The organism is Cystobacter fuscus, from assembly GCF_002305875.1.
GTDB classification, from domain to species: Bacteria; Myxococcota; Myxococcia; order Myxococcales; family Myxococcaceae; genus Cystobacter; species Cystobacter fuscus_A.
Genome location: NZ_CP022098.1, coordinates 9,854,681 through 9,912,351, shown reverse-complemented (window position 1 = coordinate 9,912,351; position 57,671 = coordinate 9,854,681). Strand labels below are relative to the sequence as shown.

The 57,671-nt window shown below is 68.4% G+C and carries 35 protein-coding genes (1 of these 35 cut by a window edge); 27 read left to right on the top strand and 8 right to left on the bottom strand.

From position 1 onward, the window contains the following. The first annotated feature begins 33 nt into the window (after nt 1–33). On the top strand, nt 34–975 hold the full coding sequence (locus tag CYFUS_RS40060) for a hypothetical protein (protein WP_157758934.1): 942 nt from the start codon (nt 34–36) through the stop codon (nt 973–975). Nucleotides 976–1,069: 94 nt separating this feature from the next. On the opposite strand, the gene CYFUS_RS40055 is transcribed toward CYFUS_RS40060, so the two are convergent. Beyond that, entirely contained in the window at nt 1,070–1,957 is an 888-nt protein-coding gene (locus CYFUS_RS40055; RefSeq protein ID WP_095989994.1) for an alpha/beta fold hydrolase, read from the bottom strand. A gap of 219 nt (nt 1,958–2,176) precedes the next feature. Here CYFUS_RS40055 and CYFUS_RS40050 point away from each other — a divergent pair, with 219 nt between their 5' ends. Then, nucleotides 2,177–4,006 (top strand): acyl-CoA dehydrogenase, encoded by a 1,830-nt coding sequence (locus CYFUS_RS40050; protein WP_198316307.1) that lies wholly within the window; start codon nt 2,177–2,179, stop codon nt 4,004–4,006. On the opposite strand, the gene CYFUS_RS40045 is transcribed toward CYFUS_RS40050, so the two are convergent. Further along, nucleotides 3,999–4,772 carry an acyl-ACP desaturase gene (locus CYFUS_RS40045; RefSeq protein WP_232537083.1) on the bottom strand — a complete coding sequence of 258 codons (774 nt, stop codon included), beginning with the start codon at nt 4,770–4,772 and terminating at the stop codon, nt 3,999–4,001. The genes CYFUS_RS40050 and CYFUS_RS40045 overlap by 8 nt on opposite strands. Nucleotides 4,773–4,941: 169 nt before the next feature. Here CYFUS_RS40045 and CYFUS_RS40040 point away from each other — a divergent pair, with 169 nt between their 5' ends. Continuing rightward, nucleotides 4,942–6,771, top strand: coding sequence for a fatty acyl-AMP ligase (locus CYFUS_RS40040; protein WP_095989991.1), 1,830 nt, complete (start codon nt 4,942–4,944; stop codon nt 6,769–6,771). After that, a complete protein-coding gene (locus CYFUS_RS40035) occupies nt 6,764–7,012 on the top strand; it encodes an acyl carrier protein (RefSeq protein WP_095989990.1) in 249 nt (82 codons plus the stop codon). The genes CYFUS_RS40040 and CYFUS_RS40035 overlap by 8 nt, the downstream gene beginning before the upstream one ends. On the opposite strand, the gene CYFUS_RS40030 is transcribed toward CYFUS_RS40035, so the two are convergent. The 3 genes from CYFUS_RS40030 to CYFUS_RS40020 all read right to left on the bottom strand — a co-directional run bounded on the left by CYFUS_RS40030 (nt 6,990) and on the right by CYFUS_RS40020 (nt 12,996). Then, nucleotides 6,990–7,898 carry an alpha/beta fold hydrolase gene (locus CYFUS_RS40030; protein WP_095989989.1) on the bottom strand — a complete coding sequence of 303 codons (909 nt, stop codon included), beginning with the start codon at nt 7,896–7,898 and terminating at the stop codon, nt 6,990–6,992. The genes CYFUS_RS40035 and CYFUS_RS40030 overlap by 23 nt on opposite strands. Further along, entirely contained in the window at nt 7,895–10,480 is a 2,586-nt protein-coding gene (locus CYFUS_RS40025; protein WP_095989988.1) for an AMP-binding protein, read from the bottom strand. The genes CYFUS_RS40030 and CYFUS_RS40025 overlap by 4 nt, the downstream gene beginning before the upstream one ends. 98 nt (nt 10,481–10,578) lie before the next feature. Continuing rightward, nucleotides 10,579–12,996: a GH25 family lysozyme gene (locus tag CYFUS_RS40020; RefSeq protein ID WP_232537082.1), complete on the bottom strand. Its 2,418-nt coding sequence runs from the start codon at nt 12,994–12,996 to the stop codon at nt 10,579–10,581. A 328-nt stretch (nt 12,997–13,324) separates the two neighbouring features. Between CYFUS_RS40020 and CYFUS_RS40015 the strand changes: the two genes are divergently transcribed. Next, nucleotides 13,325–13,900: a DUF4240 domain-containing protein gene (locus CYFUS_RS40015; protein WP_198316306.1), complete on the top strand. Its 576-nt coding sequence runs from the start codon at nt 13,325–13,327 to the stop codon at nt 13,898–13,900. Between the two features lie 41 nt (nt 13,901–13,941). On the opposite strand, the gene CYFUS_RS40010 is transcribed toward CYFUS_RS40015, so the two are convergent. After that, on the bottom strand, nt 13,942–14,850 hold the full coding sequence (locus tag CYFUS_RS40010; RefSeq protein WP_095989985.1) for an alpha/beta fold hydrolase: 909 nt from the start codon (nt 14,848–14,850) through the stop codon (nt 13,942–13,944). 127 nt (nt 14,851–14,977) lie between these two features. On the opposite strand from CYFUS_RS40010, the gene CYFUS_RS40005 reads away from it, so the two are divergent. Genes CYFUS_RS40005 through CYFUS_RS39970 form a run of 8 tightly spaced genes read left to right on the top strand, consistent with a single transcriptional unit; the run spans nt 14,978 to nt 23,549 of the window. Further along, entirely contained in the window at nt 14,978–15,967 is a 990-nt protein-coding gene (locus tag CYFUS_RS40005; RefSeq protein ID WP_095989984.1) for an AAA family ATPase, read from the top strand. A 30-nt stretch (nt 15,968–15,997) separates the two neighbouring features. Beyond that, on the top strand, nt 15,998–16,879 hold the full coding sequence (locus tag CYFUS_RS40000) for a DUF58 domain-containing protein (RefSeq protein WP_071904018.1): 882 nt from the start codon (nt 15,998–16,000) through the stop codon (nt 16,877–16,879). Then, nucleotides 16,876–17,883 carry a DUF4381 domain-containing protein gene (locus CYFUS_RS39995; protein ID WP_095989983.1) on the top strand — a complete coding sequence of 336 codons (1,008 nt, stop codon included), beginning with the start codon at nt 16,876–16,878 and terminating at the stop codon, nt 17,881–17,883. The genes CYFUS_RS40000 and CYFUS_RS39995 overlap by 4 nt, the downstream gene beginning before the upstream one ends. Beyond that, nucleotides 17,858–18,868, top strand: coding sequence for a vWA domain-containing protein (locus tag CYFUS_RS39990; RefSeq protein ID WP_095989982.1), 1,011 nt, complete (start codon nt 17,858–17,860; stop codon nt 18,866–18,868). Before CYFUS_RS39995 ends, CYFUS_RS39990 begins: the two co-directional genes overlap by 26 nt. A gap of 41 nt (nt 18,869–18,909) precedes the next feature. Next, nucleotides 18,910–19,923 carry a VWA domain-containing protein gene (locus tag CYFUS_RS39985; protein WP_420042719.1) on the top strand — a complete coding sequence of 338 codons (1,014 nt, stop codon included), beginning with the start codon at nt 18,910–18,912 and terminating at the stop codon, nt 19,921–19,923. Then, nucleotides 19,920–20,921 (top strand): tetratricopeptide repeat protein, encoded by a 1,002-nt coding sequence (locus CYFUS_RS39980; protein ID WP_095989980.1) that lies wholly within the window; start codon nt 19,920–19,922, stop codon nt 20,919–20,921. The genes CYFUS_RS39985 and CYFUS_RS39980 overlap by 4 nt, the downstream gene beginning before the upstream one ends. Next, nucleotides 20,905–22,803 carry a BatD family protein gene (locus tag CYFUS_RS39975; RefSeq protein WP_095989979.1) on the top strand — a complete coding sequence of 633 codons (1,899 nt, stop codon included), beginning with the start codon at nt 20,905–20,907 and terminating at the stop codon, nt 22,801–22,803. The genes CYFUS_RS39980 and CYFUS_RS39975 overlap by 17 nt, the downstream gene beginning before the upstream one ends. Next, complete coding sequence (locus CYFUS_RS39970) at nt 22,800–23,549, top strand: tetratricopeptide repeat protein (protein ID WP_095989978.1); 750 nt, start codon at nt 22,800–22,802, stop codon at nt 23,547–23,549. The genes CYFUS_RS39975 and CYFUS_RS39970 overlap by 4 nt, the downstream gene beginning before the upstream one ends. A gap of 16 nt (nt 23,550–23,565) precedes the next feature. On the opposite strand, the gene CYFUS_RS39965 is transcribed toward CYFUS_RS39970, so the two are convergent. After that, nucleotides 23,566–24,300, bottom strand: coding sequence for a hypothetical protein (locus CYFUS_RS39965; RefSeq protein ID WP_095989977.1), 735 nt, complete (start codon nt 24,298–24,300; stop codon nt 23,566–23,568). A gap of 14 nt (nt 24,301–24,314) precedes the next feature. Next, a complete protein-coding gene (locus tag CYFUS_RS39960; protein ID WP_095989976.1) occupies nt 24,315–25,190 on the bottom strand; it encodes a hypothetical protein in 876 nt (291 codons plus the stop codon). 326 nt (nt 25,191–25,516) lie between these two features. Here CYFUS_RS39960 and CYFUS_RS39955 point away from each other — a divergent pair, with 326 nt between their 5' ends. From CYFUS_RS39955 to CYFUS_RS39895, 14 genes are all read left to right on the top strand, one after another. Beyond that, nucleotides 25,517–27,130 (top strand): glycine--tRNA ligase, encoded by a 1,614-nt coding sequence (locus tag CYFUS_RS39955; protein WP_095989975.1) that lies wholly within the window; start codon nt 25,517–25,519, stop codon nt 27,128–27,130. A 146-nt stretch (nt 27,131–27,276) separates the two neighbouring features. After that, nucleotides 27,277–27,558 (top strand): DUF504 domain-containing protein, encoded by a 282-nt coding sequence (locus CYFUS_RS39950; protein ID WP_095989974.1) that lies wholly within the window; start codon nt 27,277–27,279, stop codon nt 27,556–27,558. A 164-nt stretch (nt 27,559–27,722) separates the two neighbouring features. Then, nucleotides 27,723–28,031, top strand: coding sequence for a hypothetical protein (locus tag CYFUS_RS39945; protein ID WP_157758931.1), 309 nt, complete (start codon nt 27,723–27,725; stop codon nt 28,029–28,031). A gap of 144 nt (nt 28,032–28,175) precedes the next feature. Beyond that, nucleotides 28,176–28,646: a YcjF family protein gene (locus tag CYFUS_RS39940; protein WP_157758930.1), complete on the top strand. Its 471-nt coding sequence runs from the start codon at nt 28,176–28,178 to the stop codon at nt 28,644–28,646. Nucleotides 28,647–28,662: 16 nt separating this feature from the next. Further along, nucleotides 28,663–28,839 carry a hypothetical protein gene (locus tag CYFUS_RS52025; RefSeq protein ID WP_198316305.1) on the top strand — a complete coding sequence of 59 codons (177 nt, stop codon included), beginning with the start codon at nt 28,663–28,665 and terminating at the stop codon, nt 28,837–28,839. A gap of 61 nt (nt 28,840–28,900) precedes the next feature. Then, nucleotides 28,901–30,502 (top strand): cyclic peptide export ABC transporter, encoded by a 1,602-nt coding sequence (locus CYFUS_RS39935; protein ID WP_157758929.1) that lies wholly within the window; start codon nt 28,901–28,903, stop codon nt 30,500–30,502. Further along, a complete protein-coding gene (locus tag CYFUS_RS39930; protein ID WP_095989970.1) occupies nt 30,499–31,635 on the top strand; it encodes a prohibitin family protein in 1,137 nt (378 codons plus the stop codon). Before CYFUS_RS39935 ends, CYFUS_RS39930 begins: the two co-directional genes overlap by 4 nt. Nucleotides 31,636–31,678: 43 nt before the next feature. Continuing rightward, entirely contained in the window at nt 31,679–33,055 is a 1,377-nt protein-coding gene (locus CYFUS_RS39925; protein WP_157758928.1) for a substrate-binding domain-containing protein, read from the top strand. Nucleotides 33,056–33,094: 39 nt separating this feature from the next. Then, nucleotides 33,095–33,910 (top strand): cupin-like domain-containing protein, encoded by an 816-nt coding sequence (locus tag CYFUS_RS39920; protein WP_095989968.1) that lies wholly within the window; start codon nt 33,095–33,097, stop codon nt 33,908–33,910. A 28-nt stretch (nt 33,911–33,938) separates the two neighbouring features. After that, nucleotides 33,939–35,351 carry a serine hydrolase domain-containing protein gene (locus CYFUS_RS39915; RefSeq protein WP_157758927.1) on the top strand — a complete coding sequence of 471 codons (1,413 nt, stop codon included), beginning with the start codon at nt 33,939–33,941 and terminating at the stop codon, nt 35,349–35,351. A 20-nt stretch (nt 35,352–35,371) separates the two neighbouring features. Next, nucleotides 35,372–46,846, top strand: coding sequence for a hybrid non-ribosomal peptide synthetase/type I polyketide synthase (locus CYFUS_RS39910; protein ID WP_095989966.1), 11,475 nt, complete (start codon nt 35,372–35,374; stop codon nt 46,844–46,846). Between the two features lie 37 nt (nt 46,847–46,883). Next, the gene (locus CYFUS_RS39905) at nt 46,884–47,900 is read left to right on the top strand and encodes a TauD/TfdA family dioxygenase (protein WP_095989965.1); all 1,017 of its coding nucleotides are present in this window, start codon (nt 46,884–46,886) and stop codon (nt 47,898–47,900) included. Nucleotides 47,901–47,932: 32 nt separating this feature from the next. Next, nucleotides 47,933–55,549, top strand: a complete 7,617-nt coding sequence (locus CYFUS_RS39900; protein WP_157758926.1) for a non-ribosomal peptide synthetase — start codon at nt 47,933–47,935, stop codon at nt 55,547–55,549. Nucleotides 55,550–55,583: 34 nt separating this feature from the next. Then, on the top strand, nt 55,584–57,671 hold the beginning of the coding sequence (locus tag CYFUS_RS39895; protein WP_095989963.1) for a non-ribosomal peptide synthetase. 4,587 nt of this gene lie beyond the right edge of the window; only the first 2,088 of its 6,675 coding nucleotides appear in the window; its start codon is at nt 55,584–55,586; the stop codon falls past the right edge of the window.

Below are 57,671 nucleotides of genomic sequence, written 5' to 3'. Positions count from 1 at the left end.
GAGCAGAAGAACTTCCTCGAGAACAAGGCGAAGATGCAATGGTGGTACGTGGACCTCGTGACGAGCGATGGGAGCGTGCTGCTCGTGGCGTTCGTGCCGAAGAAGTGGTGGCCGGACGTGGCCAGTGCGAATCTCGACGATGCGCTGGTGTTCGTGGCGATGGTGGACGGCAAGGACCGCAAGTCACGGTCGGTGACCAGGACGCTGGATTCGTCGCGCATGCGCGTCTCGAAAGATGGGCTGCGCCTCGAGGTGCCCGGCGTGACCATCGTTCGCGAGGACACCAACCCGGTGACGTATCGCTTCGTGTTCGATCTGGACGAGGTGAAGGGTCAACTGGACGTCCGCGCGGTGACGAGCCCGTTCTCGGCGTTTCCGATGGGATCGTTGCCCGGGGTGGGCCGCGCCGCGCTGCTCGGCGGGGCACTGAGCAGCGAGGCGTTCAGCTACGTCTCGCAGGTGCCGCGCGGCAAGGCCAGCGGTGAGCTGTCCTGGGGCGGGGAGCGAGTCGTCATTGACGGTCACGCCTACCACGAGCAGGGGCGTTTCGATGAAGCGCCGGAACGTCTCAGCAGGAAGGGCTGGTTCTGGTGCCATTTCCTCCATCCCGAATGGAACGTGTTCGGGTCGCCGGGGGTGTTCCTGTACGTGCAGAAGGATGAGGACCAGCCGGTGTTCAGCGGTTTCAATCTGTTCGACAAGAGCCTGGGGTTCAAGAACCGCACGACAGCGGGAGAGGGCCCACACCACAAGTTCTACAGTGGCGGCGAGATGCGCTTCGCGTACAACGGTCTCCAGCTCTCGGTGACGGCGGACCCGAAGCGGAACGCGCCGCTCGTGTCTTTCCCGTCGGCGACGACGAGGCAGATCTATCACACGCTGGTGACCGACGCGGAGTTGACCGTCGAGACCAAGGGCTCGACCAAGCGCATCCCGGGACAGATGATCCTCGAATCGTGCTGGCTGGGGCTTTGAGCCATCCGGGCTGAATCCCCGCGGGGGGCCTCACCGCTTGGACGTCGGGAGTCGCGGTGATGTCCCCCGAGCCGTGGAGGACGTGGCGTCGTTCTCAAGCGCCTTCGAGCACCGCTCGCCACAGCTCGGGCCACGCCGCCGAGTTGCTTCGCCGAAAGACATCCTGATGTCGCAGGGCCTTGACGCCGAGGTCCGCCGGGCGACGCACGCGCACGTCTTTCTGTGCCTTGGGCATGAACTCGAGGAAGCCGCGAGCGGTTTCGGGGGTCGTCAGGGGGTCATCCGTGAACACGTACGAGAGGATCGGCGTCGCGATTTCATTGAAGTAATGGGGCTTCAATCGGTCGCCGAGCTCGCCACGGAAGTAGTCCGCCTTGTGCGACCAGCGCCGCCAGGTCTTGAACGCGCCGGCGGGCAGGGTCGAACCGCCCCAGAGCCCGCCCGAGGGAATGAAGCCCTTGGTCGCCAGTTGGAGCGGCCCATAAATCCACCAGAAGAAGAGATCCGTCAGTTGCTGCTTCGGGAAGCGGTGCTTCCACCAGGTCCCGAATCCAACGCCGATGAAGACCTGCCGGGTGATTTTCTGATGGTTGGGCATGAACCCCGTGATGTGCCCACCGACGCTGTGCGCGACGTGAATCACGGGAACGCCCGGCGCGGCTTCGATCAAGCGCTCGAGCGCGGCGGTCATGTCGAGGCGTCCCCAATCCGGGGTATCCATCTTGAAGGCGCGCAGGTCCTTGGGCGCCGAGGCGGCGACGCCGCGGTAGTCGTAGACGAGGCACGCCGCGCCGCGCTCCGCGCCATAGCGCATGAAATGGAGGTAGAACTCCTTGGGCAACCCGGTCGCCGGGGAGAGGAGGACCGCCGCGGTCGGCCGCTCCGGAACGAGGAGCCGCCCGGAGAGTGGGAAGCCGTCCGTCGCGTTGAAGGTGATGTCGTGTTCGCGGATGTTCGTCGACTTCTGCGTCGGAGTGTCCATGGATGTCTCCTTCACGAGTCCCAGCGTGGCCGGGCTTCCAGGTCATGCCGGAGGCTGTTCACACTGCTTGCTCCCCCCTCGTGAGTGATGGTCTCGAAGATAGCGGGTTGACCCGGGAGGAACAACCGCGAAGGACGTTCCGTGATGAACAAAGATTTGTGTACCGGTCTTGTCGCGGATGAAACTGTTCTCGATAGTCGACACAGCGAGGCCCCCATAATGACTATGCAGCCCCTCCTAGCTCCCGAGCCCTCGGTCGAGGATCAACTCTACCGCATCCTGAACAGCACTCGCCCCGAGTATGCCTGGAAGCTGCGCAGGTACTTCGAGGAGCATTGGGATCCGTCACTGTCGTTCCAGAACGAGGACCTCGATGGGTTTCGCGAGAAGACGCACTTCATGGTGCGCAAGCTTCTCCAGGCGGGCCTGCTGTCCCTGGCCGAGTTGAACCAGAAGCCGTCCGAGTACATGAAGTTCTGCGAGCACTCGTGTTGGATCGACGGAAGCGTCGCGGCCACGTTGTTCGGGCACTTCCTCATCTTCGGTGGAAGCCTGGTCTTCCTCGGCACCGAGCGGCATCGCGCCCTGGTCGACGTCGCCGATGACTTCAGGCTCCCGGGTTGCTTCTGCATGACCGAGGTCGGACACGGCAGCAATCTCGCGGGTCTCGGCACCACCGCGACGTACGATGCCGAGCGCGGCGAGTTCATCATCAACACGCCGAGCTGGCGCGACGCGAAGTGGGCGATCGCGCTGCTCGCCTGGAACGCGCGGGTCGTCACGGTCATGGCGCAGCTCTACATGCCCGACGGGGAATGCAAGGGAATCCACTCGTTCCTGGTGCCGGTGCGAGATGAAGAGGGACGCCCGCTGCCGGGCGTGAAGATCAGCGACGTCGATTGGCTGATTGGCTTGAACGGCGTCGGAATCGGCGGGGCGATGTTCGAGCAGGTGCGCATCCCGCGCGAGAACCTGCTCAACCGCTTCGCGGACGTGACGGCGGAAGGGAAGTATGTGACGTCGTTCGATTCGCCGGGTGAGCTCTTCCGCGCGCAGATCTCACCGCTGATGATCGAGCGGCTCGTTCCCTTCGCGGTGGCGGGCATGAAGATCGCCCTCGCCGTGGCGGCGCGTTATGGCAAGGAGCGGCGCCAGTTCGGACCGCGCGGTGGCCCGGAACGTCCCATCATCGAATACAGCAGCCACAAGCGGCGATTGGTGCCCGGCGTCGCCGAGTCGTACGCGGTCGCGTTCATGCTCGAGCGCCTCCACCTCGAGGCGGATGTCACCATGCCCGAGCCGCTGCCCACGCCGCTCCAACCCCTCTGTGCGTCGTTCAAGGCCTATTCGTACGAGGCGGCGACACGGGTCATCCAGAACGCGCGCGAGTGCTGCGGTGTGCACTCGTTCCGGCACATCAACAAGATCGCCCGGGCACAGCTCGACATGCACGGCTTCGCGCACGCGGCCGGTGACAACGTGGTGCTGTTTCAGTACGCGGGGCGGATCCTGCTCGAGGACTTCGCCGGGGGCAAAGGTCCGTTCAAGGAGGCCGCCGAGCCCGATGCCTCCAGCTGCTCGGCCACCTGCGTGAAGCACCAGGAGTTGTTCGCGGCGCGGTTCACCCAGCTTCTCGACTACACGCGCGGCGAGTTCATGAAGCACATGGGCGAGGGACTGAGTCGCGCCGACGCCTGGAACGAGATCCTGACGTTCGCGATCGAACTCGGTCGCGCGTACGCGATTCGCGAGACGCACAAGCAGTTCCTGCGCGTCATTGGCACCTGCGCGCCGGGCCCGGCGAAGGACATCCTGACGGAGCTGTGCGAGCTGTACGGGTGGTCAACGGTGTCGGCGAACCTCGGCTGGTACCGGGATGTCTCCGACGGCTCGCTCGAACTCTCCGCGCTCTTCGTCGAGCGCACGGTGCTCGAGTACTCGCAGCGACTGGCACCGAAGCTCGATCTGTTGGTGGATTCCTTCGGGATTCCGGAGGTGCTGCTCCCGGCGGCGGATCTGATGGCCGACCTGCCGGGGAAGTTCAGCTAGCCTGATCGTGCGTCTGATCAATGGCTCGCCGTTGATACTCCGCGAACTCCTGGCGCGACACGCCCAGGAGTTTGAGGAGCGGCATCCAGACCTTCAGGAAGAAGCCCCAGCGATTGAAGCTGTTGTGCATGCGCAGCGTCTCGACTCGCCGCTCCGAGTCGGGGAGGAGATCGATCGCCGGCATGCGGAAGCCGACGGACACCAGGGCGAGATCCTCCAACGTCTCGTGGCGGTGCTCCTCGAGTTCGAGCTTGAGGACGGCGCGGTAGAACTGCTGGTGCGCCGCCTCGTCGCGCGCGATGAGGCGATAGATGGTCGCGAGCACCTCGTCCTTGCCGGCCTGCGCGTCCTCGAGCTGGCGTGCGTAGGCGAGGAGTGTGCTCGCCTCCTGGATGGCGCCGTAACAGGTCATCCGGCGGGGCGTGTCCCAGGGAAGGCGCCAGGGCCGGGCCGCGATGGCGTCCTCGAGGCCGCGCAGCTGCTCCTCGGTGCGCAGTCCGGTCTTGAGGAGATACATCCGCAACGCGAGGCCGTGCTTGGATTCCTCGTAGCCCCAGTTCGCCTGGAACCACGCCCGGCCGAAGTTCTCGCGCACGAGGTTGACGCCCTGGCCGAGATAATCGGGGAGGTAGAGTTCGACGCCGCAGAACGTCTCGGCGTTCATCGCGCGCCCCTCGTCGTAGGCCGACGGATCCAGCCGATCCCACGGGATGTCGTCGTACACGCTCCAGCGCCGCTTCTTCTCGGCGGTCTCGAAGAAGCTCATGTACATCCTGTAGACTTCTTCTCGGAATCGGACTGATCCACTCATGGCGGCCCCCTATTCACAGGGAGTATTTATTGCAGTTGCGCGACACACGCCATTGGAATTAGATTTCCTTTCATAATCCAACGATGATCCTCCGACCCGAGGGGATGTTCTGCCTGGGGGGGTAATGAAACAAAGTCATGGTCTCCTCGCGCGGGTCGAGGGCGTACACGAAAGCCGTACCCTGCACGAAGCCTTGCTCAGGTTGGACGAGGCTCCGGCGACGCGCGGATTCACCTTCCAGAACGAGCGTGGCGAGGAGCGTTTTGTTGCGTTTCCAGCACTTCACGCCGAGAGCCGCCGGAGGGGCGCGGCGCTGCAGGCGCTGGGAATGAAGAAGGGCGATCGTCTGGGAATGGTGGTCATCGATCCCGAGGACTTCATCGCGACGTTCCTCGGCGCGTTACGCGTCGGTATCGTCCCGGTGCCGCTCTATCCGCCGGTGCACCTCGGCAACCTCGAAAGCTACACACGGCAGGCGGCGGCGATCCTCGCGTCATCGGGCACGACGGTGCTCGCGGTGAGCGCCGGGCTGTCCAGCATCTTCTGGGCATTCGTCGAGCGCGTGCCGAACCTCGCGCGCGTGGTCGAGACATCGTCCCTCGTGGCGGACGCGTCGGCGTTGCGCGAGGTGTTGGTGGCACCGGAGGACCTGGTGTTTCTGCAGTACACGTCGGGCTCGACGGGGACGCCCAAAGGGGTGAGGGCGACCCACAGCACGCTCATCGCCAACATCCATGGCTTCATGGGTTCGGCTCTTTCCATGCAGCCCGGGGTCGACACCGGTGTGAGCTGGCTTCCGCTCCAGCACGACATGGGATTGATTGGTTTCGTGCTCGGGCCGCTCTACTGGCAGGTGGAGGTGACGTTCATCCCCACGCTGCGCTTCCTCAAGCGTCCGGAGTGCTGGATGGAGACGATCCACCGCCGGAAGGCGACCGTCTCCTTCGCCCCGAACTTCGCGTACGGGTGGCTGACGCGCGTCGCCAGGGACGAGGATCTCGAGCGGTGGTCGCTGGGGAATGTTCGTGCCCTCGGCGTTGGCGCGGAGCCGTTGCATTACGACACCCTGAAGCGCTTCACCGACAAGTTCGCGCGCACCGGGCTGCGCCCCGACGTGCTCCTTCCCGCGTACGGTCTGGCGGAATCGATGCTGGCGATCAGCATGAAGAAGTCGACCGAGCCGATGAAGGTGCGCACGCTCGACGCCGGGCGCTTCCGCGACGACGGTGTGTCCATGCCCGCCGACGGTGGAGAAGTCGAGCACCACATCGGCTGCGGCAAGGTCATCCCCGGGCACGAGCTGCGCGTCGTCGACGAGAAGGGAGCGACGTGCGCGGACGGCGTGCGCGGGGAGATCCTGTTCCGCGGCCCGTCGGTGATGGAGGGGTATCAGGAGGGTGGTGCCGAGACGCTCATCGACGCTGACGGATGGCTTCGGACGGGCGACCTCGGCTACCTCGTGGACGGTGAACTCTACGTGGTGGGGCGCGCGAAGGATCTCATCATCATCCGCGGCCGCAACATCAGCCCGCAGACGATCGAATGGGAGGTCAACAAGCTGCCGGGCGTGCGCGTCGGCACGACCATCGCGGTGGCGGTTCGCGTCGAGGACACCGAGGGCGTGGTGGTGATGTTGGAGACGCGTAGCGACAACGCGGAGGCGCTCAAGGCCGAGGTCGCCGCGACGGTGAAGCGCGTGATCGGCGTTCCACCGGCGGACGTGGTCTGTCTGCCGCCCGGGGCGATTCCCAAGACCTCGTCGGGCAAGCTCCAGCGCGGCAAGGCTCGTCGGCAGTACCTGGAAGGCAAGCTCGGGCGGGAAGGGTCGCGCACCGCCGGGTCGATGGGAGCGCGTCTACGCCTGGGGCTGCAGGTGACCCGCTCCTGGTGGGCGCGCGCCAGGTTTTCGCTTTGGCCCAAGAACACGAAAGAGGAAGAGCACAGACATGAGTGAACGAGAGATCATCGACCTGGTGAAGGCCGCGCTGAACAAGGTGCGGCCGGAGTTCGCCACCGAGTTCGAGTCCGTGGGCATCGACACGCGGTTCGAGAGCCTTCGCATCGACTCGGTCGATACCCTGCGGATGATCACGTTCCTCGAGGACAAGCTCGGCTTCGTGTTCCAGGACGAGGATCTGGGCCGCATCGAGACGGTGAAGGATCTGACCTCGCTCATCCAGAAGAGCGGGCGTTAGCCCCACCGCGGACCAGCGAGGTGATGGCGCTGGCGATGTCGTCGGGCACCTCCTCCTGGAGGAAGTGTCCGGCCTGGGTGCGCTTGACCTCCGCGCGTGGCAGGAGTCGCTCGAGCCACCCGATGACGCGTCCAAGCACCGGATCTCGCACACCCCAGACGATGCGCATGGGGCCCTTGAACGACTCGGCGGCTTGCTGGCAGCGCCGGAGCGGTGCGATGGAGCGATGCTCCAGGGAGTCTGGCACCATGCGTGCGAGGGCGAGGGGCGCGGTGCGGTCCTGGAGGTGCCGCAGCGGCCAGCGATAGGCGCGGGCAACCTCTCCGCGAATGCTGCTCCGGTCTCCCTGCGCGGCCCAGAGCGCGAGCTGCGGGAATTGCAGGCCGCGGAACAGCACGTCGCTGAGCACGGGAAGCTGGCTCGAACGGTGGAACAGCGTCGGACGGAACCCGGGGCGCGGCGGCCCGAGGACGGTGTTCAGGATGACCATGCCCGACACGCGCTCGAGCCGCTCGGCGAGCGCGAGCATTCCGATGGGCCCGCCCCAGTCCTGGCCGACGAAGATCATGTTGTCGAGGCCGAGCGTGTCGATCAGTTCGCCGATCCATGCGGCGTGGTTCTCGAGGGTGTGCACGCCAAGGTCGCGCGGCTTGTCGGAGAGGCCGAAGCCGACGAGGTCGGGCACGATGCAGCGCACCGGCTGTCCACGGAGGGCGGCCATGACCTTGCGGTAGAGAAAGCCCCAGGTGGGATTGCCGTGGAGCATGAGGACGGGCTGCCCCTGGCCAAACTCCATGACGTGGAGGGAGTGGCCCGCGACGGGGATCTGGCGGTGCTCGACGCCATCGGGCAACTGTCGAAGAATCCAGGCGGGCAGCTCGGTCATGGGGGGGCCCCTTGCAGTAGCGCGGCGATCCGCGCGCGAAGCGTGTCGGTGCGTGCGTGGACGTCGGCGGATGGGTCGTCGAGGAGGGCCGCGCCGGCGCGGAGGGTGACGCGGTGAAGGCGGGGAAAGAACTTGTCGCGCGGCATGACGCGGTAGGCACCGTCGATCGCCACGGGGATGATGGGCGCCCGTGCGCGCTGTGCGATCACCGTCGCGCCGTGACGGAACGGGAGGAGGGCGCCGTCCCTGGAGCGCGTTCCTTCGGGGAACACGATCAGCACCGCGCCGCGCTCGAGCCGCGCCACGCTCTCCTCGATGGCCGTGGGGAGGTTGCGGCTGGCATCGATCGGCATCACGCCGATCCGACGCGCCAGCGGCATCAGGGGCCCGCCGAAGTATTTCGGCTTTCCGACCATGCAGGTTCGGCGGAAGACCGACCATGGAAGGACGGACAGGAGCACGAACACGTCGAGGAACGACTGGTGATTCGCGCAGATCAGCGCCGCGCCCGACGGACGCAGATGCTCGGCGCCCTTGACGCGCACGCCCAGGAGCAGCCACTCCAGGCCACGCAAGCCGCGCAGGAGCACGAACGCGAGCAGGGTCAGCGCCAGGCTTCGTGGTGGAGGGGGGGAGGTGGCGGGCGCGGCCGGTGCGGGCGTGCCATGGGCCGTGGCCTCGACGAGCTCGCGCACGGATTGCACCGTCGCCAGCACCTCGCCCACGGCGTTGACGTCCAGATCCGACAACAGCGACAGGCGCGCCAGTGAATCAAGGCCGAGATCGAGGTCGAGATGCAGATCCGGATGGAGCTCCTCGCGCGGGAGGCTCGCGCGGGCGGCGATGAGCTCGAGCGCGCGCGCGTGCGCGGGGACCTCGGCCCACGCGCGGTCGGCGTCACGCCACACCGGCTTCGACCCGACGTGCTCGGCGGCCTGGGACGCCTTGACCCATTCCTGGAGCGCGGCGCGTTTGAGCTTGCGCGTGGTGGTGCGTGGCAAGGGCTCACGGGTGATGGTGACGCCGACGACGCGCTTGTACGACGGCAGCGCGGCGGAGAGGCGCGCGATCTCCTCGTGGAGCACTTGCTCGACGTTGCCGGTGCCCGTGGCGCGTATGGCCTCGAGGTCGGGGACGACGACGAGATGGAGCCGCGGGTCGCTCCCCGTGTCACCGGTCGCCAGTGTGACGCCGACCTCGGCGATGAGCTTCGAGCGCGCGAAGTGCGTCTCGAGTTCGCTCGGCTGGATCTTCTTGCCGCTGGGAAGGACGATGGTGTCTCCGGTGCGGCCGAGGACATAGAGATAGCCGTCCGGGTCGAGGTACCCGAGGTCGCCGGTGTGGAACCAACCGTCTTCGAGCTTCGCCTCGCCCGGGCGGTTGTAATAGCCCGGCATCACCATCGCACTGCGGACGAACACCTCGCCGGGCGCTTGAGGGCTCCCTCTCCCGTCCGGAACGTCGATGCGGAACTCGACGCCGGGCACCGCGCGGCCGACCGTGCCGATGACCGTCTCGCCCGGTCGACCAAGCGCGATCGCGCCGGTGGTCTCGGTGAGGCCGTAGACCTGCAGGATGTCGATGCCCAGGGCATAGAACGTGCGCGCGGCTTCCGGATCCAGGGCCGCGCCGCCGGAGATCAGCGCGCGGATCTTCGGTCCGAACGTGGCATGGACCTTCTTGAACAGGACCTTTCCCGCGTTGAGGCCGATGGCTCGGGCGCGGCGGTTCCAGCGCAACAGGCGTGGAAACATGCGTCGCAACCGGGGTGACTCATCGATCTGCGCGCGCACGCGGCGCAGGAACAGGTGATAGAATTGCGGAACGCAGAAGAAGATCGTGATGCCACCGTCACGCAGCGCGCCGGTGATGCGAGTGACTTCGAGCTCGGGGAGGAGCACCACCGTCGCGCCGACGGCGAGCGGAGCGAGCATGCCGCCGATCTGCGCGAGGATGTGGAAGAAGGGGAGGACGGACAGGATCACGTCGTCGCGGCTGGCGCGCAAGGCGAGGATGATTCCGTTCACCGCCACGAGCAGATTCGTGTGCGTCAGCATGACGCCCTTCGGCTCGGACGTCGTGCCTGACGTGTAGAGCAGCCCGGCCAGCTCGTCGCCGCCGCCGACGAGCTCCTCGGGTGCGGCGGCGTCGCTGGAAAACACGCCATGGGCTTGCTCGTTCAGGCTGAACACCTGCTCGAGCTGTGTCCACGCGGCGCTCTGCGCTTGGGCCTTCGCGTCGACGATGGCGAAGCGGGCGCCGGCGTCCTTCATGAGCGCGCCCAGCGCCTCCGGGGACAGTTGCGGATCCAGCGTCACCGCGACGGCGCCGAGGCCGACGATGGCGTACCAGGCCGCGCACCAATCCGGATGGTTGGTGCCAATCAGCGCGCAGCGCTCACCGCGCTTCAGGCCGCGTTCGATGAGGAACGCCGTGGCGCGTGCGACGCGCTCGACGAACGCGCCGTACGTCACGATCGTGCGTGAGTGCAGGCCCTGCATGACGAACGCCGGTTGCGCCGGGTTCTCCTTCGCTCGCCTGCGCATCTCCGCCGCGATGTGGTTTGTCGATCGTTCGGTCATGTTCGACGCACGCGCCAACGGTACACGATCTGGGCGGCAGCCTGTTGAGCACCCTTTGGGTTGAGTCGATTCCTTGACGGATAGGTTGGCGGCCGGTTTCAGTCCAGGAGGTTGGCCAGGCCCGCGTACGTATTGGTTCCGGGGATGCCGTCAATCGGACCCGAGTAGCCGCCTCGGCTCGCCAGGGATTGAAGTACCTTGTAGGTGTTCGTTCCCGGTACCCCATCGATGGGTCCCGTGTACCCGGAGCCGCTCAAGAAGGTCTGGAGGCCCCTCCACGAGTTCACCCCCAGCGCGCCATCGCTGGGGCCCATGTACCCGCCCAGGCGCGCGACCCGCTGGAGCGCCGCGTACGATTGGGTGCCCATGACGCCATCGATGGGGCCCGTGTAGCCAAAGCCCCGCAGGACGGTCTGCACGCCCTTCCAGGAGTTGGTGCCCATGACGCCGTCGATGGGGCCCGTGTAGCCCCCCTTCGCGGCGAAGCGCTGAACCGCCTTCCAGGAGTTGGTGCCCATGACGCCATCCACGGGCCCCGAGTAGCCGTAGCCGCTGAGGACCTGCTGGATTCCCTTCCACGTGTTCGTGCCGGGGATGCCGTCCACGGCACCGGTGTACCCGCCCGCCTGAGCGATCCGCTGCAGCGTCACCCCCTGGGTGTTGCTGACGGGAGGCACACCGCCGGAGGAGCCGTTCAAGTACGCCTGGAGCCCGTTGTACGTGTTGGGCCCGGGGATGCCATCGATGGGACCCGTGTAGCCACCGTCCTGGGCAAGCAGTTGCAAGCCCTTGTAGGTGTTGATGCCCGGTACGCCGTCGACAGGCCCGTCGTAATACCCCAGCTCGCGAAGCACCCTCTGCACCCCCATCCAGGTATTGACACCCGGGACGCCGTCAATGACGCCCGTATAGCCACCTCGACGTGCCAGATTCTGCAGAATGGTCCCCTGCTCGACGGTGATGACGGGGGCGCCTCCGCCAGAGGAGCCTCCCCCGGGAATGGCCGTTGGCGGGGGAGGTGTCGCGCCATCCGGTGGCTGGCTCAGTCCGGCGAAGGCGGACAACCTGGCGACGTTCAAATCGAGAGGAATTCCATTCTGGTTGCCAGACGAGGTGTATTGATGAATCTCCCACGAGGGAAAGGCCGAGCCGATGTTCGGGTTGCCCGGAGTGCCCGTGTAGTGGGCGATCCACAACTTGGAGCCAACGGCCCGGGTCTGGGTCCAGGTGTTGGACGTGAGCAGGCTCGAGTAGGTGTACAGGAAGGGAACCTTCCCCAGGCGGTCCTTGACCGTCTGCATGAAGGTCGCGGTCAGGGAGTCGTTCCAGAAGATGCCGTCGTCGATCGCCTCGTTGTCGAGCACCAGGAGATCGCCGGGGCGATGGTCATACAGGTGGTCCACGAAGTACTGGGCATCCGCCGCGGGGTTGGTCGAGCCCGCCACCCAGTAATGCCCCACGAGCAATCCGGCCGCGCGGGCCCGGGCGACCTGCTGGGCATAGTAGGGCGCGACGTAGAGGGGTGAGACATTGGAGCCGCCTGCCTTGACAATCGCGAACTGGTAGCCGGCACCGCGAATGGCGTTGAAGTCGAGATCCCGCTGGGTGGTGCCGACATCGATTCCGTAGACACCGCTCATCCCCGCTGGTGGAGGTGTTCCCGGGGACTGGGAGAGCCAATTGTTGAGGCCCGCATAGGTATACTGGCCCGGGAAGCCATCCACGGGCCCCGTGTACCCTCCGAGTTGTGCGAGTTTCTGGACGCCCTTCCAGGTGTTCTCACCCGGGATGCCATCGATGGGGCCGGAGTAGAATCCCTGATTGCTGATGACGGTCTGAACGCCCTTCCATGTATTGGTTCCGGGGATGCCGTCCACCGTGCCCGTGTATCCACCCCGCTGGGCGACGCGCTGGAGAATCTTTCCTTCCTCGATGCTGACCTGGATTCCTCCGGAGCCTCCTCCGGGGCCGGTGCCTCCACCAGTTCCGGTGCCGAGCACGTTCCGGATGAGGGGAGCGGGATCGCTGACATTCTCACCAAACGCGCAGCGATCCGTGGAGCCTCGGGTGATGTGAAGGTGCGGCCCGGACCACGCCGACCCGTGATCATCCCCGTAGCCCGCCGCATAGGCGATGATGTCACCCTGCTGGACGAAATCTCCCACGGAGACCCGGGTCCGGATGACATGGTCGTACCCGGAAAAGTCTCCTGGCGCGGATTCCACCGCGATGGTGTGGCCTACGACGGAGGAGTACTGGACGCGGCGGACGATGCCAGAGCGCAGCGCGGGAATCGCTTGTCCGGCACTGGCGGCGATGTCGAGCCCACGGTGGCCCAGGGGGCCATAGTAGGGGCCGGTGGCTCCGAAACGAGTACTCCACCGTCCTTCCGCATAGAAGGCTTGCACATTGGACGGCACGGCCAGGGTCGTGGACTGGGTTGCGCTCAACGAGGTGGAGTCCTGGACCTCGGAGCCCTCCTGGCCGATTCCGCCACAGGCTGTCAGAGCTATCATGCCCAACACCAGCGTCACGGTGTTCGAGGTGAGACGCTGCAAGATGCTTTTCGACGTGGACCTGCTGTCCATACGACCTCTCGGCGTGTGAAAAGGAAACCGAGCCGAGCGTAACCGGTGCGTGGGTCCCCTGGCAAAGAGCGTGCTCAGGCGGAGCCGACTGATGCGAATAAAGAATCAACGGCCGATGTCCTGGGAGATGAGAACGGCTTTTTCGCCCTGGAACAATCACAAGAGGAAGCAGAAAGTCTTTGGAGAACGACGGATTTGCATGGAGACTTCGTTCCGGGTTTTTTGAATCGAAAGCTTCCCCTCGTTGAGAGGCAGGATGTCATGGGGATGGACTGAGCATGGGGAATCACTGCGAAGGGGTGTTTGCTTCATGAATACTGAGCAATTCTGGGCCATCGTCGAGTCCTCCCGGAGGGTGGTCGAGCCAGAACGGGCGGATGGAAACGCCCAACGACAGGCGGAGGAACTCTGGAAGCAGTTGTCGAGGCTGCCTCCCGAGGAGATCGTCGAGTTTGATGCCCAGTTCCAGGACAAGATGGACGTCGCCTATCAATGGGATCTGTGGGGGGTTGCGTACCTTGTCGCGGGGGGCTGCTCGGATGATGGCTTCACGGACTTCCGAAGTTGGCTCATCTCGATGGGGCGCCGTGTTTTCGAGGACGCGGTGTCGAACGCCGAGTCGCTCATCCACGTTGTCGATGCTCCTGGTGTCGAAGACGTGTTCTTCGAGGATTTTCGATACGTGCCAGCCCGTGCCTATGAGGCGCTGACGGGACGCGATTTCCCTGCCCATAAGGGAGCGGGTCCCTCGGTTCCCGCTGGAGAAGAATGGGGCGAGCAGGAACTCGCGCACAGGTTTCCCGCGTTCTGGGCTCGGAATGGGCGGGAATGAACCTCCCCGCTCGATTCAGCATCTTCAGAGCCAAGAGCCGTTCATGTCGTCAGCTCAGACAGAAGGCACTCCGGCTGCTCCAGGTGGGGACTGTGTCCGGCCCGTACTCGCACCAGCCGCGCGCAGGGCTGAGCCCGCACCGCGGCTTCGGCCAGTGACATGGGCAGGACGCCATCATTCTCGCCCCAGAGGTACAGGATGGGCGCCTTCACCTCGCCCAGCCGCTCGCGCCGGTGGAACACGCCCCCCGAGAGGGGCACCAACGTGTTGAAGGCCCGCGTGGCCTCGGCCCTGCCTCCGCGCACCGTCATCAGCTCGTAGTCCAGCTCCATCAGCCGATGGCGGTGCGGGGTGTCCGGCAACGGAGCGATCCGCCCGAAGAGCCGGGGGCCCAACACACGTGCCACCCGCTCCGGCCCCACGCGGAAGTAGAGGCGGGCCTCCCGCGCCATCTCCGGTCCCAGGCCCATCGCGTCCACCAGCACCAGGCGCTCCACCGGGACCCGGCCCCGCAGCGCCAGCTCCAGCGCCACCAGTCCTCCAAGTGAGTGGCCCACCAGGGTCATCGGCCCCGGCGCCAGGGCGGAGAGTACCTCCTCCACCGGCTCGACGAAGAACCGCAGTCCGTCCTCGGCTGTCCGGAGCGGCCCCGGGGCCGCCGCGGAGCCCCCGAATCCCGGCAGGTCCACCGCCAGCACCCGGTACTCTCGCGCGAGGGCCGGCAGGAGGGGGAACCACGTGCTCGCCGCGCTCCCCCGTCCATGCAGGAGCACCAGGGGAGGGCCCTCGCCTCCCTCGAGGAGCCGCAGCGTCCCTCCTCCAGCGAGCGGGCATGCGCGGGGCACTACCCCGGGCGCCAGCTCCCCGAGCACCTCCGCTTCCACGGGCCCCAGAGGGAGGACTCCACTGCTCGGGCCGGGGACGTGCCCCGGGCTGCTCCCGCCGGTCATCCGCCATGCCCTCCTGGGTGGGGTCCACCCGGAAAATACCGGAATGCTTGGCCTACTGCGCTGTTGAGCCGGCTACCCCCCTCACCTAGGCTGCCTGCCTTCTCAGGGACGGTCGAGACAACACCTTATGAACACGGACATCCGGGCACTCACCGAGCGCGTGCAGCAGGAGAGCGGCTTCGTCGAACTCCTCAACCAGGAGGTCGGCAAGGTCATCGTCGGCCAGCGCTACATGCTCGAGCGCATCCTCATTGGCGTCCTCTGCAACGGCCACGTCCTCCTCGAGGGCGTGCCGGGCCTCGCCAAGACGCTCACGGTGCGCACCATCGCCGACAGCATCAGCGCCTCGTTCATGCGCATCCAGTTCACTCCGGATCTGCTGCCCGCGGACCTCGTCGGCACGATGATCTACAACCAGCAGGCGGCCAACTTCACCGTGCGCAAGGGGCCCGTCTTCGCCAACGTGGTGCTCGCGGACGAAATCAACCGCGCCCCCGCCAAGGTCCAGTCCGCGCTGCTCGAGGCCATGCAGGAGCGTCAGGTCACCATCGGCGACCAGTCCTTCCCGCTGCCCTCGCCCTTCCTCGTCCTCGCCACCCAGAACCCCATCGAGCAGGAGGGCACCTACCCCCTGCCCGAGGCGCAGGTGGACCGCTTCATGCTCAAGGTGAAGGTGGGCTACCCCACGCGCGAGGAGGAGAAGGTCATCATGGACCGCATGAGCGGTGGCAAGCCGCCCCCGGTCCAGCGGGTCATCGCCCTGGAGCAGCTCGTGCGCGCGCGCGAGCTCGTCCATCAGATCTACATGGACGAGAAGGTGAAGGACTACATCCTCAACGTGGTCTTCGCCACGCGCGAGCCCGCGCGCTACGGCCTGAAGGATCAGGCGGACTACATCCAGTTCGGCGCGAGCCCCCGCGCCACCATCGCGCTGAGCCAGGCCTCGCGCGCCCACGCCTTCCTGCGCCACCGCGGCTTCGTCACCCCCGAGGACGTGAAGGCCGTGGCCTTCGATGTGCTGCGCCACCGCGTGGCCCTCACCTACGAGGCCGAGGCCGAGGAGCTCACCACGGAGAAGCTCATCCAGCGCGTGTTCGATCGCGTCGAGGTGCCGTAAGTCCCGGACGAGGAGCCTGGAGATCGCGCCGTGCTCGCCAAGGACATCATCCGCCGCATCCGCAAGCTGGAGATCCGCACCCGCAAGGTGGTGTCGGACATGCTCGCGGGCCAGTACCACTCGGTCTTCAAGGGCCGGGGCATGGCCTTCTCCGAGGTGCGGCAGTACCAGCCCGGGGATGAGATTCGCATCATCGACTGGAACGTCACCGCCCGGATGAACGAGGCCTACGTCAAGGTCTTCACCGAGGAGCGCGAGCTCACGGTGATGCTCCTCGTGGACGTGTCGGCCTCCAAGGAGTTCGGCTCGCGCGAGCGCTCCAAGTCCGAGGTGGCCGCCGAGGTGGCCGCTCAAATCGCCTTCAGCGCCATCGCCAACAACGACCGGGTGGGGCTCATCCTCTTCTCCGACCGGGTGGAGAAGGTGGTGCCGCCGCGCAAGGGCCGCTCGCACGTGATGCGGCTGGTCAGCGACATCCTCACCTTCCAGCCCAAGGGGCGGGGCACGGACCTGTCCGCGGGCCTCACCTACTTGAGTCGCGTGGCCAACCGCAAGACGGTGACGTTCCTCGTCTCGGACTTCCTCGCCTCGGGCTATGAGGCGCCGCTGCGGCTGGTGGGCCGCAAGCACGACCTGGTGCCCGTGGTCATCGTGGATCCGCTGGAGCGCGAGTTCCCGAGAATGGGGCTCGTGGAGATGGAGGACCCGGAGACGGGCGAGCGCTTCGTGGTGGATACGAGCGATCCACTCGTGCGTGGCCGCTACGCGCGCGCCCTGCAGGGTCAGCGCGAGGAGCTGCGCCGGCTCTTCAAGAAGCTGGAGTTGGACCACGTGGAGCTGAGCACCGGGGATGATCACGGCATGGCCCTGGTGCGCTTCTTCCGCGCCCGCTCCCGGAGGATGGCGGCATGAGGGCGTTGACGCTCTGCGCGTTCCTGGTCGTCTCGCCCCTGGTCGCCCAGGCCCAGGCTCCGGCCCCCGCTGGGGCGAGCGCGAAGCTGCCCGAGGTGGAGCCCTCGGGGATGCAGGCCCGCGTGCAGCCCGAGCGCGTGCTCCTGGGCGAGCCCTTCGTCTACGAGGTGGTGCTCACCCATCCGGCGGACCACCGCTACGAGCTGGACGTGCCGCCGGACCTGGGGGACTTCGAGCTGCTCTCCCAGGAGCGCACGCCTCCCGCGGCGGGCAAGGACCCGGCGGTCACCGTGTTCCGGGTGCGCATGTCCGCCTTCAAGCTGGGCATGGTGACGCTGCCAGACCTGGCCTTCCTCGTGTCCACGCCGGAGGGGCCGCGGCGCTACGTGGCGCCGGGCCGGACGTTGGAGGTGGGCTCCACGCTGCCCGAGGACGCCGAGGCGAAGGGCGAGGATCTCCGGGACATCCAGCCGCCCACCGAGGTGGCCGTCCGCTCGTGGACGCTCGTGTGGGCCGCCCTGGGCGTCATCGCCGCGGCGCTGCTGGGCTATGCCGCGTGGCGGTTCTTCCAGAAGTACCGGGAGCGGCGGCGCGCGGCGGTGGCTCCCCCGCTGCCCCTGGACGTGCGCACGCGTCGGGCCCTGGATGCCCTCAAGTCCGAGAACCTGCCCGCGCAAGGCCGGGTGAAGGACTTCTACTTCCGTCTGTCGGAGATCCTCCGCGGCTACCTGGGCGAGCGCTATGACTTCGACGCGCTCGAGTGCACCAGCTCGGAGCTGATGGCGCAGCTGAGGCGTCTGAAGGCGCCCGGCCTGCCCGAGGACGGACTCATGCGCTTCATTTCCGAGTCGGACCTGGTGAAGTACGCCCGGGCCGAGTCCTCCCCGGATTCGTGCCGCGAGGCGCTGACGTTCGGCTACTCGCTGCTGGACCAGACCTGGCCCCCTCCTCCTCCGCCCGAAGCGGCCCCCGTGTCCCATGCTTCCGGACCTCGCGTTCCATAGCCCCCATTACCTGTGGGGGTTGCTCCTCATCCCCCTCCTGTTCGTCTGGAGCTGGTGGGAGAAGCGCCGCCGCGCCGTGCTGCGCTTCTCCGCGGCGCACGTGTTCACCCGGCATCCCCGGGGCCTGCGCGTGTACCTCCTGCCGATGCTGCCCCTGCTGCGTGCCGCCGCGGTGGCCGCCGCCCTCGTCGCGCTCGCCCGTCCCCAGACGCGCGACACGCGCGTGCGGGACTTGAACGTGGAGGGCATCGACATCGTCGTCGCGCTCGACCTGTCCACCTCCATGGAGGCCGGTGACTTCCGCCCGCAGAACCGCCTGCACGTGGCCAAGGAGGTGCTCAGCGAGTTCATCACCAACCGCGTCAATGACCGCATCGGCCTCGTGGTCTTCGCGGGCGCGGCGTACACGCAGGCGCCCCTGACGCTCGACTACGGCGTGCTCAAGGAGGTGCTGCGGCAGTTGCGCACGCGCGTGCTGGAGGACGGCACGGCCATTGGCGACGCGCTGGCCACGGCGCTCAACCGCCTGCGCGACTCGGACGCCAAGAGCCGCGTGGTGGTGCTCATCACCGACGGTGACAACAACGCGGGGAAGATCTCCCCGCTGGACTCGGCCGGCATGGCGAAGTCGCTGCACATCCCCATCTACACCATCCTCGTGGGCAAGGGCGGCAAGGTGCCCTTTCCCCAGGGCACGGACCTGTTCGGCAACACCGTGTGGCGCGAGACGGAGATCCCCATCAACCCCGAGCTGCTCCAGGACATCGCCGACTCCACCGGCGGCGAGTACTACCGCGCCACGGATCCCGAGGGTCTCAAGCAGGGCCTGCAGAAGGTGCTCGACTCGCTCGAGCGCTCCAAGTTGATGGAGGGCGGTGCCTCGGCCAACTACCGCGAGGACTACCACCCGTACCTGCTGCTGGCCTTTGGCTTCGCCGTGCTGGAACTCTTCCTGCGCTCCACCTTCCTGCGGGTGTCGCCGTGAACCTGACGGACCCCTGGCGTTTCAAGTTCCTGGGCTACCAGATGGGGCTCGCCAAACCCGCCTTCCTCGGGCTGTGCGTGGCGGGCGCGCTGGTGGGGGCCCTGGCCCTGTGGCTGGCGCTGCGCCGGCGCTCGCGCGTGCGCGCGTTCCTCACCGAGCGGCTCGTGGACAAGCTGGCCCCCGGCACCTCGCGCTGGCTGCCGGCCACCCAGGCGGGGCTCCAGGGCCTGGGGCTCCTCCTCTTCGGCCTCGCGCTCGCCCAGCCCCAGTGTGGCACCACGAGCGAGCTGGCCAAGCGGCGTGGCATCGACGTGGTGGTGGCGCTGGATGCGTCCAAGTCCATGCTCGCGCGCGACGTGCAGCCCAGCCGCCTCGAGCGCGCCCGGCTGGAGCTCTCCACACTGCTGGACGAGCTGAAGGGGGACCGGGTGGGGCTCGTGGCCTTCGCCGGGGATGCCTTCATCCAGTCGCCGCTCACCTCGGACTACTCGGCGGTGAAGCTGTTCCTGCGCGCGGTGGATCCAGAGCAGATGCCCCAGGGCGGCAGCAACATCGGCGAGGCGCTGCTGCTGGCGCGCCAGGTGCTGGACAACGCGGATCGCGGCTCCAAGGAGCGCGTGGTGGTGTTGCTCTCGGACGGCGAGGACCTGACGGGCGAGGTGGACGAGGCGGTGGCCGCGCTCAAGGAGGCCCACGTGCAGGTGCTCACCGTGGGCGTGGGCTCCGAGCAGGGCGAGCCCATCCCCGTGTACAACCGCCGGGGCGAGTTCGTGGACTACAAGAAGGACAGCAGCGGCGAGACGGTCATCACCCGCATGGACCGGGCGGGCCTGACGGCCATCGCCGAGGCCACGGGGGGCGAGTTCTTCTACCAGCCGCGTGGCGTGGCCATGTCCCAGGTGCTGGAGCGTATCGAGAAGATGCAGAAGAGCGAGTTGGAGAGCCGGGTCACCGTCCGCTACGACGAGCGCTTCCAGGTGTTCGCCCTGCCGGGGCTCGTCCTGCTGGTGCTCGGCATGGTGCTGCCCTCGTCCTGGCGCCGGAGGTCCGCATGAGCCGGGGTTTCGGACGCGCGGCGGCCTGGGCCTGGCTCTGCCTGGGGTTGCTCCTGCCCTTGCTTCCTTTCACGGCGGGAGCCGCGGGACTGCTGGAGAAGGAGCACCCGCTCATTCAACAGGGCCGCCAGGCGTATGACGCCGGGCGGTACGAGGACGCGCTGTCCTCTTTCGAGCAGGCGAAGAAGGAGCGGCCGAACGACCCGGCGGTGGACTTCAACCGGGGCGACGCGCTGATGAAGCTGGGCCGCTATGACGAGGCGAAGCAGGCCTTCCAGGGCGTGGCCGAGGCCAACGGCCGGCCGGACCTGCGGCAGAAGGCCACGTACAATCTGGGCAACGTCCACGCGGCCCAGGGGGATGCGCGCGAGGCGCTGAAGGCCTACCGCCGCGCGCTCACGCTGGACCCCACGGATGCCCAGGCCCGGCACAACTACGAGGTGCTGCTGCGCAACCTGCCTCCTCCGCAGAAGGGTGGGGGGGATGGCGGCACGGATGGAGGCCAGGACGGAGGGCAGGACGGGGGACAGGATGGCGGCCGTCCCGACGCGGGCCAGCCCGATGGCGGCACGGATGGAGGCCAGGACGGCGGAAGCGATGGTGGCTCCGACGCGGGGCAGGATGGCGGGTCGGATGGAGGCCAGGACGATGGGGGCCCGGGCGATTCCGGCACGCCCGACGCGGGTCCGGGAGACGCGGGCCCGGGAGATGGCGGTCCCGAGGATGGGGGCGGGGACGGTGGCGAGCCCGGGGATGGCGGGGAGGGAGGCGACGGTGGCCAGCAAGGCGATGGGGGTCAGTCGGAGGATGCCCAGGAGTCGGACGCGGGTTCTCCGGGTGAGGTGGACGAGCTGGATGGTGGGGTGAGCGCCGAGGAGATCGATCGGCAGGAGGCCGAGCGCCTGCTGGATGCGATGAAGCAGAACGAGAAGAATCTCCAGCTGTGGCGCTTCCAGCAGAAGAAGCGGCCGAGGAATCCCAATGAGAAGGATTGGTAGCGGCCACGCGGCGCTGGCCGCCATCGCCCTGCTCTTCGCGGCACTGCCCGCGTGGGCGGAGGTCGAGTTCTACCAGACGGTGGATCGCACCGAGGTGGGCACGGAGGACGTGTTCCAGCTCACCGTGGTGGTGGTGGATCCACCGGACAACGCCCAGGTGCGCTTTCCCGCGCCCGAGGACTTCGAGGTGCTGTCGTCCTCGCAGAGCACCCAGCGCTCCATCCAGATGAGCGGGGGCGGACCGCCCGTCATCCAGACGGTGCGCAAGCACGTGTTGATGATGCGCGCCCAGCGCGCGGGCACCCTCACCATTCCACCCGCCGTGCTCCCCGTCGGGAGCAGCACCTTGCGCACCGACTCCATCAAGATGACGGTGCGCAAGGGCCGCGTCTCGCCTCCCGGGGGCCAGGCCCAGGCCGGACGCCAGCGGATGCCGGACCCGTTCCGCAACTTCCCTCCCTTTGGTGGCATGCCGGACCCGTTCGCCGACGAGGAGGAGGAAGAGCAGGATCCGCGCGGAGGCATCCAGGAGGACGTGCGCATTCCCCGCGGGGACTCGGATCTGTTCGTGCGCGCCACGCTCGACAAGAAGCAGGCGTACGTGGGCGAGCAGGTGACGCTGTCGCTCTACATCTACTCGCGTGTGGACCTGTCCAGCGTGGACTCGGTGAGCATGCCCAAGCTGGAGGGCTTCTGGAGCGAGGACGTGGAGAGCCCCACGCAGCTCACGGGCGAGCAGCGCATCGTCAACGGCATTCCCTACCGCACCTACCTGCTGCGCCGGCGCGCGCTCTTCCCCATGAAGACGGGCACGCTGTCCATCACCCCCGCGGAGGCGGACATCACCACCGGCATGCTCTTCGTGGGGCACCGCGTGCACCGCGTGTCCAACCCCCTGGAAGTGGAGGTGAAGCCGCTTCCCCCGGGAGGACCCAAGGGCATGTCGACGGCCCAGGTGGGCGACTGGAAGCTGTCCGTGGAGACGTCCCAGCAGCGCGTGGAGCTGGGCCAGCCGGTGACGGTGAAGGTCGTCCTCGAGGGCTCGGGCAACGTGAAGAACATCACGCCGCCCCGGCTGGAGGCCCCGCCCGCCTTCAAGGTGTACGACCCGACCACCACCGACAAGATGACCCCCAACAAGCTGCGCGTTCAGGGACGCCGCACGCAGGAGTACCTGGTGATGCCGCAGCGCACGGGCACCTTCACGCTGCCCTCGCTGGAGTTCCCCTACTTCGATCCGAAGACGGGCCGCTACGAGGTGTCGCGCACCGAGCCCGTGGAGATCGTGGTGGAGTCCGGGGCGGGGGGAGTGGCATCCGCGCAGGCGGGCTCGTCCGCGCCCATGGCGGATGCGGCGGCCGAGCCCAAGAACGTCCTCACCGCGGGCGGCCTGCGTCCGCTGCGCTACCAGGCGCGCTTCGAGGCCCCCGCGGCCGCCGTGTGGCAGCGGCCCTTCTTCCTGCCGGCGGTGCTCGCGCCCGTGGGGTTGATGCTCGCCCTGGCCCTCGGAGGGCTCGTGCGCGGGCGGTGGTCGGCGCAGGACGAGGGCAGTCGCAGCCGGCAGCGGGCCCGGGCGGCACGCAAGCAACTGGCCGCGGCGGAGAAGCTGCGAGCGGGCAACTCCAGTGCCTTCTACGGCGAGGTGGAGAAGGCGCTGCTCAACTTCCTGGCGGCCCGGTTGCGCGTCCCGGTGGGGGGCCTCACCCGCGACGCGCTGGACGCGAAGCTGACCGAGGCCGGGGTGGAGGGGGCGCGCCGCCAGCGGGTGCGCTTCGTGCTGGAGGCATGTGATACCGGCCGCTTCGCCCCTGGCGCCGAGCCGGCCGCTCGCGAGCGCATCCTGGATGACGCCGCGGCCGTGATGGAGGGGTGGGACAAGTGAACGCCGTCGCCGCCATGCTCGTGGCCACGCTGCTGGGCCAGGGCTACTACTCGTCCGAGGAGGCCCAGGGCCTCTTCCAGCAGGCCAACGAGGCCTACTACCGGAGCGACTACGCCGCCGCGCGCGCGGGCTACGAGAAGCTGCTCGAGCGGGGCTTCGGGGGCCCGGATCTCCAATACAACCTGGGCACCACCTACCTGGCGCAGGAGGACCTGGGGCGCGCGGTGCTCGCCTTCGAGCGCGCTCGCCGGGCGGGCGGGGACGGGCCGGATCTCGAGGCCAACCTGGCGCTCGCGCGCGCGCGTCAGCTCGACAAGGTGGTGGGGAGCGCGCCCGAGGAGTCGTTCCTCCAGCGCGTGGTCGCCGCCACCAGCGGCAACGGGGTGGCCTGGGGTTTCCTCTCCGCGTGGGTGACGGGCTTCGTGCTGCTCATCCTCTTCCGGCTGCTGCGTCCGGGCCGGCGGGCCTGGGCGGCCGTCCTCGGCGGCCTGTTCCTGGTGCTGTCGCTCCCCGCGGGCGCGCTGCTGGCCGCGCACGTCTGGGCGCAGGAGAACCTGCACGAGGCCATCGTCATCGCACCCACGCTGCGCGCGCGTGAGTTCCCCCGGGAAGAGGCCAAGGTGTCCTTCGAGGTCCACCCGGGTCTCAAGGTCCAGGTGATGGAGGACACGGGCCGCTACGTGCGCATCCGCCTGCCCAACGGGCTGGAGGGGTGGGCCGAGCGCGAGGGCGTGGCGGAGATCTGAGCTCCGCCACGGCCCGCTACGGGGTGGACGTCTCCGGCGCCACCTCGTAGCTGACCAGCTCCTCGGTCTCCTCGCCGGTCTCCTTCACCTTTCCGACGCCGCGCACGAACCAGTACGTCTTGATCTTGCTGGTGCCTGTCTTGCGCACGACGATCGCCTGGAAGGTGCCCGCCGGGACGGTGACGGACTCGCCGAGGGAGATCACCTTCCAGAGGTCTCGCGTCGTCTCCGTGTTCGCGCTCTTGCCGGCCTTCTGCTTCGTCTCCTGGTAGCTCTCGATCCAGGAGGACTCCACCACGAGGTGCTCGGGCGTCTCGTCGAGGTAGAGCTTGGACGGCTCCCACCACTCCTCGGATTTGGCGCTCGTCGCCCCGGCGTCGAAGGTCTGCTCCCGGTAGCGCACCATGCGCGTGTCCGAGCGCTCCTGCCAATCGAGGGTCATGGCCCCCGAGTCCTCCCGGGTGGTCACCCGGTGGGCCAGCACCTCACGGGAGGCTCCGGTGCCGCCGACGGGCTCCAGCGGGCCCACGGTGACTTCCCGCTGGGACACCGCTCCGTCCGTGGTGACCCGATAGGTCCAGCGATTGCCCTCGGTCCACGGCAGGAGCGAGCCCTGGCTGACATCGTCTACCCCGCTCGGAGCGGGAGCCGTCGCGCCGCCGCATCCGGTGGCGAGCCACCCGAGCACCAGCAGGACCCTGAGCGCCGGCTCGTGGCCGGCTCTTCTCTCGAATTTGAACCCAACATTCATGGCGTACCGTCCCGTCAAGGCGTGAGGGCGAAGCAGTAGATGGCGCCATAGCCCCCGGAGCCGCCCACCGTGGAGCCACCACCTCCTCCGCCGGTGTTGGTGAGGGTGACCCCTGGCGCGCAGCCCGGCACCTGGTGGTCGGACATCCAGTTGGAGCCGCTGCCCGTGCTGCCGCTGCGGGGCCAGGAGTGGCCACACATGGGCTTGCCGGTGGAGCCCACCGCGCTCGTCCAGTCGTTGCAGGTGCCACTCTTGCTGCCGGAGAACTTCCCCTGGCTGGTCGAGCCGGTCAGGACGTCATGGTTGTCGACGCCCTGGTGGTTGGGTTCTCCCCGCTCGTTGGGCAGGTCGTTCTTGATCTGCGCGTCCGAGAGCGGCCGAGAGCCGCTGAGCAGGGCCGCCTTGTTCTGCGCCACGAGCCGGCCCAGGCGGTCGTACCAGGGTCCCTCGCCGATGCGATCGATGGCATTGACGACCCCTCCCTCGGGGCCTCCCGCCGAGGCGCTCAGGAAGGCGCGCCAGGTCTTCTGTCCGGCGCCGGGCAGGGACGCCTCGGCGATGGTGCGGCAGATCTTGTCCGCTCCTTCCAGCCCCGTGGCTTCTCCATAGCGGAGATCGCCCCCGAAGCCGTTCGTGCTGCCCGAGAGCTGGCGCATGGACTCGATGCTGGTCACGAAGAAGCTGAAGGTGCCGGTCTCGGTGGGCGTGCCGGAGTCGCCGTCCGTGGAGCCTCCGTCCGTGGAACCGTTTGGAGTGGAGGGGTTTCCGCCCGTCGGGTCCTCCCCGGGCACTGGAGTGGGATCCACGTCCTCGGAGCCCGCGTCGCAGGCCACGAGCCCCGCGCCGACGGAGGCGCAGACAATGACAGACAGCAAGAATTTGGCGCTCATGGTGGGTCGCTCCTGGGTTCCTCGCCGGCCCGGGGAAGCCTGGAAGTTCATCGGATCGATGAGAGGAGATGGGTACCATGGCTGATTGGAATGTGTGTCGTTCCGAAATCAATTGTAACAGATGCGTCACGAGTGGATTGGTTCAATCTCTCTCGAAATGAAAATCGCGCTGGCTTCAGAAAGGCTTAAGACATGGAGGGTAGGGGGGCGGAACGCAATGGGGCTGGAGCGGGGCCGGGGACACCTTCATCGGGTGCCCTCCGCCTTCCTCTCGGTGTAGAGTGTCACTCCCTCGCCAATCTGGCACGTGAAGGAGCGATACACCGATGGCCGCGCAGACGATGGAGCAGTTGGTGTCCCTGTGTAAGCGCCGGGGATTCATCTTTCCTGGCTCGGCGGTCTACGGCGGTCTTCAGGGCACCTATGACTACGGTCCGCTCGGCGTCGAGCTGAAGAACAACCTCAAGCTCGCCTGGTGGCGCGCCAACGTCTGGGAGCGGGAGGACATGGAGGGGATCGACGCGGCGATCCTGATGAACAAGCTGACCTGGCGCTACTCCGGCCACGAAGAGACCTTCGTGGATCCGATGGTCGACTGCAAGAACTGCAAGATGCGCTGGCGTGCGGATCAGATCTCCGGCAAGTGCCCCCATTGCGCGTCGACGGAGCTCACCGAGCCGCGTCCGTTCAACCTGATGTTCAAGACCCAGATCGGGCCGGTGCCGGACCCCGAGTCGTTCTCGTACCTGAGGCCCGAGACGGCGCAGGGCATCTTCGTCAACTTCAAGCACGTCCTCGACTCCACGTCGCGCAAGCTGCCGTTCGGCATCGCGCAGATCGGCAAGGCGTTCCGCAACGAGATCACCCCGCGCAACTTCATCTTCCGGGTCCGCGAGTTCGAGCAGATGGAGATCGAGTTCTTCGTCCGCCCGGGCGAGGACGAGGGGTGGCACAAGAAGTGGGTGGAGGATCGGATCAACTGGTGGCTGTCCGTGGGCCTGTCCCGGCAGAACCTCGAGCCGTACCACCAGAAGCCCGAGGAACTGGCCCACTACGCCAAGGCGACGGTGGACCTGCTCTACCGCTTCCCGCACGGTCTGGAAGAGCTCGAGGGCATCGCCAATCGCACCGACTACGATCTGGGGTCGCACAGCAAGGACCAGGGCTCGCTCGGGTTGAAGGCGCGCGTCAGCCCCAATGCGCACAGCACCGACAAACTCACCTGGTTCGACCCCGAGACGAAGCAGCACGTGGTGCCCTTCGTGATCGAGCCGTCGGCGGGCGTGGACCGCGGTGTGCTCGCGCTCTTGAGCGAGGCCTACGCGGAGGAGCAGGTGAAGCCCGCCCCGGCGGAGCGCCTGAAGCCGGTGGAAGAGGCGCTCGGCACGTTCCTCAAGTCGGTGGGTCGCAACGAGAAGCTTCCGGCCCAGGCGAAGGAGGCCCTCCTCGCCGAGGGCGAGCGGATCGCCCGGGCGCTCGGCGAGCGGCTGCCGTCCATCGCGGGGCTCCTGTCGATGCCCGGTGCGGAGAGCATCGAGGTGGCGAAGAAGCTGCGCGGCCAGGTGGATCCGGTGGTCGATGAGTTCTACCGGACGGTGTTGCACTTCAAGCCGCACCTGGCGCCCATCAAGGTGGCGGTGCTTCCGCTCAAGAAGAACCACCCGGAAATCGTCAGCACCGCGAAGAGCATCCGGAGGAAGCTCCAGTCGGCCGGCGCGATGCGCATCGTCTACGACGACACCGGCGCGATCGGAAAGCTCTACCGGCGCCAGGACGAAATCGGCACACCGTTCTGCATCACGGTCGACTTCGACACGCTCGGTGAGGGCAATGACGCGGCGCTCAAGGACACGGTCACCGTGCGCCACCGCGACAGCATGGCGCAGGAGCGCGTCGCCATCTCCGAGCTCGAGACCTACCTGCGAGAGAAGATGCAGTAAGGCGCCCGCGCCTGGGGGCGGCAGCCCGGCCTGGTCAGCTCGACGCTCGCGCCAGGGCGGCCAGGCGTTGCCGCGGTATCGTCATGGAGTCAGGTGGGCGCGTGAGCCTCGTCCGGAGGGCATTCTCTTCCCGCGAGGCCACACCCATGTTTCCGGACAGATGTCAGACCAGCCGCGAGATGTACCACCGCATCCGGTGGGATCCGCGGCTCGACGCCGGTGAGTTCGTCATCGGCTACGACGCGCACGGCGAGCGGCTGGAGGAGGTGCCCTTCGCGGCGTTCATCCCCGATGAGGAGATCCCCTGGCATCGCGTCTGGTACTTCCGGCGCGGGCACGAGCGGGTCTGGGACCGCCGCGAGCGCATCGAGCGCAAGCGCTCGGGCGGTGACTGCCAGGGGGCTCCCGCGCTCGAGCCCACGGGGTGATTGTTTCATCCTGAGCAGGGCTTCCGAGCCAGCGGTTCCAACCCCTGCCCCACTTCTGTTCGGTGCTCTAGTACACCGAATGTTCTGATGGGCTTTTCCTCAAGGAAAACAGCTACTTGGTGCAACCCCGCCAATTGGCATGTCAATGCAAACGGCTGGAATCATTGAAGTTTCCAGCAAACGGCTCGGTGTCCTGGGAGGCAGCGCAGCTCTACACATGTTGCATCCGCAAGTATGTGGCCGCGGGCGAGCGTGACGTAGCCGCCCACCTGCGGATGAACCTCTCCGAGCTGCGTGCCGGGCACTGCGCGGGGACGCACCTGGAGGACCTGCAAGCTGGCATCGACGCGGCCCGGGAGCGGCTGGAGGCAACCCACTCGCCCGCCCAGCAGGACGAGGCCCGGTTGAGCAGGCCTCTGGCGCGTCGCGAACGTGACGCTAGCGGAGTCCATCAAAGCGGACAAATTCTTTGACACCCTGTGATACCCTGGGTAGTGGCCTGGGTCACGAAAATAGTTGTAGTGGTCAAACCTGTCGAGACCAAGAAAGCGGAGGCAACTGTGTCCATCGAGGTGAAGGGTGAGGTCAAGGGTTCTGGCGCGGGTGTGGAAGGCTCCTTGAAGCTCAGGGACAAAGACGCGCAGGACATCGTGAAGCGCAACACGCTGTGGTCCATGGGCGTGGGGCTGCTTCCCATGCCGGGGCTGGACTTGATCGGCGTGACGGGTGTGCAGGTCAAGATGCTCAACGAGCTGTCGCACCTCTACAAGATCCCGTTCTCGGAGAACCGGGTGAAGAGCATCCTGACCTCCCTGGTGGGCGGTCTGGGGACGCTGGCCGTGGCGCCCGCGCTTTTCAGCCTGGTCAAGATCATCCCCATCGTGGGCCAGACGGCCGGGTTGGTGTCGGTGCCCCTGAGCGCCGGAGCCTTCACCTACGCGGTGGGCCAGGTCTTCACCCAGCACTTCGCCTCGGGTGGCACCTTCCTGGACTTCGAGCCCGCCACGGTGCGCGAGCACTTCCGCCGCGAGTTCGAGTCGGCCAAGCGCACCGTGCAGGACCTCAAGGCGTCCGAGAGCAATAGCTGAGTTCCATCGGTCGCCCATGCCTCTCGTCGCCATCATCTACGTCCTGCTGTGCCTGCTCGTGGGCGTGCTCGGCAGAGAGCGGCGGTCCATGGGCCTGTGGGGTTGGTTCTTCTTCTCGCTGCTGCTGACCCCATTGGTCGGAGCGATCACGCTCCTGCTTCTGGGGCCGGTGGCTCCTCCTCCGCAGCGCTGATGGACCTGCCCGAGTCTCACGGATGAATTTTCTGCGATTCCTTCAAAAGGAAGCCGGGACCATGACGTCCCGGCTTCTGGTCGCCGCGGGTCTATGCGGAGTCCTCAATGGACTGATCGTCCTGCTGGTGATTTCCGCCACTGGGATGGACTACCGCAGCCCCGAGCAATCCCAACTGTTACTGCTGTTCGTCGCGAGCTTCGCCTTCTTCGTCATCTGCCGCAAGTTCGTCCTGGAACGCACGTCGGACATCGTCGAGGGCATCATCAACCGCGTGCGGATCCGGATCTCGGAGAAGGTCCGTGGCTCGGAGCTGATCCACTTCGAGCAGATTGGCGCCGCCCCCATCTACACGGCGCTGGCGGAGAACACGCGCACGCTGTCGGAGTCCGCCAACCTCATCATCAACAGCCTGTCCTCGACCATCCTCGTCTGCCTGGCGATGCTGTACATCGCGCTGCTGTCCCTGCCGGCCTTCTTCCTGCTCGCCACGGCGATCTCGCTGGGTGTCTTGTTCTACCTGCACAACGTGCGGGGCGCCCGGCCCTTGCTGCGCAATGCCGCCGCGCAGGATCACCGCTTCTTCGAGGAGCTGGGTCATCTGCTCTATGGCTTCAAGGAGCTGAAGGTCGACGCCGAGAAGAGCCATTCCCTGTTCGAGCAGGATTTGAAGGTGGTGGCCAGCGAGGCCGAGGAACTCCGCCTGCGCGCCGCCCGGCGGATCAGCCGGATCACCATCTTCGGGGAGACCTTTTTCTTCGGGCTGATGGGCGTCATCATCTTCGTGCTGCCCTCGTTCACCTCCCAGCAGGACAGCCGCGTGCTGGTGAGCGTGGTGGCGGTGCTGATGTTCATCACCAGCTCGGTCAACGCCATGGTGGATGCCGTGCCCGCGGTGGAGCGGGCGAACATCGCCATCGAGCGCATCGAGCATCTCGAGGGCCGCCTGGGGCCGGTGCCCCCGTTCGAGCGGGTGTTGGAGCCCGTCGAGTTCGAGCGTCTGGCCTGTGTGGGAATGACCTTCCAGTATCCCGAGGTCCAGGGCCGCAGCGCCTTCCAGCTCGGTCCCATCGACCTGGAGGTGCGCAAGGGGGAGGTCATCTTCATCATCGGGGGCAACGGCTCGGGCAAGTCCACCTTCCTCAAGCTGCTGTGCGGCCTGTATCCGCCCAGCGCGGGCAGTCTGGAGCTCAACGGCGTGCCCGTCACGCGCACCACCCTGCAGCAGTACCGCTCCAAGTTCGCCATCATCCTGCAGGACTTCCACCTCTTCAGCCGGCTGTTCCACATGCGCCGATTCAACCGGGCCCGCATCAACCAGCTGCTCGCCGCGTTCGACCTGACGACCGTCACGGGGGTGCGCGAGGACGGCGTGCTGGAGAACATCCAGCTGTCCAGGGGTCAGCAGAAGCGCCTGGCCCTGCTGGTCACGGACCTGGAGGACCGGGACGTGCTCATCTTCGATGAGTGGGCTGCGGACCAGGATCCGGACTTCCGGCGCTACTTCTACCACGAGCTGATCGGCTCGCTCGCCGCGCGAGGCAAGACGGTGATCGCGGCCACACACGACGACCACTTCTTCCACCTGGCGGATCGGGTCCTCAAGATGTCCGAAGGCAAACTAGAGCCCTACGAGCAACACCCGCGGGGGGAGCGCTCATGAGTTCCCACAAGAGCCACCACACGCCGCCGGAGCCGGGCAGCCGGCTGGACCGTATCGAGGCCAGGGTGGAGGCGTGGCTCCAGCGGTTCTGGGCGCGGTGGAACTTCTGGTTCGTCGTCGCGGGCGGCCTGGCCCTCCTGGTGTTCATCTTCTACTGGCCGAGCATCCTGGTCACCGTGCGCTCGGGCGAGCAGGGCGTGCTCTTTCGCCGCTTCGGTCAAGGCACCATCACGGACAAGACGTACGGCGAGGGGCTGCACTTCATCCTGCCCTGGGACACGCTCTACATCTACAACGTGCGCATCCAGCAGCGGCGCATCGAGTTCCAGGTGCTCACCCTCGATGGTCTGCAGGTGAGCATAGATGTGTCGGTGCGCTACCACCCGCGCATCGAGCAGGTGGGACTGCTGCACAAGCGGGTGGGGCCCGACTACTTCGACACGATCATCCGCCCCGGCATCGTCTCCAAGATGCGCACGACCGCGGGCGGGCTGAATGCCGAGGAGATCTACTCCACCAAGCGGTCCGTGCTCGAGCAGGCCACCCGGGATGCGATGCGCCAGTTGGACGACAGCTACCTGATCCTGGACGAGCTGCTCATCGAGCAGGTCATCCTGCCGGAGAACCTGCAGATCTCCATCCAGAACAAGGAGAACGCGGAGCAGGTGATGCTCGAGTATGACTACCGCCTGAAGACCGAGGTCAAGGAGGCGGAGCGCAAGCGCATCGAGGCGCAGGGCGTACGCGACTTCCAGGACATCATCTCCAAGGGCATCTCGGAGCAATTGCTGCGCTGGCGCGGGATCGAGGCCACGCTCGCGCTGGCCAAGTCCGAGAACGCGAAGGTGGTAGTGATTGGCGGAGGCAGGGACGGTCTGCCCCTCATCCTCGATACCAACACCCAGACCCCCGCGCGGGCCGCCCCGGCCCCCGCCTCACCGACGAATTCCACCGCGCCCGCCGCGGCGGTGGTTCCGTCCACCGCCGCGGCGACCCTGTCCACGACTGCCAAACCCGCCGTGTCCCCCGTGGCCCCCAAGGCCGTGGCGGGGTGTGATCCCTCCGTTCCGGGGGGCTGCGGCACGACCATCTCTCCCTTGTCCTCTTCTCCTTCCGGCCCTCACTCGCCGTGACCGGCTCCGGGCCCTTCCTTCCGTCACGTGCGGATGCCCCCCGATGAAACTCAGGTACCGTCTTCTGTGGCTCGTGGCCCTCATCGCGGCCTATTGGCTCGTGACCCATCCGCGTGACAACACGGGGGGAACTCCAGGCGAGGACGAGGAGACCACCTCCGACACCACGGTCGTGGTGCAGATGCTCCACAGCAGTGAGAGCCGCGCTTTTCTCGAGGAGGCGGCGCGGGTCTTCAAGGATCGTCGTCCGGAGATCGTGCTGCAGTTCACCAGCATGGGCTCCATCGAGAGCATCGAGGCCATTGCGGCTCACCGCATCGATCCCCTGGTCTGGAGCCCCTCGGACAGCCTCGACCTGAACCTGCTGCAGGACCGCCTGCGCTCCACCAACGCCGCCAAGGCCGCCGAGCTCAAGGCCTCCGCCGTGACGGCCGACGACCTGTCCAAGGCCAACGTCGTCCTGGCCGAGGACCAGTCCAAGCAAGTCTACTCCACCGAGGGTGGCGGCGCTCCCCAGCCCGTGCTCCTGTCGCCGCTGGTCTGGCTCGGCTGGGAGCGGCAGACCCAGGGGTTGCAGAAGCTGCAGCGCGAGCGCCGGCCCAACCAGCCGGACCTGCTCTCGTGGTCCGTGGTGTACGAACTGCTCACGGGCCGGGAGACGGGCTGGAACTCGAGCCTCAATGGCACGAAGAGCCACGCCCTGAGCCCCTTGAGGGTCGGGTACGCGGATCCACTGCGCTCCTCGTCGGGCATCCAGGCCCTCTACCTGCTGACGCTCGAGTACTTCGGCTCCGCGCGCTCGCCGAGCACTGCGCAGTTGAACGACGCGGGCTACCGTCAGGTCCTCAAGGAGGTGAACGCGGAGGCCATCAGCAGCGGACTGACCACCAACCGGCTGCTCGAGGACATGCTGCGCTACGGCCCCTCGAAGTTCGACGTCATCCTCACATACGAGAGCCTGGCGCTCGAGGCCATCAGGACCTTCCCCGAGAGCCGCTGGGGCAAGCTGAAGATCTTCTATCCCACCTACACGATGTGGAACGACCACCCCGTGGTCCAGATGGCGACCCGGCCCTGGAACGCGGAGGAGATGAGCGCCGCTCGGGAGTGGATCGCGTTCTTGCGCAGCCGGGAGATGCAGGAGAAGGCGCTCGCCCATGGCTTCCGCCCGGGAGATCCCCGCATCGCCATGGTGCCGGAGCCGAAGTCTCCCCTGGAGTCCCTCATCCAGGACGGACTGCGGCTGGATGTGCCCACGACCGCGGTCATCAATAACCGGCAGTTGGCCCCCCTGCTCGACCTATGGATCCAAGAGGCCGCCGCGGGCGAGCCCCTCCAGATCGTCGGCCCCTGGAGCGGACCCCTCAACTCGCCCGCGGCCCGGCCGCCCGCCGAGTCCGCCCCCCACCCCACGCGCTGACCCCTGACGGTCCCAACCTCCCTTCCAAGGAGCAACGCCATGTCCATCGAGAGACTTCGTCGCCCCACCCGGGCCGAGTTCGAGGAGCGCTTCCTGCGGCCCCAGAAGCCGGTGATCATCACCGGGGCCATGGACAACTGGCCCGCGCTCAACCGCTGGTCGAATGAATACCTGCGCGAGCGGGCGGGGACGCGCTCGCTGCGCATCTCGATGGCGCACCGGGGCATCCACTTCAAGGGGGCCAATCAGATCCTCGACCCCTCGGTCATGACCCTGGCCGAATACATCGATCTGATCTCCTCCCAGCAGATCTCGGACGGGCGTCTGTACGCCGCGATCATCTCCATCGAGAAGGAACTCCCGGAGCTCTGGAGCGATGTGTGCTTTCCCGAGTACTTCGACCGGAGGTTGTCCACCTCCACGAACATGTGGTTCGGGCCGGGGAGCAATGTCTCTCCGTTGCACTACGACAGCATGCACAACTTCCTGACCCAGGTCCGGGGTCGCAAGCGGGTGGTCCTGTTCCACCCCGAGGAGATCCGCCGCCTCTACCCGTTCGCCTTCCACCAGCGCTCCCTGCACATCAGTCAGGTCAACATGGTGGAGCCGGACCACGCCCGCTACCCGGAGTTCCAGAAAGCGGCCCGGATGGAGCTCGTCCTCGAGCCGGGTGAGATGCTGTTCATCCCCGTCTTCTGGTGGCATGGGGTGTTCGGCATCGGGGAGAACCTGTCCATCAACTACTGGTGGAGCACACCCGTCTCGGCCTACCTGCGCCATCCCCGCCAGACAGCCCGCGGATTGGTGGGGCAGCTCGCCGAGAGCGCCCGTTCCTTGTTGCATCGCACGCAGTAGCTGTTCCCCTCACACAGGATACCTCCTCATGAAAGCATTCCTCCCCAAGGTCTGGCTTCCCACGTTGTTGTTGCTCGGAAGCTGTGTCACGCCGGCCGATGAGCAGGACGAGGTGCGCGCCAAGCTCCAGGCCGTGCTGGAGCAGGCGGCCGCCTCCCAGAAATCGCCGGGAATGGTCATGGCGGTGCAGATGGGCAACAGCGAGCCGATGTTCTTCACCACCGGCTTCCAGGACGAGCAGAAGACCCTGCCGATGACGATCGACCAGAAGTTCCGGGTCGGCAGCATCACCAAGAACTTCGTGGGCACGGCGATCCTCCAGCAGGTGGACGAGGGCAAGCTCGGCCTGGATGACACCCTGGAGAAGTGGTTGCCGGGGGTCATCCCCAACATCGATGGCAATCAGATCACCATCCGCCAGATGATGCAGCACATGAGTGGCATCGAGAGCTTCACCACCGACTACACCTGGAGCCTGACGGTCTATACCGATCCGACCCATCAATGGATAGTGCCGGATCAACTGCTGAAGATGACACAGGACCTGCGCGCCCATGACATCCAGTGCAACCTCGTGGTGCCACCCGGCACCGAGTTCATCTACTCGAACACGAACTTCATCCTGCTCGGGATGATCGCCGCCAAGGTGGATGGCTTCGCCCAGAACGAATGGCAGAAGGTGATCGAGCAGCGGTTCTTCACCCGGTTGCACATGGAGAACAGCCGCGTCCCCGCCGACGACGACACCAGCCTGGGCTCGACCAATCACGGCTACGTCAACTTCTACAATTTCTATCTGAATACGAACACGGGCACCAGCGCGTGCTCCGCGCTCACGCCCCCGTGCCAGAACGAGGACATCGACATCACCCAGCAGAACATGACCAACGCCTCGTCGGCGGGGGCCATCATCTCCACGGCCAAGGACCTGCTGACGTGGATCAATGCCGAGCTCAAGGGAGAGCTGCTGAGCGAGAAGATCCGCAAGGAACAGCAGACCTTCACGTCCACCTGCAAGACGACGTCATCCGAGGCCGAGGCGGGCCCGAAGAGCGAGTCCATGGCGGGCGAGGTCCGGCGCCAGGCCGCACCGAGCGCACAGGGTCTGTTCACGATCGCCGAGCCCCGGAGGCCGCTGGCGGACCCCAGCTGTGAGCCGGCTTCGACCCACTGCGATCCCACGGTCGAGGCGGGACTGGCCATCTTCAAGCAGAACAAGTATGGCTTCATCGGCCACCGGGGTGAGATCTTCGGGTTCGACAACACCATCCAGTACCTGCCCGAGAAGGACCTGACGGTGGTGGTGCTGAGCAACCGGACGGCCCTGAGCGGCAACAACGTCGCGCCGGTGCCCGAGCAGGTGGCGGCGGTGCTCTACCCCGACCTGAAGCCCCAGACGGACGCTCTCTCCGTGCCCTCGATCGCTGCCTCCACTCACTGAAAACGAAGCCCGACCCCGGAATGGCTCCGGGGTCTTTTCCCCCGGAGGTCCTCCCATGGTGCTCTTCGATTCGTCTGCGGAAGATCTGCTCACCTGAGCAGTTGGGGGGACTTCCCGTTCAACGTCTTTCGGGATACATGACTTCGATGGTGCCAGCAACGCTGACAGAGGCTCTGCGCCTCGCCGGTCCAGGGGGACGAGGGATTCACTACCTGGAGCGTCCTCCAAAGGATGGGGTTCAAAGCTATGCGCAACTACACGCCGAGGCGTTGCGCGTGCTGGGTTTCCTGCAGGCACGAGGGGTAGCGCGAGGGGACGAGGTGGTGCTCCAATTGGAGCTCAACCAGGACTTCGTCACCGCGCTGTGGGCCTGCATTCTAGGCGGACTCATCCCGGTGCCGCTGGCGGCGGGGGGGGCGGACGAGCATCGCCTCAAGGTGTTCAAGGTCTGGCCAGTGTTGCACCGGCCGCATCTGCTGTGTCTGGACGCGGTGGGTGCCGCGGGACTGGTGACCTTCGGGCGGGCGCAGGGATTGGAGGCGGTGGTGGACGTCCTCGAGCGCCGCGTGCTGCTGTTTGAGCAGGCCCGGGCCCATGCCGAGCCCGGCCGGGAGCACGAGGCGGCGCCGGAGGACCTCGCGCTCATCCAGTTTTCCTCGGGGTCCACGGGAGAGCCCAAGGGCGTCATGGTGACGCACCGGGCGGCGATCGTGAACACCACGGACATGATCTCCACCCTGCGCATCGGGCCCGAAGACCGCTTCCTCGGGTGGATGCCGTTGACGCATGACTTTGGAGTCATTGGCTTTCATTTCACGCCCCTGGTGGCGGGCGTGTCGCAATACCAGTTGCCCACGCAACGCTTCGCGCGCCATCCTTCACTGTGGTTGGAGAGCGCCCACGCGCACCGGGCCACCATCCTCGCCTCGCCCAACTTCGGCTATCAGCATCTGCTGTCTCACTATGATTCCGAGGCCGTCAAGCATTGGGATCTGTCGTGTGTCCGCATCATCCAGAATGGCGCCGAGCCCATCTCCGCGCGGTTGTGCCGACAGTTCCTCGATGCGATGGAGCGCCATGGCCTGCGCCGCGAGGCGATGCTGCCAGGATATGGCCTTGCCGAGGCCACCCTGGCCGTGAGCTATACGGAGCTGGACGAGGTGTTTCCCGCCCGGTTCGTGGATCGGCGCTTCCTCGGGGTAGGCGAGACCATCCGCGACTGTGGTCCGGAGGACGCGCAGGCCATCGAGCTGGTGGAGGCGGGCCGCCCGGTAAGCCATACACGCGTGCGGATCGCGGACGAGGCCTTCCACCCCCTGCCCGAGCGTACCGTGGGCCGGGTGCAGATCCAGGGCCCCAACGTCACGGCGGGCTATTACAACGCGCCCGAGGCCACCCAGCGGGCCGTGGGGCGCGAGGGCTGGCTCGACACGGGAGATCTCGGCTTCCTGGACGAGGGGCGCCTGGTGATCACCGGCCGCGCCAAGGACATCCTCTTCGCGGGTGGACTCAACTTCTATCCCCACGACGTGGAGCGGGTGGGGGGAGAGGTCGAGGGGGTGGGCTCGTCCGCGCACATCGCGGTGGCCGGCCTGCATGATCATCGCCAGGGCGTGGAGCGCGTGCTGGCCTTCGTGGTGTTCAAGCGCCCGCTCGAGACGTTCGCGCCCGTGGCCCGGCGGCTGCACCGCCATGTGCTGCAGCGGCTGGGGCTCGCGTTGGACGCGGTGCTGCCCGTCATCCGCATTCCAAAGACCACCAGTGGGAAGGTGCAGCGCTTCGCCCTGGCCAAACGCTATGCGGAGGGCGGGTTCGACGAGGTCGTGACCCGGCTGGCGGCGCTCGACGCCGAGGCGGCGGCCCGCGAGGCCAAGGGGCTCAAGCAGGCCGTCGCGGCCCAGGGGCGCGCCACCGTGCTCGCGATGGTGCGCCAGGAGGCCGAGTCGATCGGCGGTGTCCCCATCGATGACGAGCACCGGCCGTTGGGACAGTACGGCTTTGGCTCCGCTCGGGCCGTGGCGTTGTCGGCACGCCTGGGAGCGCTGTGTGGGCGGCAGTTGCCCGTGTCGCTCCTGTTCGATCACCCCACGTTGAGCACGCTCACGGACGCGATGGTGGCCGAGCTCGCGACACCGGCGTCCGTGCCGGTGCCCGCCCCGGAGTCGCCGGCCGCCCGCGCGAGCGCTCCGGAGGACGAGCCCATCGCGATCGTTGGAATGGGCTGCCGCTTCCCCGGGGGAGGTGACAGCCCCGAGCGCTTCTGGAGCCTGCTGGAGCGGGGCCATGATGCCTCGGGGGACATCCCCGCGGAGCGCTGGGACGCGGACGCCTACTTCCACGCCGAGCCCATGCCGGGAAAGAGCTACACCCGGCGGGGCGCCTTCCTGCGGGAGGTGAAGGGCTTCGACGCGGAGTTCTTCGGGCTGATGCCCCGCGAGGCGGAGGCGTTGGATCCCCAGCAGCGTCTGTTGTTGGAAGTGTCGTGGGAGGCCCTGGAGCACTCGGGCATCCCCGCGCGAGGCCTGGACGGGAGCGCGACGGGCGTCTTCGTGGGTGTGTCTGGGAGCGATTACGGCACCCTGTCCACCTCCTCCGAGGAAGCCCTCACGCCGTACTCGCTGACGGGGACGCTGCTGAGCACCGCCGCGGGAAGATTGTCCTATACGCTGGGCCTGCGGGGGCCGAGCCTGGCGGTGGACACCGCGTGCTCCTCTTCCCTGGTCGCGGTGCACCTGGCGGCCCAGAGCCTGCGGCGCGGGGAGTCCGACCTGGCCCTCGCCGGTGGCGTCAATCTGTTGCTTTCCCCGCGGCCCTTCGTGGGGCTGTCGCAGTTGCAGGCGCTCGCGCCGGACGGCCGGTGCAAGACCTTCGATGAGTCGGCCGATGGCTACTGCCGGGGCGAGGGCGCGGGCGTGGTGGTGCTCAAGCGCTTGAGTGACGCCGAGCGGGACGGGGACCGGGTGATCGCGGTGATCCGCGGCACCGCCGTCAACCACGACGGACGCAGCAGTGGCCTGACGGTGCCCAACGGCATGGCCCAGGAGGCCGTGCTGCGCGCGGCGCTGCGTGACGCGGGAGTGGAGCCCGCCTCCGTCTCGTACCTCGAGGCCCATGGCACCGGGACGAGGCTCGGAGATCCTCAGGAGCTGTGGGCGGTCCATCGAGTCTATGGGGAAGGGCGCTCGCCCCAGGCTCCGCTCCGGGTGGGCTCCGTCAAGACGAACATCGGGCACCTGGAGAGCGCCGCGGGCGTGGCGGGCCTGTGCAAGGTGGCGCTGTCCCTGGAGCGCCAGCGCATTCCGGGCCATCTGCACCTGCGCACCCCCAGCACGCGCATTCCCTGGGAGCGGATGAGCGTGGTGGTGCCGCGCGCGACGGGCGCCTGGGAGGCCGGCGCGGGGCCCCGCCGGGGCGCGGTCAGCGCCTTCGGCCTGTCGGGCACCAATGCCCACGTGGTGCTGGAGGAGTACACGCCCGTGAGGCTGGAGCGGGCCCTGCCGGAGCGTCCCGCGCACCTGCTGACGCTCTCCGCGCGCACCGAGGAGGGTGTGCGCGCGCTCGCGTCCCGTTACGCCGAGCACCTCGCCACGGCCACCGACGCCGACGTGGCGGACCTGTGCTACACGGCCAACGCGGGGCGGGTCCATCATCCCCGTCGCCAGGCGGTGGTGGGGGCGAGCGCGGCGCGGTTGCGCGTGGAACTGGAGCGGCTCGTCCAACGGCCCGCGGGGGTCCTCGCTCCACCCGAGCACGAGAGAGGGTGCGCGTGGCTCTTCACCGGCCAGGGTTCGCAGCGCCTGTTCATGGGGCGCGAGCTGTACTCCTCCAGCCCGGTGTTCCGCGCCGCGTTGGACGAGTGCGCCGCGCTGCTCGATCCCCTCACGGGTCACTCCCTGGTGGCGAGCCTGTATGGACAGACGGCTCAGGCCTCGGAGCTGGACGAGACGATTCGCGCCCAGCCCGCGATTGTCGCCGTGGAGATCGCGCTCGCGCGGTTGTGGCGCTCGTGGGGGCTGGAGCCGAAGTGGGTGGTGGGCCACAGCCTGGGGGAGATCTCCGCGGCGCACGTGGCGGGCGCGCTGTCCCTGGAGGATGCACTGCGCCTGGTGGCCGTGCGGGCACGGCTGATGAACGCCCTGCCCGAGCGCGGAATCATGGCCTCGGTCTTCACGGATGAGCAGACGGCGCGCGCGGCCCTCGCCCCGTTCACGGCCACGGTGGCCCTCGCGGCCCTGAACGCCCCGGGCAGTGTGGTGCTCTCCGGCCGGGAGGCGGATGTGAACACCGTGCTCGAGACCCTGGGCGCGCGGGGAATCCGCTTCAGGCGGCTCGGGGTGTCACATGCGTTCCACTCGCCGCTGATGGAGCCGATGCTGCGGAGCTTCGTTCAGGAGCTGGCCTCCTTGCAGGCGCGGCCCGCGGTCCTCCCGCTGATCTCGACGCGCACCGGCCGTCGGCTGGAGGAGGCACCGGACGTGGAGCACTGGCGGAGGCAGCTCGTGGAGCCCGTGCGCTTCCACGAGGCGCTCCAGTCCGTGTTCGCGCTGGGGGCCCGCACCTTCCTGGAGCTCGGTCCCGCGCCCATCCTGTCCGCCCTGGGTCCCCAGTGCGTGCCGGATCCCCAGGTCACGTGGCTGCACTCGCTCTCCTCGACGGAGAGTGACTGGGATTCGCTGCTCGCCAGCCTGGGAGCGCTCTACCGCCAGGGAGCGGCGATCGACTGGCGGGCCTTCGATGCGCCCTATTCCCGGCGCGTGGTGGACGCTCCGACCTATCCTTTTGTCAGACAACCCTTCTGGTGCTCCTCGGCGAGCGCGAAGCCCAGCGCGGCGGTCCCCCGCGAAGGAGTGCAGATGAACGAGGTGAAGCCGCGAGTGAAGGCCCGGAGCGCAGAGATCCGCACCGTCATCCTGGAGTCGGTGGCCGACTTGACGGGCGTCGAGGTGGAAAACCTGGACGTGTCGCGCAACGTCTTCGAGATGGGACTCGACTCGCTGGTGCTCTTCAAGGTGCGTCAGAACCTGGAGCGGCGCTTCGGAGTGCTCATCGAGATGACCGCCTTCTACGGGCCGGCTTCCACCATCGAAGGCATGGTGGCGTACGTGGAGTCGGCGCTGCCTCCCGTCGTGGAGGCCGCCCCGGTCGAGACCCCCGTTGCTGCCGCTCCCGTGCCCGCGCAGGCCATGCCCGCGCAGGCCGTGCCCGCGCAGGCGTTCACGCCCATGGCCTCACCCGCGGCCGGTGCGATCGAGCGCCTGATGTCCCAGCAACTCCAGTTCATGGAACAGCAACTGGCGCTGTTGCGCCATGTGCATGGGGGAGCGGCCACCCCCACTGCGACGGCCCCGGTCGCCACGCCCGTGCCCGCGCCTGCGCCTGCGCCCGAGCCCACCGTGAGCGCCAGACCCGCGAGTCCTCCTCCGCCCGCGTCCACGCCGGAGGTGTACGTGCCCTACCGGCGCATCAACACCACCGCGATGGCGGGAGGCATGGACGGCCGTCAGAAGGCCTTCTTCGAGACGCTCATCCGGGACTACACGGCCCTGACGCCGGGCTCCAAGCAACTGGCCCAGTCCTCGCGTGCGCTACTGGCCAACAATCGCTACGTCATGGGGTTCCGGCCCGCGTGGAAGGAGTTCATCTACCCCCTGCAGGTTCAGCGCGCCCAGGGCAGCCATATCTGGGATGTGGATGGCAACAACTTCATCGATCTGGCGATGGGTTTTGGCATCTACCTGTTTGGTCACAACCCCGCCTTCATCCGCGAGGCAGTGACCGAGGCACTGGGCACCGGTGCTCCTCTGGGGCCCATGACGCCCGCCCCCAGTGAGGTGGCGCAGCTCATGCGCGACTTCACGGGCGCCGAGCGCATCGCCTTCTACAACTCGGGCACGGAGGCCGTCATGGTGGCGCTCCGGCTGGCCCGGACCGCGACGGGACGCGCGAAGGTGGTGCTCTTCAGCGGTTCGTTCCACGGCGCCTTCGATGGCGTCCTGGCCTCGCCCGGGGGAGGGATCTCGCCGGCCGTCCCCATGTCGCCCGGAACGACCGAGAATACGGTGCGCGATGTCATCGTGCTGCCTTATGGCGCGTCTTCGTCGCTGAAGCACATCCGCGCCTGCGCGGGCGAGCTGGCGGCCGTGATCGTCGAGCCCGTGCAGAGCCGAAAGCCCGAACTCCAGCCACGCGAGTTCCTCCAGGAGCTGCGGCGTATCACCCAGGAATCGGGCACGGCGCTCATCTTCGACGAGGTGATCACCGGCTTCCGCATCGAGCCCGGGGGAGCGCAGGCGCACTTCGGGGTGCGCGCGGACCTGGTGACGTACGGGAAGATCATCGGCGGAGGTATGCCCGTTGGCATCGTGGCGGGGAGTTCCCGGTTCATGGATGCGGTGGATGGCGGGGACTGGAACTTCGGCGACGACTCCTACCCCAAGGCGCAGAACACGTTCGTGTCGGGCACCTTCTGCCATCACCCCGCGGCGATGGCCGCCGCGCTGGCGGTGCTCAAACGGCTGCGGCAGGACGGCCCCGCCCTCCAGGAGCGGCTCAACCGCCGCACGGCCGAGTTCGTGGAGGACCTCAACGCCTACTGCATCCGCCGGGGCGCTCCGGTGCGGCTGGTGCACTTCGGTTCGCTCTTCCGCTTCCAGGTGAAGGGGGATTGGGAACTGCTGTTCTATCGGCTGTTGTGCAAGGGCATCTATGTCTGGGAAGGCCGCACCTGCTTCCTGTCCACCGAGCACTCCGACGAGGACTTGCGCCAGGTGCGTGCGGCGGTGGTGGAGTGCATCGAGGAGATGATGGCCGCGGGCTTCGGTCCGCCCGAGCCCGAGGGCCCGACTCCCGGCGGAGGCAAGCCGGAGTTGCCGGCGCTCGAGACCACCGCCGCTGGAGCCGTGGTCTCCACGCCCATGTCCTCGGCGCAGCAGCGCATGTACACGCTCAGTCAGTACGAGGGGGGTGAGCAGGCCTATCACCTCTCTGGCGCCTTGCAGTGGGAGGGCAAGCTCGACGAGGCACGCACGGAGGCCAGCTTCCGCGCGCTCGTGGCCCGCCACGAGAGCCTGCGCACCAGCTTCAGCGTGGACGCGAGCGGCACCTTCCTCCAGCACGTGCACGCCACGGTTCCCTTCGCCTTGGAGCGCGGGTCGTACGCGGATGAGGCGGAGGTGGTGAAGCGCTTCGCGCGACCCTTCGATCTGGGCGTGGCGCCGCTGCTGCGCGTGGGTCTGCTCAAGCTCGCGGATGGCCGCCATCTGCTGGCGCTCGACGTCCACCACGCCGTGGTGGATGGACAGTCGCTCAACACCCTGTTCCAGGAGTTCGTGGCGCTCTACCTCGGCCAGCCGCTGAGCAAGGCGCCCCGGCAGAGCCGCGAGCACGCGGCGTGGGAGCGCGAGTACCTGCGCACCCAGGCGGAGCCCTCGGAGCGCTATTGGGTGGAGCGCCTGTCCGGAGAGCTGCCGCGCCTGGCGCTCCCCACGGATGCGCCCCGGTCCCCCGAGCGCACCTTCCGGGGGGGAGAGCTTCGCCTGAGCCATCCCTCGACGGTGCTCCGGCAGCGGGCCCAGGAGCGGGGCGCATCGCTCTACATGCTGCTGCTGGCCGCCTACAAGGTGCTGCTGCAGCGGTGGACGGGTCAGCGTGAGACCGTGGTGGGGACGACCCACGCCGGACGGCAGCGCGGCGGCTTCGAGGGGGCGGTGGGAATGTTCGTCAACTCGCTCCCGGTGCGCACCCACCCGCGCAACGGCACGTCCTTCCTGGACTTCCTCGACGAGGTGAAGCGGCGGTGCCTGGAGGCGTACGAGCATCAAGATTTTCCCTTCGAACTGCTCGCGAGGCGGCTCGGGGCGATGGGGGAGCGCGGTGCCAACCCCCTGTTCGACACGATGTTCTCGTATGAGCGCGCGGAAGAGCGGGTCATCCAGCTGCCGGGTCTGTCACTGCGCGAGTTGTTCCTCCCCAAGCCCACGTCGCTCTTCGACTTCAGCCTGGACGTGGTCGAGGAGCGGGGGACACTGCACCTGCGCTTCGAGTACGAGCGCGGGCTGTTCGAGCACTCCACCATCGAGCGTCAGGCGCGCGGCTTCGTGCACCTGTTGGAGGAGATCGCGCGGGATCCGACGTGCTCGCTCGCGAAGCTGTCGGCCCCTTCACCCCAGGAACTCGCCGAGCTGCTGCGCCTGTCGCGAGGGCCGGTGGAGGCGCTCCCCACGTGTACGGTGACGGACCTCATCGAGGCGCAGGTGGCACGCACGCCCGAGGCGCCCGCGCTCGGCGTGGAGGGCGCCCGGCTCACCTACCGGGAGCTGGACGAGCGCGCCCATCAGCTCGCCTGGCACCTGCGCTCGCTGGGGGTGGGTCCAGAAGTGCGCGTGGGCCTGTACTCCGAGCGCTCTCTCGAGATGGTGGTGGGACTGCTCGCCATCCTCAAGGCCGGCGGCGCCTACGTGCCCCTGGATCCCCACCTCCCTCACGAGCGTCTGGCGTGGTTGCTGGAGGATGCCCGTATCACCGTGCTGCTGAGCCAGCCCGCGCTGATGCCGCGCCTTCCCACCGGACACGCGGCCCAGGTGGTGCCCCTGGAACTGGAGCCGCTGAGCGCGCGGCCTCGTCGCGCGCTCACGTCCCTGACGCGCGCGGACAACCTCGCCTACGTCATGTTCACCTCGGGCTCCACCGGCCGTCCCAAGGGTGTGCAGGTGCCCCACCGCACCGTGGTCAACTTCTTCACGGGCATGGATGCGTGCCTGGACCTGTCCGGGCGGGGCGTCTGGCTCGCCGTCACCCCCCTCTCCTTCGACATCTCCGTCCTCGAACTGCTCTGGACCCTCGCGCGCGGCTTCACCGTGGTGGTGCAGCCGGAACCCCGGGAGCTGCTGGGCCTGGCCCGGGCGATCCGCGAGCACGCCGTCACCCACTTGCAGTGCACGCCCACCCTGGCGCGGGCCCTGCTGTCGGAGCCCGCGTGCGCCGAGGCCCTGCGCTCGCTCCGGCAGATGCTCGTGGGGGGCGAGGCCCTGCCCCTGGACCTGGCACGTGCCCTGCGCGAGCGCGTGCCCTCGGTGCTCAACATGTACGGGCCCACGGAGACGACCGTCTGGTCCTCCACCCAGGCCCTGCCCGCCCGGATGGAGGGCTCCGTGTCCCTGGGCGCGCCCATCGCCAACACCCAACTGTACGTGCTCGACGCGTACCTGAACCTGGTGCCGCCCGGTGTGCCGGGAGAGCTGTTCATCGGTGGCCAGGGCGTGGCGCGTGGCTACCTGGGCCGCCCCGAACTGACGGCCGAGCGCTTCGTGCCCGATCCGTTCGGCGCTACGCCGGGAGAGCGGCTCTATCGCACGGGGGACCGGGTGTGCCGCCGCGCCGATGGCTCACTGGAGTTCCTGGGCCGCATCGACTTCCAGGTGAAGCTGCGGGGCTTGCGCATCGAGCTGGGAGAGATCGAGGCCGCCCTGGAGCGTCATCCCCAGGTGCATCAGGCCGTGGTGTTGATGCGCGAGGACTCCCCAGGGGACAAGCGGTTGGTGGCCTATGTCATGCCGACTCCGGGGGCGCAGCCGCCCACGGCGGAGGAGGTGCGTGACTTCCTCAAGACGAAGCTGCCCGAGTACATGGTGCCCTGGAGCATCGTCGCCCTGCCGGCCCTGCCGCTGACGGTCAGCGGGAAGGTGGACCGCAAGGCCCTGCCGGCGCCGGTCCTGGTCCCAGTGCCCGAGGCGCCCACGGCCTCCGCGCCGGTAGAGGACGATACCTGTCGTGTGCTGTTCGAGCTGGCCGCCGAGGTGCTGCGGGTTCCCCGCGTGCGTCCGGAGGACAACTTCCTCGATCTGGGCGGCGACTCCATCAAGGCCATCCAGCTGTCGGCCCGGCTGGCGTCTCGAGGCGTGTCGCTGTCGATGCGCGATGTGATGCGCGCCGAGTCGCTCGGGGCCTGCGCGGGACTGCTGGCGCTCCAGGGCGAGGGGCGCTCGCAGGAGGTGGCCGCGAAGGAACAGCTCACCCCGAGCGCGCATGACCGCGCGCCGGCCGTGGCGGCGCCCGAGCCCTGGACGGTGGACCACCCGGGGCTCACCGGGCGCGCGGGCGAGGAGTGGATCCGCACCACGGGGCTGGAGCCCGCGGAGATCGAGGCCCTCCGGGCCCTGTCCCCCATGCAATCCGGCATGCTGTTCGAGACGCTGCTGGACCCCGCCAGCAATGGCCAGCAGTTCACGCTCCATCTCGCGGGCGAGGTGGACGTCCAGGCCCTGGCCACCGCGGGGCGGGCGCTGGCGGATCGTCACGAGGCGCTGCGCACCCGGTTTTTCGCCCCGTCGACGGGGGCTCCCGTCCAGGTGGTGCTCCGCTCGCCGCTCGTGCCCCTGGAGGTGGTCGACGCCCCGGAGGACGCCGCGCTGGAGGCGCTGCGGGAGCGCGAGCGCGCGCGGGGCTTCGAGCTGTCGCGCGATCCGTTGATGCGCCTCACGCTGGCCCGGCGCTCGCCCGGCCAGAGCGCGCTGGTGATGACGTGCCACCACATCATCCTGGATGGGTGGTGCCTGGCCCGCCTCGTGGAGGACCTGCTGCGCTTCTACGGCGCCGCGCACCGGGGCGAGCCCCTCGCCATCGAGCGCTCTCCCTCGCCGGGGGCCTATGTGCGCTGGCTGCTCGAGCGCGACGGGTCCGCGTCGCTGGCCTACTGGAAGGATTACCTGGCGGGCTACGAGAAGCCCGTCGGACTGGCCCACCGCAAGCCGGCCCAGGCCGGGCGGGAGCAGCGGCAGCATGGCTTCGAGCTGCCGCCGGAGGTGGGGGCCAGGCTGCGCACGCTGGCGGCGGCCTGCCGCGTCACCCTGAGCGGCGTGCTCCAGGTGCTCTGGGGCCTGGTGCTCTCCCACTCCGCGTCCACCGAGGACATCGCCTTCGGGCTCGTCGTCCTGGGACGCCCCTCGCAGCTGCCCCGGGTCGAGGAGATGGTGGGCCTGTTCATCAACACCATCCCGGTCCGGCTGCGGATGGACCGCTCGGCCTCGCTGCGCCAGGTGCTCCAGGCCCAGCAGGCGCGCGCGCTCGCGAGCGAGCCGCACCACTACTGCTCGCTGGCCGAGGTGCAGGCGCTCACGCCGCTGCGTAACACGCTGCTCACCCACGCGCTCGTCTTCGAGAACTATCCCCTGGACCGCGCCCAGATCACGGCCACGGGGCGCGAGGCGGGACTGGACATCACCCGTACCGAGCACTTCGCGCGCGAGACGTATGATCTGGTCGTCAACATCGAGCTCAACGACACCCTCTCGGTGTCCCTCTGCTACAACGCCGCGGTCCACGACGAGTCGACCGTGCGCGGTGCCGCGGAGCTGTTTGAGGAGCTGTGCGCGGCGGCGGAGGCGGAGCAGACGCTCGAGGCGCTGGAGCAGCAGGTCCTCACGCACGTGCGCGGCAGAAACAAGCGCAGGCAGTCCGCGGTACTGTCGGCCTTGCGCGCGCGCAAGCCGATCGCATGAGTCACGCGATCACCCGCCAGAAAAAAGGAACAGAGGCATGAAGGCTTCACTCAGCAAGCTGCGGTCGATCAAACCCCAGGCCATCCCCGTGGCGGGCGAGCTCGTGCGCTTCTCCTTCCTCGCCGGCGAGCCGGGCCTGCCCGTGGTGGCTACGCCCCTGCACGAGGGGGTGGTGCTGGGGGAGTGGCTCGCGCGCCACCAGGAGCTGGTCGACGACCAGCTCCTGAAGCACGGCGGCGTGCTCTTTCGCGGCTTCGAGGTGAACACCTCCCAGGCTTTCCACCAGGTGGTGCACGCCGCGGGCGGTCAGTTGTTGGACTACGTGGAGCGCTCCTCGCCGCGCTCGCAGGTGACGGACAAGGTGTACACCTCCACGGATCACCCGGCCGACCAGCGCATCCTCTTCCACAACGAGCTGGCCTACTCGGGCCGCTGGCCCCGCGCGCTCTTCTTCGGCTGCATGCAGCCGGCGGCCGTGGGCGGGGAGACGCCCATCGCCGACAGCCGCGAGGTGCTGCGGCGCCTGTCTCCGGACACCCGGCGCCGGTTCGAGGAGCGCGGGGTGATGTACGAGCGCTATCTCGGCGGTGGCCTGGGCCTGCACTGGCGTGACGTCTTCCAGACGGAGGACCGCTCGCGGGTGGAGCACTATTGTGCGGACAACGGGTTGACCTTCGAGTGGGAGGGCGAGTGCCTGCGCACCCGGAGCGTACGGCCTGCCATCCGCACCCACCCGCGCACCGGCGAGCAGGTGTGGTTCAACCACGGCTACTTCTTCAACCTCCACAGCATCCCCGCCGAGCTGCGCGCCAGCCTGCACACAGCCGTCAATCCGCGCGAGCTGCCCTTCAACACCTATTACGGCGATGGTTCGGAGATCGAGCCGGAGACCATCCGCGAGATCGCCGGCATCTACGACGCGGTGGGCGTGACCTTCCCGTGGCGGCGGGGCGATGTGCTCTACATCGACAACATGCTCACGGCCCATTCCCGCAATTCCTTCCAGGGCGAGCGCACCATCCTCGTCTCCATGAGTGATCTCCTGGCCGGCTGACGCCGTCCCCCTTCGTGCTTCAAGAGGCCCCCGTGCACGCCCCCTCCAACTCCAGTGGTTTTCCCCTCTCACCCAATCAGCGGCGGCTCTGGTGGCTGCGGCGTGAGGGGGCCATCTACAACGCGGTGGTGGTGCTGAGGGTCTCGGGCCCGCTGGATCCCTCGCGGCTGGACACCGCGCTGCGTGAGGTGTGGGCCCGGCATGACGCGCTGTCCGCGCGCTTCCTGCAGCGCAGCGACCTGCGCTTCCCCCTCCAGAGCCGTGCGCTCGAGCAGGCGCCCACGGTGGAGGTGCTGCCCGACAGCCCCGGTTCGCTCGAGGACCTGGTCGAGCAGCTCGCGCGGCGCGGCCTGGAGCATTCCTTCGATCTCGTGGCGGGCCCCCTGCTGTATGCCGCGCGGATGTCGCCGAGCACGACCGAGCACCTGGTGCTGCTCGCGCGCCCCTCGCTGTCCGGAGACGCCCAGGCCCAGTGCCGTCTGGCCGAGGAGCTGCTCGCCGCCTACGCGGGCCGTGCGCTCGAGGAGGAGCCGGGCCTGGAGCACGCGCAGTACGCGGAGTGGCAGAACCAGCTGCTCGCCGAGCCGGAGCCCGCCGCCGCGGAGTACTGGGCGCGCGCCACCGAGCGGGTCAAGCCGCTGACGTTGCCCTTCGAGCGCCTGCGCCGGGAAGGTCCCTTCCTGCCCGCCAGTGTCGAGGTGCGCTTCGCCGGGGAGCGCGTGCTTCCCGGCTCCCTGCTGGCGCTCGCGCGCGCGTGGCGGGTGTCTCCAAGCACCCTGCTGGCAGCGGCCTGGAGCGCCGTGGCCGCGCGGTGGCTCGAGGCCCCGGAGCTGGTGCTCGGGTACGTGGAGCCCGCGCGGGCCTACGAGGAGCTGCGGCGCGTGCAGGGTCTGGTCGCCAAGACGCTGCCCCTGAGCGTCCCCCTCGAGGCGGAGCAGTCCCTGGCGCACGCGGCACGGGCGCTCGAGGAGTCGCTCACCCAGGCGCGGGACTGGGTGGAGCACTTCGCCTGGGACGCGCGGGAGGAGACGGCGCGGGCCGCGCTGCCCGTGGCCTTCGAGTTCCAGGAGGCACGCCTGGGCACGGGGGCAGGGGGGCCGGACTGCCGTGTCGAGCGGCTCCTGGGAGCCTCGGACGGCTTCGTCCTGAAGCTGTCCTGCGTGGAGGATGCGCGCGGCATCACCTGCGAGGTGGTGCACGACGCGCGCGCGGTGGACGAGGCCACGGCCCGACTGGTGGCCCGTATGGTTGGCGACTTCCTCGCGAGCGTCGCGCGCGCCCCCGAGAGCCCCCTGCGCGCCCATGGCCTGCTCGAGCCCTCCGCGCTCCAGCCCCTCGCGGGCCCCCCGGGCACACCGGGGCGGCTGCCCACCGTGGTGGAGCGCTTCAACCAGTGCGTGCGCGACACTCCGCGGGCGCTGGCCCTCGTGCAGGGCGCGCGCCGCTGGACCTATGCCCAGGTGGGCGAGCGGACCCACCGCCTCGCCCGCTTCCTGCGTGCCCAGGGCGTGGGGGCCGAGACCGTGGTGGCGGTGGCCGCGGATCGCTCGATGGAGACCGTGGTGGCGATGCTCGCCATCCTCGAGGCGGGGGGCGCGTTCCTGCCCGTGGATCCGGCCTATCCGCCCGAGCGCATCGACTACATGCTGCGCGACGCGGACGTGCGGCTGGCCGTGGGCGCCGGGGCGCGGCGGGCCACCTTTGGCCAGGCGCCCCGCTTCGTGGCGCTCGATGAGACCCCGCAGCCGTGGGCGGACGAATCCCCCGAGCCGCTGACCGGAGACGCGGAGCAGTCCTCGCGTCTGGCCTATGTGCTGTACACCTCGGGCTCGACGGGCCAGCCCAAGGGCTGCCAGCTCGAGGTGCACAACCTCAGCCACTACATCCACTGGGCGAATACCTATTACTTCCAGGATGGCCTGGCCCAGGGCCACTTCGGCCTGTATACCTCGCTCTCCTTCGACCTGACCCTCACCAGCGTCTTCTGCGCGCTCACCCGTGGCCGCACGCTGCACGTGTTCGACGAGGGCCAGGAGACGCTCGAGGTGTTGCGCGCCATGTTCACCCCGGGCAGCGGCATCGACGTGGTGAAGATGACGCCCTCGCACATCTCCCTGGTGGACACGCTCGGGCTGCCGGGCACCGGAGTGCGCAAGGTCATCGCGGGCGGCGAGGCCCTCACCCGCGAGCACCTGCTCGTGCTGCGCCGGCTCGCTCCGGACCTCCAGCTGTACAATGAATACGGCCCCACCGAGACCACCGTGGGGTGCGTGGTGAAGGAGGTGCAGCTGGAGGATGACCGGGTGCTCATCGGCACGCCCATCGACCGCACCCAGGTGGCGATCGTCGACGAGGCCGGGCAGCTGGTGCCTCCGCTGGTGGCGGGCGAGCTGTGGATCGCCGGCGAGGGCGTGGGACGTGGCTACCTCCACGCGCCCGAGCGCAGCGCCGAGAAGTTCAGGGGCCTGCCCCAACTGGCGGCGCATGCCTACCGGACGGGCGACAAAGTGCGGCAGTTGGCTCACGGCGAGCTGGACTACCTGGGCCGCATCGATGACCAGGTGAAGGTGCGCGGCTACCGCATCGAGCCCGGAGAGATCGAGCAGGGCCTCTTGCGCCACCCCGCCGTGAAGCAGGCGCTGGTGATGGCGCGGCCGGTGCGTGGGCCCGAGCTCGAGCTGGTGGCCTACGTGGTCTCCACCGAGGAGGTGCCCGCCCCGGCGCTGCGCGAGCTGCTGCGGCGCACGCTCCCCGAGCACATGGTCCCCGGCTGGTTCGTGCGGATGGAGCGCATGCCGCTCACGCGCAATGGCAAGGTGGATCGGGCGCTCCTGCCGGCTCCCTCGGAGCAGGGCCCCGCCTCGGGGAGGGTGGCCCCGCGCACGCCCCTGGAGGAGCGCATCGCCGCCATCTGGCGCTCGGTGCTCGTCCAGGAGGACATCGGCGTGAATGACGTCTTCGCCGAGCGGGGTGGCCACAGCCTCAAGGCCATGCTGGTGGTGGGCCGTGTCGCCCAGGAGCTGGGCCTGTCCCTCACGCTGCGCGAGCTGTTCGAGGCGCCTACCATCGCCGGTATGGCCGCGCTGCTGGAGCGGCGAGGCACGGGCGCTCCCGCGGCGATTCCCCCCACGCCCGCCGCGGAGGACTACGCGCTCTCGGATGCGCAGCGCCGGCTCTGGGCGCTCGATCGCATGGATGGGCCGGGCGAGGCGTACCTCATCCGCGCGGCGTTCGTCGTGGAGGGCGCCCTGGACGTGGGTGCCCTGGAGCGGGCCCTCACGGCGCTGCTCGAGCGGCACGAGCCCCTGCGTACCTCGTTCCACGACGTGGCGGGCGAGCCGCGCCAGCGTATCCACCCCCGGGTGAAGCTGCCCCTCGAGGTGATGGACCTGCCGGGCGCGCACGTGGAGGACGCGGCGGTGCGGTCCCTCGTGGAGGACGTGACGGCCCGACCGTTCGACCTCACGCACGCGCCCCTGATGCGCGTGCGGCTGCTGCGACTGTCCCCCACGCGCGCCCTGCTCGTCTTCGCCATGCACCACATCATCGGGGATGGTTGGTCCGTGGCGGTGCTGGCGCGCGAGTGGACCCACCTCTACGACCGTGCGCTGTCCGGCGCCGCCTCCGAGCTGCCGGCGCTGCGCGTGCACTACAAGGACTACCAGCTCTGGCGGCTGGCACGGCTGGAGGGCCCCGAGGGCGAGGCCGACCGCCGCTACTGGCATGAGCGCCTGGGGCAGCCACCCGCCGCGCTCGAGCTGCCCGTGGAGTTCCCCCGGCCCTCCGTGCGCACGTACCGGGGCGGCAGTGTCTCGCTGCGGCTGCCCGAGGACCTCACCCGCGCCCTGACGACCCTGGCGCGCGAGCGGGACGCCACGCTGTTCATGGCGCTGGTGGCGAGCGTCAAGGCACTGCTCTACCGCTACACCGGCCAGGAGGACCTGGTGGTGGGCACCGCCATCGCCGGCCGCGGACACCCCGAGGTGGAGCACCACATCGGCGTGTACATCAACCTGCTGGTGCTGCGCGACACCGTGCGCGGCGCGGAGGACTTCCCGACGCTGCTGGGCTCCGTGCGCCAGACCGCCCGCGAGGCCTACGAGCACGCGGAGTACCCGTTCGACCGCCTCGTGCGCGAACTGGACGTCGTCCATGACGCGAGCCGCTCGCCCCTGTTCGACGTGTTGGTGGTGCTGCAGAACAACGAACTGCCCGTGCTGGCCATGCGCGGCGCGACGCTCTCGGCCCACCCGCTGCCGGTGCGGACCAGCACGTATGACCTGTCGTTCGAGTTCGCCGAGGACGCGGGCGGACTCGTGTGCGAGTTGCACTACAACGCGGACCTGTTCGGCGAGCGGCGTGCGCGCCAGTTGGCCGAGCACTGGCGCGCGCTCGTCTCCGGCGTGGTGGCCGAGCCCTCGGTCGCGCTGGACCGGTTGAGACTGCTCTCGGCCGAGGAGCGTCAGCGGTTCGGGGGCGGCCTCGAGCGCGTGGAGGTGCCCGGGCCGCGCACGCTCACGGACGCGGTGCGTGAGCGCTTCGCCCGGGAACCGGACGCCCTGGCGGTGGTGTGTGGCGAGCGCCAGCTCTCCCTGCGCGAGCTGATGCTCGGCGCCCAGCGGATCGCCCGGCATCTGGTTGAAGAGCGCGCTCTGCGGGGCGGAGAGGTCGTGGCCGTGGTGGGCGCCCGTACCGAGCGTATCCCCATGGCGCTCGTGGGTGTGCTCGAGGCGGGTGGCGTCTATCTGCCCATCGACGCGCAGTACCCGCTGGAGCGCGTGCGCTTCATGCTGGAGGACAGCCAGGCCCGCGTGGTGCTGGCGGACGCGCACTGGGCCCGGCTCCTGGCGGGCGGGGCGACGCCCGTCGTGGAGCTGGACGCGTGGGTGACGCACGGCGAGGCCCGCTCGCCGGGAGTCCTGGCCCGGCCCGAGGACGTGGCCGCGCTCATCTACACCTCGGGCTCGACGGGTCGGCCCAAGGGCGTGCGGATGGAGCACCGGGGCATTCTCAACACCGCGCGCGAGTTCAATCGGCTCTGTGAGGTGACGCCCGAGGGGCGTGTCCTCCAGTTCGCGTCACTGGCTTTCGATGCGGCCCTGCTCGAGATGAGCATGTCCCTGGTGGGTGGGGCGCCGCTGGTGGTGGCGGGGCGGGAGGTGATCGAGGACACGGCGGCCTTCACCGCCTACCTCGAGCAGCATCAGGTGTCGTTCGCCATCCTCCCGCCGGTGTACTTGAACACGCTGGAGAGGCACGAGCTGCCGAGCGTGAAGACGCTGGTGACGGCGGGAGAAGCACCCAACGAGCAGGACGCGAGGCACTACGCGGCGCGCAAGCGCTACGTCAACGCGTACGGGCCGGCGGAGTGCTCGGTGTGCGTGACGATGCACGAGGTGAAGGAGGGGGAGAAGGGGCCCATCGCGGTGGGGAGGCCGCTGAGGAACGTGGGGGTGGTGGTGGTGGACGGAGCGCTCAACGCGCTGCCGGCGGGGGTGGTGGGAGAGGTGTGCGTGAGCGGGGTGGGGGTGGCGAGGGGCTACGTGGGGAGGGAGGAGCTGACGGGGGAGAGGTTCGTGGAGCACGCGGAGTACGGGCGTGTGTACCGAACGGGGGACAAGGGGAGGTGGAGGGAGGACGGGACGCTGGAGTACGTGGGGAGAGGGGACGAGCAGGTGAAGGTGAGGGGCCAGCGGGTGGAGCTGGAAGAGGTGAGGCGCAAGCTGCTGGAGCACGCCGGGGTGGAGGAGGCGGTGGTGGTGGCGAGGGCGGGAGGGCGGGGGGTGGAGTTGGAAGGCTTCGTGGTGGGAGCGGGGGTGAAGGCGGAGGAGGTGAGGGGCTGGCTGGGGCAGGCGCTGCCGGCGGCGATGGTGCCCGCGAGGCTGAGGGTGGTGGAGCAACTGCCGCTGACGAGCAACGGGAAGGTGGACAAGAAGGCGCTGCTGGAGCTGGGGGAGCAGGAGGAGGAGCGGGAGGAGGAGGAGCGGGGAGAGCAGAGGGGGCCGGCGACGAAGCAGGAGGAGGTGCTGGCGAGGGTGTGGAGGGAGGTGCTGGGAAGGCAGCAGGTGGGGTGGAGCGAGAGCTACTTCGAGTTGGGGGGAGACTCCATCAAGGCCATCCGGATGGCGGCGAGGCTGAGGCAGGAGGGGTGGAGGCTGGAGGTGAGGCAGGTGTTCATGCACCCGAGGCTGGAGGAGATGGCGAGGCAGTTGAAGCAGGAGGGAGGGGGGGAGCAGAGGCAGGAGGCGAGGGGAGAGGTGGAGCTGACGGGGGTGCAGAGGTGGTGGGCGGGGAAGGTGAAGGGGGAGGAGCGCAACCACTTCAACAACGCGGTGATGATGAAGGTGGAGGGGAGGGTGGAGGAGGAGGCGCTGAGGAAGGCGCTGGAGAAGGTGGGAGAGGAGCACGAGGCGTTGAGGCTGAGGTGGAAGCAGGAGGGAGGGGAGCTGAAGCAGGAGTACGCGGGGAGGGAGGAGGCGAGGCAGTTGGGAGAGGGGATGGTGAAGGGGGAGGTGAAGGGGGAGGAGTGGAGGGAGGAGTTGGAGGAGGAGGCGGAGCGGCTGCAGAGGAGCCTGGACCTGGAGAAGGGGCCGGTGGCGAGGCTGGGGCTGTATGGGACGCCGGAGGGGCAGAGGGTGGTGTGGGTGGTGCACCACGTGGCGGTGGACGCGGTGTCGTGGGGCGTATTGGTGGAGGACCTGGCGAGTGCGTACAGGGAGTACCTGAAGGGGCAGGAGCCGGTGTTGCCGGCGAGGACGGCGTCCTTCCAGTCCTGGTCCCTCGCCCTGCGCCGCTACGCCGAGCGCATTTCTCCGGCCGAGCGCTCCTATTGGGACGAGGTGGATCGCGCCCTGGTCTCCATTCCCGCTCCGGGTGAGAAGACAGCGGCGCCGACGCGCAACCGCGACTCCTCGAACGTGGCCCTCCTGTTGCCGGCGGCTCGCACGAAGCAACTGCTCGGCGAGGCCCACCGCGCCTACAACACCCAGGCGGGCGAGCTGGTCCTCGTGGCCCTCGCGCGCGCGCTGCGCTCCTGGTTGGGCAGTCCGCGCATCGCCCTCGCCATGGAAGGCCACGGCCGCGTCCCCGAGCTCATGAATGAGCTGGATGTGAGCCGCACCGTGGGCTGGTTCACCTGTCTGTACCCGCTGGTGCTCGAGCTGGCACCGCGCGACGACGTGGGCCACCACATCAAGCAGGTGAAGGAGTCGCTGCGCTCGGTGCCCTCGCAGGGCGTGGGTTACGGCCTGCTCCGCCATGCCCCGGGGGCCTCCCCCGTCGTCGAGCCCTCCATCAGCTTCAACTACCTCGGCCAGTCGTCCGAGGCGGGCGCCTGGCCCGCCCCCTTCGGCCCCGCTCCCGAGCCCGTCGGCACGCTCCAGCACCCTGAGTCCCCGAGGCTCTTCGCCCTCGATGTCCTCGCCTCCGTGGAGGAGGGCTCGCTTCGCGTGGACCTGTCCTTCGATGTCCACGCCTTCCGCCCGGAGCGGATACGGCCCCTCATGGACTCGCTCCGGCAGGAGCTCGAACTCGTCGCCGCGCACTGCATGGCCCAGAAGGCTTCCGAACTCACCCCGAGTGACATCGACTATGCGGGCATGAGCATCTCCGAGCTGGACGCGGTCATGAACGCCATCACCGATTCCTGACTCGGGTCCCTCCCCTTCCAGACCCCTCGCTCCGATGATTGAACGAAGCAATATCCAGAACCTCGTCGCCCTCTCGCCCATGCAGGAGGGCCTCCTGTTCCACGCGCTCTACGAGCAGGGAGACGCCTATTTCGAGCAGGCGTTGATCCGGGTCGAGGGGGCGCTCGATGTGGACTGCTTCGAGCGGGCCTGGAACGAGCTGCTGCGCCGGCACGAGGCGCTGCGCACCGTCTTCGTGGTGAAGAACGTCCCCCGGCCGCTCCAGGTGGTGCTCAAGGAGCGCAAGCTGCCCTTCATCTACCGGGACGTGTCCGGGTGGGGCGAGGAGGCGCGGCGCGCGGCGCTCGAGTCCTACCGGCACGAGGACCTGGGCCACAAGTTCGACCTGAGCCGCGAGGTGCTGCTGCGCGTGGGGCTCTTGAAGGTGGCCCCCACGGTGCACCTGATGGTGCTCAGCTTCCACCACATCCTCATGGATGGGTGGTGCCAGGACATCCTCCTGCGCGAGCTGCTCACCCTCTACCATGCCCTGGTCCAGGGCCGGCCCTCGCCGCTGCCCGCGCTGGCGACCCCCTTCCGCCGATACGTGAAGTGGCTGGAGCAGCAGGACCGCGCGGGCGCGCTCGCCTTCTGGGAGCGCTACCTCGAGGGCTACACCCAGGCGGTGCATGTGGCCCAGGCACCGGGCGCGGACCCCGCCTCCGAGCCCATCGAGCGCCACGGCTTCGAGCTGTCGCGCGAGAAGACGACCGCGCTGGTGGAGCTGGCGGCGCGTTGCGGGGTGACGCCTGGGACACTGGTGCAGGTGGCCTGGGGCACCCAGCTGTGCGCGTCCCGGGGCGTGCGCGACGCGGTCTTCGCCACCACCGTGTCCGGCCGTCCCGCCGAGATCGAAGGCGTGGAGGACATCGTCGGGCTGTTCATCAACGCCGTGCCCACCCGGCTGCGGCTGCGCGAGGAGGAGAGCTGGAAGGAACTGCTGCGCCGGGTTCAGCGCGAGCTGGCCGAGGGCTCGCCCTACCACTACTGCCCCCTCGCCGAGGTGCAGGCCCAGACGCCCCTCAAGCGTGGGTTGCTCGATCACATCCTCGTCATCGAGAACTACCAGCGCGAGGACGAGGCGAGCCTGCGCGCCCGGGAGCACCAGTCGGGCCTGCGCTTCGAGCAGGTGGAGATCCTCGAGCGCACCAACTACCCGCTCACGCTCCAGGTGCACCTCGGCGCGCGCTGGGGCTTTGGCTTCCAGTTCCAACCCGCCCGTGTGAGCCGGGAGGAGATCCTCGCCATCCAGCGGCGGCTGGAAGCGGTGCTGGACGCCGCGCTGCGCCTGGAGGAGCCCGTGGGCCCGGTCCTGGAGGCGCTCGCCCCCCGCGTGGCCGCCAGGCCCGCCGCCAAGGCCCTGCGCGTGGTGCTCGCCGCGACCTTCACCGCCGAGCCGGTACGGCCCTTCCTCGACTGGTGGTGCGCCCAGGCCTCCCTGCCCGTGCAGGTGGAGTTCGCGCCCTACAACCAGGTCTTCCAGCAACTGCTGGATCCCTCCAGCGCCATGGCGCGCAACCCGGGCGTCAACGTCCTCCTCGCGCGCTGCGAGGACTGGGTGCGCGATGCCGTGGACTTGTCGGACGAGGAGCGGCTGGCGCACCTGTCCACGACCTTCGAGCGCTTCGTGTCCGCCCTCGAGTCCCAGCCCGCCGAGCGCTCCACCCTGGTGGCCTTGCTGCCCGTCACCGGCCAGTACGCGCGCAACGCCCGGGAGCGGCAGCTGCTGGAGTCGCTCGGCCAGCGGCTCGCCGAGGTCGTGGCCCGCGTGCCCACGCTGCGCGCGTTGGACCTCACGCGGCTCGCCGAGCACTACGCGCTGGAGGAGGTGGTGGATGCCCGCCAGGACCAGGCCGGTCACATCCCCTTCACCGAGGCGTGCTTCGCGGCCCTGGGCACGGAGATCGCCCGCGCCGTGCGCGCCCTGCGCCACGAGCCCTTCAAGGTCATCGCGGTGGATTGCGACAACACCTTGTGGCGCGGCGTGTGTGGCGAGGATGGCGCGCTGGGCGTGGAGGTGGACGCCGGGCACCGCGCGCTTCAGTCCTTCCTCGTGGAGCGGGTGCGCGAGGGCTTCCTCGTG

What these genes read in the sequence shown, in the direction of transcription:
- CYFUS_RS40060 (WP_157758934.1), top strand. Translation starts at nt 34, where the DNA reads ATGCAATGGTGGTACGTGGACCTCGTGACGAGCGATGGGAGCGTGCTG.
- CYFUS_RS40055 (WP_095989994.1), bottom strand. Translation starts at nt 1,957, where the DNA reads ATGGACACTCCGACGCAGAAGTCGACGAACATCCGCGAACACGACATC.
- CYFUS_RS40050 (WP_198316307.1), top strand. Translation starts at nt 2,177, where the DNA reads ATGACTATGCAGCCCCTCCTAGCTCCCGAGCCCTCGGTCGAGGATCAA.
- CYFUS_RS40045 (WP_232537083.1), bottom strand. Translation starts at nt 4,772, where the DNA reads ATGAGCTTCTTCGAGACCGCCGAGAAGAAGCGGCGCTGGAGCGTGTAC.
- CYFUS_RS40040 (WP_095989991.1), top strand. Translation starts at nt 4,942, where the DNA reads ATGAAACAAAGTCATGGTCTCCTCGCGCGGGTCGAGGGCGTACACGAA.
- CYFUS_RS40035 (WP_095989990.1), top strand. Translation starts at nt 6,764, where the DNA reads ATGAGTGAACGAGAGATCATCGACCTGGTGAAGGCCGCGCTGAACAAG.
- CYFUS_RS40030 (WP_095989989.1), bottom strand. Translation starts at nt 7,898, where the DNA reads ATGACCGAGCTGCCCGCCTGGATTCTTCGACAGTTGCCCGATGGCGTC.
- CYFUS_RS40025 (WP_095989988.1), bottom strand. Translation starts at nt 10,480, where the DNA reads ATGACCGAACGATCGACAAACCACATCGCGGCGGAGATGCGCAGGCGA.
- CYFUS_RS40020 (WP_232537082.1), bottom strand. Translation starts at nt 12,996, where the DNA reads ATGATAGCTCTGACAGCCTGTGGCGGAATCGGCCAGGAGGGCTCCGAG.
- CYFUS_RS40015 (WP_198316306.1), top strand. Translation starts at nt 13,325, where the DNA reads ATGTCATGGGGATGGACTGAGCATGGGGAATCACTGCGAAGGGGTGTT.
- CYFUS_RS40010 (WP_095989985.1), bottom strand. Translation starts at nt 14,850, where the DNA reads ATGACCGGCGGGAGCAGCCCGGGGCACGTCCCCGGCCCGAGCAGTGGA.
- CYFUS_RS40005 (WP_095989984.1), top strand. Translation starts at nt 14,978, where the DNA reads ATGAACACGGACATCCGGGCACTCACCGAGCGCGTGCAGCAGGAGAGC.
- CYFUS_RS39995 (WP_095989983.1), top strand. Translation starts at nt 16,876, where the DNA reads ATGAGGGCGTTGACGCTCTGCGCGTTCCTGGTCGTCTCGCCCCTGGTC.
- CYFUS_RS39990 (WP_095989982.1), top strand. Translation starts at nt 17,858, where the DNA reads ATGCTTCCGGACCTCGCGTTCCATAGCCCCCATTACCTGTGGGGGTTG.
- CYFUS_RS39985 (WP_420042719.1), top strand. Translation starts at nt 18,910, where the DNA reads ATGGGGCTCGCCAAACCCGCCTTCCTCGGGCTGTGCGTGGCGGGCGCG.
- CYFUS_RS39980 (WP_095989980.1), top strand. Translation starts at nt 19,920, where the DNA reads ATGAGCCGGGGTTTCGGACGCGCGGCGGCCTGGGCCTGGCTCTGCCTG.
- CYFUS_RS39975 (WP_095989979.1), top strand. Translation starts at nt 20,905, where the DNA reads ATGAGAAGGATTGGTAGCGGCCACGCGGCGCTGGCCGCCATCGCCCTG.
- CYFUS_RS39965 (WP_095989977.1), bottom strand. Translation starts at nt 24,300, where the DNA reads ATGAATGTTGGGTTCAAATTCGAGAGAAGAGCCGGCCACGAGCCGGCG.
- CYFUS_RS39960 (WP_095989976.1), bottom strand. Translation starts at nt 25,190, where the DNA reads ATGAGCGCCAAATTCTTGCTGTCTGTCATTGTCTGCGCCTCCGTCGGC.
- CYFUS_RS39955 (WP_095989975.1), top strand. Translation starts at nt 25,517, where the DNA reads ATGGCCGCGCAGACGATGGAGCAGTTGGTGTCCCTGTGTAAGCGCCGG.
- CYFUS_RS39950 (WP_095989974.1), top strand. Translation starts at nt 27,277, where the DNA reads ATGTTTCCGGACAGATGTCAGACCAGCCGCGAGATGTACCACCGCATC.
- CYFUS_RS52025 (WP_198316305.1), top strand. Translation starts at nt 28,663, where the DNA reads ATGCCTCTCGTCGCCATCATCTACGTCCTGCTGTGCCTGCTCGTGGGC.
- CYFUS_RS39935 (WP_157758929.1), top strand. Translation starts at nt 28,901, where the DNA reads ATGACGTCCCGGCTTCTGGTCGCCGCGGGTCTATGCGGAGTCCTCAAT.
- CYFUS_RS39930 (WP_095989970.1), top strand. Translation starts at nt 30,499, where the DNA reads ATGAGTTCCCACAAGAGCCACCACACGCCGCCGGAGCCGGGCAGCCGG.
- CYFUS_RS39925 (WP_157758928.1), top strand. Translation starts at nt 31,679, where the DNA reads ATGAAACTCAGGTACCGTCTTCTGTGGCTCGTGGCCCTCATCGCGGCC.
- CYFUS_RS39920 (WP_095989968.1), top strand. Translation starts at nt 33,095, where the DNA reads ATGTCCATCGAGAGACTTCGTCGCCCCACCCGGGCCGAGTTCGAGGAG.
- CYFUS_RS39915 (WP_157758927.1), top strand. Translation starts at nt 33,939, where the DNA reads ATGAAAGCATTCCTCCCCAAGGTCTGGCTTCCCACGTTGTTGTTGCTC.
- CYFUS_RS39910 (WP_095989966.1), top strand. Translation starts at nt 35,372, where the DNA reads ATGGCTCCGGGGTCTTTTCCCCCGGAGGTCCTCCCATGGTGCTCTTCG.
- CYFUS_RS39905 (WP_095989965.1), top strand. Translation starts at nt 46,884, where the DNA reads ATGAAGGCTTCACTCAGCAAGCTGCGGTCGATCAAACCCCAGGCCATC.